Annotated in this window: 50 protein-coding genes and 1 pseudogene (1 of these 51 running past the window's edge); 28 read left to right on the top strand and 23 right to left on the bottom strand. The window is 64.2% G+C overall.

The annotated features are described in order from the left end of the window. Positions 1 to 7, bottom strand: partial view of a porin gene (locus M3I54_RS29430; protein WP_254342176.1) — the 5' portion only. It extends 1,157 nt beyond the left edge of the window; the window shows 7 of its 1,164 coding nt (coding positions 1-7); it begins with the start codon at positions 5 to 7; its stop codon lies beyond the left edge, outside the window. A gap of 673 nt (positions 8 to 680) precedes the next feature. Between M3I54_RS29430 and M3I54_RS29425 the strand changes: the two genes are divergently transcribed. Beyond that, complete coding sequence (locus M3I54_RS29425; RefSeq protein WP_254342175.1) at positions 681 to 1,202, top strand: hypothetical protein; 522 nt, start codon at positions 681 to 683, stop codon at positions 1,200 to 1,202. Between the two features lie 18 nt (positions 1,203 to 1,220). Here the strand turns inward: M3I54_RS29425 and M3I54_RS29420 are convergent, their stop codons facing one another. Further along, the gene (locus M3I54_RS29420; protein WP_254342174.1) at positions 1,221 to 1,655 is read right to left on the bottom strand and encodes a hypothetical protein; all 435 of its coding nucleotides are present in this window, start codon (positions 1,653 to 1,655) and stop codon (positions 1,221 to 1,223) included. A gap of 218 nt (positions 1,656 to 1,873) precedes the next feature. Here M3I54_RS29420 and M3I54_RS29415 point away from each other — a divergent pair, with 218 nt between their 5' ends. From M3I54_RS29415 to M3I54_RS44940, 7 genes are all read left to right on the top strand, one after another. After that, a complete protein-coding gene (locus M3I54_RS29415) occupies positions 1,874 to 2,575 on the top strand; it encodes a CDP-alcohol phosphatidyltransferase family protein (protein WP_254342173.1) in 702 nt (233 codons plus the stop codon). Then, positions 2,572 to 3,381 carry a 2OG-Fe(II) oxygenase gene (locus M3I54_RS29410; RefSeq protein ID WP_254342172.1) on the top strand — a complete coding sequence of 270 codons (810 nt, stop codon included), beginning with the start codon at positions 2,572 to 2,574 and terminating at the stop codon, positions 3,379 to 3,381. The genes M3I54_RS29415 and M3I54_RS29410 overlap by 4 nt, the downstream gene beginning before the upstream one ends. After that, entirely contained in the window at positions 3,378 to 4,388 is a 1,011-nt protein-coding gene (locus tag M3I54_RS29405; protein ID WP_254342171.1) for a flippase-like domain-containing protein, read from the top strand. The genes M3I54_RS29410 and M3I54_RS29405 overlap by 4 nt, the downstream gene beginning before the upstream one ends. 28 nt (positions 4,389 to 4,416) lie before the next feature. Then, positions 4,417 to 5,196 carry an NTP transferase domain-containing protein gene (locus M3I54_RS29400; protein WP_254342170.1) on the top strand — a complete coding sequence of 260 codons (780 nt, stop codon included), beginning with the start codon at positions 4,417 to 4,419 and terminating at the stop codon, positions 5,194 to 5,196. A 229-nt stretch (positions 5,197 to 5,425) separates the two neighbouring features. Continuing rightward, positions 5,426 to 6,829: an MFS transporter gene (locus tag M3I54_RS29395; protein ID WP_254342169.1), complete on the top strand. Its 1,404-nt coding sequence runs from the start codon at positions 5,426 to 5,428 to the stop codon at positions 6,827 to 6,829. Between the two features lie 130 nt (positions 6,830 to 6,959). Next, a complete protein-coding gene (gene ggt, locus M3I54_RS29390) occupies positions 6,960 to 8,690 on the top strand; it encodes a gamma-glutamyltransferase (protein WP_254342168.1) in 1,731 nt (576 codons plus the stop codon). Between the two features lie 343 nt (positions 8,691 to 9,033). Further along, positions 9,034 to 9,576, top strand: a complete 543-nt coding sequence (locus M3I54_RS44940) for a LuxR family transcriptional regulator (RefSeq protein ID WP_302059180.1) — start codon at positions 9,034 to 9,036, stop codon at positions 9,574 to 9,576. Between the two features lie 18 nt (positions 9,577 to 9,594). Here M3I54_RS44940 and M3I54_RS29380 read toward each other — a convergent pair whose 3' ends face one another. The 3 genes from M3I54_RS29380 to M3I54_RS29370 form a co-directional block, all read right to left on the bottom strand. Continuing rightward, entirely contained in the window at positions 9,595 to 9,786 is a 192-nt protein-coding gene (locus M3I54_RS29380; protein ID WP_254342167.1) for a hypothetical protein, read from the bottom strand. Between the two features lie 34 nt (positions 9,787 to 9,820). After that, positions 9,821 to 11,536 (bottom strand): FAD-dependent oxidoreductase, encoded by a 1,716-nt coding sequence (locus M3I54_RS29375; protein ID WP_254342166.1) that lies wholly within the window; start codon positions 11,534 to 11,536, stop codon positions 9,821 to 9,823. A 184-nt stretch (positions 11,537 to 11,720) separates the two neighbouring features. Then, positions 11,721 to 12,539 carry a LuxR C-terminal-related transcriptional regulator gene (locus tag M3I54_RS29370; protein ID WP_254342165.1) on the bottom strand — a complete coding sequence of 273 codons (819 nt, stop codon included), beginning with the start codon at positions 12,537 to 12,539 and terminating at the stop codon, positions 11,721 to 11,723. 224 nt (positions 12,540 to 12,763) lie between these two features. Between M3I54_RS29370 and M3I54_RS29365 the strand changes: the two genes are divergently transcribed. Further along, on the top strand, positions 12,764 to 13,786 hold the full coding sequence (locus M3I54_RS29365) for a VTT domain-containing protein (RefSeq protein ID WP_254342164.1): 1,023 nt from the start codon (positions 12,764 to 12,766) through the stop codon (positions 13,784 to 13,786). Positions 13,787 to 13,825: 39 nt separating this feature from the next. Here the strand turns inward: M3I54_RS29365 and M3I54_RS29360 are convergent, their stop codons facing one another. Then, positions 13,826 to 15,253: a DHA2 family efflux MFS transporter permease subunit gene (locus M3I54_RS29360; RefSeq protein WP_254342163.1), complete on the bottom strand. Its 1,428-nt coding sequence runs from the start codon at positions 15,251 to 15,253 to the stop codon at positions 13,826 to 13,828. Between the two features lie 287 nt (positions 15,254 to 15,540). Here M3I54_RS29360 and M3I54_RS29355 point away from each other — a divergent pair, with 287 nt between their 5' ends. Beyond that, entirely contained in the window at positions 15,541 to 16,566 is a 1,026-nt protein-coding gene (locus M3I54_RS29355; RefSeq protein ID WP_254342162.1) for an aldo/keto reductase, read from the top strand. A 27-nt stretch (positions 16,567 to 16,593) separates the two neighbouring features. On the opposite strand, the gene M3I54_RS29350 is transcribed toward M3I54_RS29355, so the two are convergent. The 7 genes from M3I54_RS29350 to M3I54_RS29320 form a co-directional block, all read right to left on the bottom strand. Next, on the bottom strand, positions 16,594 to 16,770 hold the full coding sequence (locus M3I54_RS29350; RefSeq protein WP_254342161.1) for a hypothetical protein: 177 nt from the start codon (positions 16,768 to 16,770) through the stop codon (positions 16,594 to 16,596). 559 nt (positions 16,771 to 17,329) lie between these two features. Beyond that, positions 17,330 to 18,031: a carbonic anhydrase gene (locus M3I54_RS29345; protein ID WP_254342160.1), complete on the bottom strand. Its 702-nt coding sequence runs from the start codon at positions 18,029 to 18,031 to the stop codon at positions 17,330 to 17,332. 340 nt (positions 18,032 to 18,371) lie between these two features. Then, a complete protein-coding gene (locus M3I54_RS29340; protein WP_254342159.1) occupies positions 18,372 to 19,205 on the bottom strand; it encodes an ABC transporter ATP-binding protein in 834 nt (277 codons plus the stop codon). Positions 19,206 to 19,243: 38 nt separating this feature from the next. Then, entirely contained in the window at positions 19,244 to 20,077 is an 834-nt protein-coding gene (locus tag M3I54_RS29335; RefSeq protein ID WP_254342158.1) for an ABC transporter permease, read from the bottom strand. 42 nt (positions 20,078 to 20,119) lie between these two features. After that, positions 20,120 to 20,983 carry an ABC transporter permease gene (locus M3I54_RS29330; protein WP_254342157.1) on the bottom strand — a complete coding sequence of 288 codons (864 nt, stop codon included), beginning with the start codon at positions 20,981 to 20,983 and terminating at the stop codon, positions 20,120 to 20,122. A gap of 21 nt (positions 20,984 to 21,004) precedes the next feature. Then, positions 21,005 to 22,081 carry an ABC transporter substrate-binding protein gene (locus M3I54_RS29325; RefSeq protein WP_254342156.1) on the bottom strand — a complete coding sequence of 359 codons (1,077 nt, stop codon included), beginning with the start codon at positions 22,079 to 22,081 and terminating at the stop codon, positions 21,005 to 21,007. Between the two features lie 284 nt (positions 22,082 to 22,365). Next, a complete protein-coding gene (locus M3I54_RS29320) occupies positions 22,366 to 23,613 on the bottom strand; it encodes a nitrate/nitrite transporter (RefSeq protein ID WP_254342155.1) in 1,248 nt (415 codons plus the stop codon). Between the two features lie 106 nt (positions 23,614 to 23,719). Between M3I54_RS29320 and M3I54_RS29315 the strand changes: the two genes are divergently transcribed. Both M3I54_RS29315 and M3I54_RS29310 read left to right on the top strand, forming a co-directional pair. After that, positions 23,720 to 24,601 carry a LysR substrate-binding domain-containing protein gene (locus tag M3I54_RS29315; RefSeq protein ID WP_254342154.1) on the top strand — a complete coding sequence of 294 codons (882 nt, stop codon included), beginning with the start codon at positions 23,720 to 23,722 and terminating at the stop codon, positions 24,599 to 24,601. A gap of 482 nt (positions 24,602 to 25,083) precedes the next feature. Further along, the gene (locus M3I54_RS29310; protein ID WP_254342153.1) at positions 25,084 to 25,482 is read left to right on the top strand and encodes a BON domain-containing protein; all 399 of its coding nucleotides are present in this window, start codon (positions 25,084 to 25,086) and stop codon (positions 25,480 to 25,482) included. A 171-nt stretch (positions 25,483 to 25,653) separates the two neighbouring features. On the opposite strand, the gene M3I54_RS29305 is transcribed toward M3I54_RS29310, so the two are convergent. Continuing rightward, the gene (locus M3I54_RS29305; protein ID WP_254342152.1) at positions 25,654 to 26,607 is read right to left on the bottom strand and encodes a LysR family transcriptional regulator; all 954 of its coding nucleotides are present in this window, start codon (positions 26,605 to 26,607) and stop codon (positions 25,654 to 25,656) included. 309 nt (positions 26,608 to 26,916) lie between these two features. Here M3I54_RS29305 and M3I54_RS29300 point away from each other — a divergent pair, with 309 nt between their 5' ends. Then, a complete protein-coding gene (locus tag M3I54_RS29300) occupies positions 26,917 to 28,443 on the top strand; it encodes a CoA-acylating methylmalonate-semialdehyde dehydrogenase (protein WP_254342151.1) in 1,527 nt (508 codons plus the stop codon). Positions 28,444 to 28,494: 51 nt separating this feature from the next. Further along, entirely contained in the window at positions 28,495 to 29,385 is an 891-nt protein-coding gene (gene mmsB, locus M3I54_RS29295) for a 3-hydroxyisobutyrate dehydrogenase (protein WP_254342150.1), read from the top strand. A gap of 61 nt (positions 29,386 to 29,446) precedes the next feature. Here the strand turns inward: mmsB and M3I54_RS29290 are convergent, their stop codons facing one another. Next, complete coding sequence (locus M3I54_RS29290) at positions 29,447 to 30,502, bottom strand: phytoene/squalene synthase family protein (protein WP_254342149.1); 1,056 nt, start codon at positions 30,500 to 30,502, stop codon at positions 29,447 to 29,449. Between the two features lie 71 nt (positions 30,503 to 30,573). Here M3I54_RS29290 and M3I54_RS29285 point away from each other — a divergent pair, with 71 nt between their 5' ends. The 3 genes from M3I54_RS29285 (at position 30,574) to bamA (ending at position 34,419) form a co-directional block, all read left to right on the top strand. After that, positions 30,574 to 31,317 carry a hypothetical protein gene (locus tag M3I54_RS29285; RefSeq protein WP_254342148.1) on the top strand — a complete coding sequence of 248 codons (744 nt, stop codon included), beginning with the start codon at positions 30,574 to 30,576 and terminating at the stop codon, positions 31,315 to 31,317. A 238-nt stretch (positions 31,318 to 31,555) separates the two neighbouring features. Next, positions 31,556 to 31,954, top strand: coding sequence for a hypothetical protein (locus M3I54_RS29280; protein ID WP_254342147.1), 399 nt, complete (start codon positions 31,556 to 31,558; stop codon positions 31,952 to 31,954). 149 nt (positions 31,955 to 32,103) lie between these two features. After that, on the top strand, positions 32,104 to 34,419 hold the full coding sequence (gene bamA, locus M3I54_RS29275; protein WP_254342146.1) for an outer membrane protein assembly factor BamA: 2,316 nt from the start codon (positions 32,104 to 32,106) through the stop codon (positions 34,417 to 34,419). A gap of 606 nt (positions 34,420 to 35,025) precedes the next feature. On the opposite strand, the gene M3I54_RS29270 is transcribed toward bamA, so the two are convergent. Beyond that, the gene (locus M3I54_RS29270; RefSeq protein WP_254342145.1) at positions 35,026 to 35,976 is read right to left on the bottom strand and encodes a LysR substrate-binding domain-containing protein; all 951 of its coding nucleotides are present in this window, start codon (positions 35,974 to 35,976) and stop codon (positions 35,026 to 35,028) included. A gap of 117 nt (positions 35,977 to 36,093) precedes the next feature. Here M3I54_RS29270 and M3I54_RS29265 point away from each other — a divergent pair, with 117 nt between their 5' ends. The 6 genes from M3I54_RS29265 (at position 36,094) to M3I54_RS29235 (ending at position 45,818) form a co-directional block, all read left to right on the top strand. Then, the gene (locus tag M3I54_RS29265) at positions 36,094 to 37,269 is read left to right on the top strand and encodes a M20 aminoacylase family protein (RefSeq protein ID WP_254342144.1); all 1,176 of its coding nucleotides are present in this window, start codon (positions 36,094 to 36,096) and stop codon (positions 37,267 to 37,269) included. A 59-nt stretch (positions 37,270 to 37,328) separates the two neighbouring features. Then, complete coding sequence (locus tag M3I54_RS29260; RefSeq protein ID WP_254342143.1) at positions 37,329 to 38,654, top strand: MFS transporter; 1,326 nt, start codon at positions 37,329 to 37,331, stop codon at positions 38,652 to 38,654. A gap of 136 nt (positions 38,655 to 38,790) precedes the next feature. Beyond that, complete coding sequence (locus M3I54_RS29255; RefSeq protein ID WP_254342142.1) at positions 38,791 to 39,150, top strand: hypothetical protein; 360 nt, start codon at positions 38,791 to 38,793, stop codon at positions 39,148 to 39,150. A 404-nt stretch (positions 39,151 to 39,554) separates the two neighbouring features. Beyond that, positions 39,555 to 41,195, top strand: coding sequence for an efflux RND transporter periplasmic adaptor subunit (locus M3I54_RS29250; protein WP_309249648.1), 1,641 nt, complete (start codon positions 39,555 to 39,557; stop codon positions 41,193 to 41,195). 3 nt (positions 41,196 to 41,198) lie between these two features. After that, positions 41,199 to 44,363 (top strand): efflux RND transporter permease subunit, encoded by a 3,165-nt coding sequence (locus M3I54_RS29240; protein ID WP_254342141.1) that lies wholly within the window; start codon positions 41,199 to 41,201, stop codon positions 44,361 to 44,363. Between the two features lie 3 nt (positions 44,364 to 44,366). After that, a complete protein-coding gene (locus tag M3I54_RS29235; protein WP_254342140.1) occupies positions 44,367 to 45,818 on the top strand; it encodes an efflux transporter outer membrane subunit in 1,452 nt (483 codons plus the stop codon). Positions 45,819 to 45,885: 67 nt separating this feature from the next. On the opposite strand, the gene M3I54_RS29230 is transcribed toward M3I54_RS29235, so the two are convergent. From M3I54_RS29230 to M3I54_RS29215, 4 genes are all read right to left on the bottom strand, one after another. Beyond that, entirely contained in the window at positions 45,886 to 46,110 is a 225-nt protein-coding gene (locus tag M3I54_RS29230; protein ID WP_254342139.1) for a hypothetical protein, read from the bottom strand. Positions 46,111 to 46,261: 151 nt separating this feature from the next. Beyond that, entirely contained in the window at positions 46,262 to 46,627 is a 366-nt protein-coding gene (locus M3I54_RS29225) for a hypothetical protein (protein ID WP_028205078.1), read from the bottom strand. A gap of 244 nt (positions 46,628 to 46,871) precedes the next feature. Next, a complete protein-coding gene (locus M3I54_RS29220) occupies positions 46,872 to 47,447 on the bottom strand; it encodes an ankyrin repeat domain-containing protein (RefSeq protein WP_254342138.1) in 576 nt (191 codons plus the stop codon). A gap of 191 nt (positions 47,448 to 47,638) precedes the next feature. Further along, a complete protein-coding gene (locus M3I54_RS29215; RefSeq protein WP_254342137.1) occupies positions 47,639 to 49,030 on the bottom strand; it encodes a short-chain fatty acid transporter in 1,392 nt (463 codons plus the stop codon). Positions 49,031 to 49,530: 500 nt separating this feature from the next. Between M3I54_RS29215 and M3I54_RS29210 the strand changes: the two genes are divergently transcribed. Beyond that, a complete protein-coding gene (locus tag M3I54_RS29210) occupies positions 49,531 to 50,187 on the top strand; it encodes a peroxiredoxin (protein WP_254342136.1) in 657 nt (218 codons plus the stop codon). 117 nt (positions 50,188 to 50,304) lie between these two features. On the opposite strand, the gene M3I54_RS29205 is transcribed toward M3I54_RS29210, so the two are convergent. Genes M3I54_RS29205 through M3I54_RS29195 form a run of 3 tightly spaced genes read right to left on the bottom strand, consistent with a single transcriptional unit; the run spans position 50,305 to position 53,037 of the window. After that, entirely contained in the window at positions 50,305 to 51,168 is an 864-nt protein-coding gene (locus tag M3I54_RS29205) for an ABC transporter permease (RefSeq protein ID WP_254342135.1), read from the bottom strand. A 17-nt stretch (positions 51,169 to 51,185) separates the two neighbouring features. Further along, positions 51,186 to 51,980 (bottom strand): ABC transporter ATP-binding protein, encoded by a 795-nt coding sequence (locus M3I54_RS29200; protein ID WP_254342134.1) that lies wholly within the window; start codon positions 51,978 to 51,980, stop codon positions 51,186 to 51,188. Positions 51,981 to 52,017: 37 nt separating this feature from the next. Continuing rightward, on the bottom strand, positions 52,018 to 53,037 hold the full coding sequence (locus M3I54_RS29195) for an ABC transporter substrate-binding protein (RefSeq protein WP_254342133.1): 1,020 nt from the start codon (positions 53,035 to 53,037) through the stop codon (positions 52,018 to 52,020). Between the two features lie 194 nt (positions 53,038 to 53,231). Here M3I54_RS29195 and M3I54_RS29190 point away from each other — a divergent pair, with 194 nt between their 5' ends. The 4 genes and pseudogenes from M3I54_RS29190 to M3I54_RS29175 all read left to right on the top strand — a co-directional run. Beyond that, entirely contained in the window at positions 53,232 to 53,909 is a 678-nt protein-coding gene (locus M3I54_RS29190) for a response regulator (protein WP_254342132.1), read from the top strand. Between the two features lie 18 nt (positions 53,910 to 53,927). Beyond that, positions 53,928 to 55,337 (top strand): sensor histidine kinase, encoded by a 1,410-nt coding sequence (locus M3I54_RS29185; protein WP_254342131.1) that lies wholly within the window; start codon positions 53,928 to 53,930, stop codon positions 55,335 to 55,337. Positions 55,338 to 55,497: 160 nt separating this feature from the next. Then, positions 55,498 to 56,211, top strand: coding sequence for a histidine utilization repressor (hutC, locus tag M3I54_RS29180; protein WP_254342130.1), 714 nt, complete (start codon positions 55,498 to 55,500; stop codon positions 56,209 to 56,211). A gap of 449 nt (positions 56,212 to 56,660) precedes the next feature. Beyond that, a pseudogene (locus tag M3I54_RS29175) lies at positions 56,661 to 56,909 on the top strand (urocanate hydratase); the annotation flags it as partial.

Genomic DNA, 56,909 nt, shown 5'->3' with positions numbered 1-56,909 from the left:
TTTTCATGTTTTTCTCCGGTCAGAACTTGGGGAATCTCAGGCCGAATATCTGAAAATCGATTTCGTGCCCGGCTGATTCGCAACGAAGTGTAGGCCTGGGATTCAGTGTATTTACACGGATCGACGCAATAATGCGTTCATCTCATTTTGTAATCCGCATTAATCATCGTAAGTGCGTGCATATAAAGAGATTTTTTATTTGATTATCTGGTGCGACAAAATGATCCATATGGATAATCTGTTGTGCATCCGCGACGATGCGGCAAAGCCGCGCGGGGGCTGGCTTAGCGAGAATTCAACGTTTTTTCAAGTGTGATTCTTGTCGTTTGATGAAAGGTACTGTTCCAGATCATGGACTGAACACATGGTCAGTGCGGCGCTACAATCTCTTCAGCCCTCGACCAAGGGTGGTCTTTTTTCATCTGTTTTTACGCGGCTCTCGGGCCGCGTTTTTTTTGCCTGCAGGAAAGCATTTTAAATTAATGCGCTCGACGGAATGGTGCGTTGCGGAAAACGCAATGATTAAAGTCGCTGACAGATATTCCGGTTTGGTGTGGCGGGATAATCCAAACCGGCAGGCTAGAAAGACGTGGCGCCCGGCGCGCGACGCGTTCCGGGTAGAATCTAGCCCTTGCCCCGCGACGGGCAAGTCCCGCGCAGAACCCGATGAATACCCCGTCATGACCGATTCCTCACCCGCAACCGATCCCGATTTCCCCGCCGATGACCCCGCAGCCGTTGCGGAGGTGATCCAGGAAGCGCGCCTGTGGCGCAAGGACGGCTGGACCGCGCGCGTGATCAAGAATGAGGACGACGACGGCTGGGCCGTCGAAATGATCAAGGACGGCGAGCCGGAGCCTGCGCTAGTCGGCCCGTGGACCATGGGCCGTGACAAGAAGAATCCCAAGCCGCTCGATACGTCGGCGTTCAACACGCTCGTGAAGACCGCTTCAGAGGTGCTGCGCCGGCACGAGCAGCAATTGCGCGCGCTGCTGCACAAGCGCGTGAGCGTGCAGACCGCCGAGGGCGATGTGGACGTGATGCTCGACATCGTTCCCGACGAGTACGAGCCCTACGCGCTCGTCAGCGCGATCGACGCGTTTGGCGAGCAACTCGCTCAAGCGCGCGTCGGGCCGAACTTCAAGCTCACGAAAGCGCGTGCCGAGGCCTGGGCCGAAGGCGGCTTCGGGCGTATCGAGTAAATATCAGAGCCTGCCCACTTACTCCTGCTTGCAGAAGATCGCAGTCAATAGCGGTCCGGCATGGTGGACGATGGCGTTATTGCCCGCCGCCGTGAGCGCCGCCTGCACTTTGGCCTGAGTGCCGACCACGACGGCCCCGTAGGCGGAAGGGGCGATGGGCTTGCCGTCGCCGGTCTTGAAAAGCGGATCGTCCTTCTGGAAACCCACTACGGCGAACACGCTGAAGCCATAGGCGGTCATGTGCTGGCCACGCGCGGGCCAGAACGCGTTGATCGAATTGCTTTCGACCTTCATGGGCTTCGGATCGATCAGGTTTTGCGTGATCAGCCCCGAAATGAAGTCGTGCGCGGACTCGCTGCAGGTCAGCGAATCGTCGATGACGGCGGCGGGGGCATTGCCGGTGAGAAGCGTCAGGAAAGCGAGAAAAAGGGCGACAAAGGTAAAGCGTTTCATTAAATGAGTGGCGAAAGTGCGTACGCCCAGGCCGGAATGCGGTGGGCGCACAACGCCCGGGCTGGCGCGAAGGGTTGCACTCTACGCGTGTTCGGGCGATTTCGCTTGCGGCGCTGCGGGAGCCGATCTGGCGCTTTGCCTTACAAAACCACAAGCTGAAGTAGTGCGAACGTCGGGACACCTGCAAGTTTTCTGGAAGGCGTATATATTTCGCGGTTATGACCGAAAAAAACAAACCTGTAAAAACGGCTCCACGGACGGTGCCGCACCCGCGCACGTGGGACGCTCGCGCGGCGCGTTGGCTCGTCACTCCGCTTATACCCACGCGCGTTACCCCGAATCATCTGACCACGGTGCGACTCCTGATTGGTGTTGCCGCCGGTTTTTATCTGGCGCGCGGAGACTTTCTGTACGTCAATATCGGCGCGTTTCTGATCGTATTGTCGAATTTTGTTGACCATACCGACGGCGAGCTGGCGCGTATCAGCGGCAAAACCAGCCGAATCGGGCATTTTTACGATCTCGCGGCGGACGCTCTCGTCACCGTCCTGCTGTTCTTTGGCATGAGCTACGGCCTCGGCGTCGTGGCTGCCCACTCCGGCGCCGGATGGCGTGTGCCGCCTGCCGTGCTCGGCGGCGTCGCGGGCGTCGCGGTCGCCGTGATTTTTTTTCTGCGCATGCGTATCGAGGAAATGGCCGGCAAGGCGGGCACCCAGCAGGCGTTCGCCGGCGGCTTCGAGACTGAGGACGTGCTGTATCTGCTACCCCTTGTCACGCTGACGGGCGTCGTATCGCCGTTCATTATCGCGGCTTCGATCGGGGCGCCGTTGTTCGCCATCTGGGTGGTGCTCGACTATGTGCGCCTGACGCGCCGCCGGCGTCCCGCCAAGGAAACCCGTCAGGTGTGGAGCAGCCGATGAGCTTGCTAGCAGAACAAGAACAGATCGTAGCGCCTCCCGTCCCCGCTCCAGCCCATGCCGCACGTGCGGCGGCCGGCGAACCGGACGCCGCGATCGGCCGCGCGCTGCAACCGTTGAACACCGCGCGCCTGCGCGACGACTACCAGAGCCAGGGCTCGTTCCTGTATCTCTCCGATTTTCTGCCCGCCGACGCCACGCAACAGTTGATCGACGCGGCCAACGCGCTGCTTCCCGAAGTCAATCGCAACTATCTGCCGGGCCACAAGGCGGGCGGCAGCGTGAGCCGTCACACCATCGACCGCCTCGCGCCGTACATCGCCGAGCTTTACCGCTCGCCGCAACTCATCGCGTGGCTCGAAAAGATCACGGGCGACAGCCTGCAGTTGTCTCCCGAAGACGACCCGCACGCTTACGCGCTCTATTACTACACACGCGCCGGCGATCATATCGGCTGGCACTACGACACGTCGTATTACGACGGCCGCCGCTATACGGTGCTGCTCGGCGTGATCGACGAGTCGTCGTGCAAGCTCGACTACGAGCTGCACACGAAAGACCCGAACAAGGCGGATGAACCGGGCTCGGTGCAGTACCCGCCGGGCGCGCTCATCGTGTTCGACGGCGACAAGCTTCGCCATCGCGTCACGCCGAGCCTCGAAGGCGAAGTGCGCGTTTCGCTCACGCTCGAATACGTGACGAACCCGAACATGCGCCCGTGGCGGCGTTTCATTTCGAACATGAAGGACGCCATCGCGTACTTCGGTTTCCGTCAGGTGTTCCGCAAGGCGTTTGGAGGCAAGGTGTGAGCCGTGCTGCCATCCTGCTGCTGTCGATCGGCACGGCACTCTTCATTGCACTGCTCGCCTGGCAGGGACTCGGGTCGGTAACCGGCGCGCTCGCGGCCGCCGGCTGGGGGCTCGTCCTCGTCGCGGCGTTCCACGTCGTGCCGCTCGCACTCGACGCGGGTGCGATCGCCGTGCTGTTTGGCAAAGGCGAGCGCGTCGATCAGCGTGATGCACTGCTCGCGCGGTGGAGCGGCGAATCGGTCAACAGCTTGTTGCCCGCGGGCCAGATCGGCGGCCCCGTGGCGATGGTGCGCCAGCTCGCGCAACGCGGCATGTCGATGCGCAACGCGGCTGCGGCCATCACCGTGAGCACGACGCTGCAAGCCGTCGCGCAGATCGTCTTCGCCGTATTCGGCATCGTGCTTTTTTCGGCCTACGCCTCGAACGGCGCGCCGCGCGACCTCGGCGTCGCCGCGCTGATCGCGACCGCCGTGCTCGGCGGCCTGATCGCGCTGTTCTATGTCGCGCAGCGCCGAGGTCTGTTCGGCCGCCTGCTGCGTCTCGCTTCGAAAGTGTTCGGCAAGCGCGACTGGTCAACGCTTGCCACGCGCGCCGATGCCATCGACGAGGCCGTGAAGTCGCTTTATGCCCGGCGCGGGCGCGTAGCGGCCAGCTTCGCGCTGAGCCTCGCGGGCTGGCTCGTGGGCACGGTGGAAGTGTGGCTCGCGCTGCGCTTTCTAGGCCATCCCGTAGGCTGGATCGATGCGCTGCTGCTCGAGAGCATTGGCCAGGCGATTCGCGGCGCGGCCTTCGCCATTCCTGGCTCGCTGGGCGTGCAAGAGGGCGGTTATCTGCTGCTCGCGCCGCTCGTCGGCCTGCCGCCCGAGGCGGCGCTCGCGCTTTCGCTTGCCAAGCGTGCGCGAGAAATCCTGCTCGGCTTGCCGGGCCTTCTGTATCTGCATTTCAGCGAACGTAGCTGGCAACGCCGGCGCGCCTCGCGCGTCTGTGCTGTCGAAGTCGCCGATTGACCTTTTTTCTCCCAAGGAACGTTTGCGCATGCGCGCCATCATTCTCGCGGCAGGCCTCGGCCTGCGCCTTCAGCAACACGCTGGAGAACAGTTTCCGAAATGTCTGCTGCAGTTCGAGGGCGTGACGCTGCTCGAACGCCATCTGCAATTGCTGAAAGAGGCGGGCGTGACGGAAGTCGTGCTCGCGCTCGGTTTTCAGCCTGAGCTGGTCGAGGCCGAACTCAAGCGCATCAACTGGCCGCACAAGGTCGAGGTCGTGATGAATCCGCGCTTCGACCTGGGCAGCGTGCTCACGGTGCATCGCACGGCAGAGGCGCTCACGCGCGGCGGCGATGTGCTGCTCATGGACGCCGACGTGCTCTACGACGAGCGCGTGTTCGCGCCGCTCGTGGCAGGCGAGGCGCCGGCCAACCGTCTGCTGATCGACCGCGACTTCGAAGCCGGCGACGAGCCGGTGAAGCTGTGCCTGCGCGATGGCGTGCCCGTCGAACTGCGCAAGCAACTGGCGGTCGGTCTGCAATACGACACGATCGGCGAGTCGGTGGGCTTCTTCCGTCTGAACGAAGCGACGGCGCGCCGCTTTGCGCAGATCGTCGAAGGCTACGTCGATACGGGCCGCGCGAACCTGCCGCACGAAGAAGCGCTGCGCGACCTGCTGCTCGAACGCGGCAGCGAGTTCGAAACCGCGGACGTGACCGGCGCGCCGTGGATCGAGATCGACTTCCCCAATGACGTGACGCGCGCCGCGGAGCAGGTCCTGCCGCAACTGCGTCCCGTGGTGAGCCGCGTGAAGCAGACGGCTCTCTGAAGCGCATCTGCGCCGCTTGCCTGACGCTGATTGCCTGATCCAGGCCGCGAGGTCTGCCTCCGCTTGAACGCGGCGGCGGGCTTCGCGGCTTTTGCTTTTGCGCGCGTTTTTGCTTCGCGCCGCACACACGAAGCGCACCGCTTCATCTGTTGCCGGGTTCCCGTTTTCCGCAACAAGGGCCATAATGGCAGCTTTACGCCATCAGCCACGCTGATCGTCGTTCCTGCCCATGCCATTAGCCCTCGGCACATTCATCGTTCCGCTCATCGTCGCGTGCTCGATGTTCATGGAGAACGTGGACGGGACGGTCATCGTCACCGCGCTCCCCGCACTGGCCCGCGATCTCGGCCAGGACCCCATCACACTCAAGCTGGCCGTCACGAGCTACGTGATCGGCCTTGGCGTGTTCATACCGATCTGCGGCTGGGTGGCCGATCGCTTCGGCTCGCGCAATGTGTTTCGCACTGCCATCGGCATCTTCATGGCGGGATCGCTGATGTGCGCGGCTTCGAGGTCACTCGAGACGTTCGTGGCCGCCCGCTTCGTGCAGGGCATCGGCGGCGCGATGATGGTGCCGGTGGGCCGGATCATCATCTTCCGCTCGCTGCCCAAATCGGACTTCATTCGCGCGGTCAACTATCTCACGGTGCCCGCGCTGCTCGGGCCGGTCGTGGGGCCGCCGCTCGGCGGGTTCATCACGACGTATCTGCATTGGCGGATGATTTTCTTCATCAATATTCCGATTGGCGTGCTCGGTATCTGGCTCGCGAACCGGCATATCGAGAACATGCATGAGGAGCATCCGGGGCGGCTCGACTGGGCCGGCTTCGTGCTTTCGGCGGGCGGGGCGTCGCTGTTCATGCTCGGCCTCTCGCTCGTGGGCGGCGAGCTCGTCGCCACTGGCACTGCGGTGACGATGTGCGTGATCGGCGCGTTGCTGCTGGTGGCCTATTGGTTGTATGCGCAACGTGTCGAGCGGCCCGTGCTCGATCTGAAATTTCTGCGCATACCGACGTTCAATGCGAGCGTAGCGGGCGGGTCGCTGTTTCGCATCGGGCTTGGTGCGGTGCCTTTCTTGTTACCGCTCACGCTGCAGGAAGGGCTCGGCATGACGGCGTTCGCTTCAGGCGCCATCACTTGCGCTTCGGCGTTCGGTTCGATTTTCATGAAGGCGATCGTCTCGCGCGTGCTCGGGCGCTTTGGCTTTCGCCGCACGCTGATGGTCAACGCGGTGCTCGCGGGTACGGCCATCGCGATATGCGGCTCGTTTTCGCCTGGCATGCCCGTGTGGCTCATCTGGCTCATCGTGCTCGCGGGCGGGATCTTTCCTTCGCTGCAATTCACTGGCCTCAATTCGCTCGCCTATGCCGATATTCCGACGCCCGACATCGGCCGCGCCACGAGTGTGGCAAGCGTGATCCAGCAGGTGTCGCTCGGCCTCGGCGTGACGATTGCGGGCCTCGTGCTGCAGATTTCGCATCGGGTGCAAGGGCATTCGGCCATCGTCTGGTCCGATTTCTGGCCGGCGTTTCTCGTGGTCGGGCTCTTTTCCGTGGCGTCGATTCCGGTGACGATGCGTTTGCCCGCGAATGCGGGGGAAGAAATTGCGCGCGGCCGGCGCGGCAAGGCTTGATCCCGGAAGGGACATCGTGTTGCACAGCAGCGGAATCAGCGGATCGCCGGATCGCAATCGTTTTCCTGGCGTGCTATAAGGCCAAGGCAGTATCCGCCAGGCCAACAAACCGAATCATGGGGTGAACTCAATGAAGCTGGTTGCAAAAACGAAAATCTCCGCTGCCGCTCTCGCACTGCTTTCGTTATCCGCCTTGTCCACGGGCTTCCTCGAAGCCACGCCGGCCTTTGCGAAGGATACGCAGCAACGCCCTGCGGTCCTGAATGCATCGGCGGTGGCCGTTGCCGACAAGTACGCGGCTGACGCCGCCGAGCAGATCCTCAAGGAGGGCGGCAACGCCGTCGATGCGGCGGTCGCCATCGCCTTCTCCCTCGCCGTGACCTACCCCGAAGCCGGCAACATCGGTGGCGGCGGGTTCATGACGCTCTACGTGAACGGCAAGCCGTACTTCCTCGACTATCGCGAGCGCGCGCCGCTGGCCGCCACGCGCACGATGTACCTCGACGACAAGGGCAACGTGATCCCGGGAAAGAGCCTTTTCGGCTACGACGCCGTGGGCGTGCCGGGGACGGTCGAGGGCATGTGGGAAGCGCAGAAGCGCTTCGGCAAGCTGCAATGGAAGCAGGTGCTCGCGCCCGCGATCAAATACGCGCGCGACGGCTTCGTCGTGGATGAGCAACTCGCGAAGCGCCGTGAGGCCGCAGAAAAGGACTTTGGCGGCAAGACCAATTTCGACGATTACTTCGGCAACCTGAAGGAGGGTGTGACGTTCAAGCAGCCCGATCTCGCCAACGTGCTCACGCGCATCGCAAACCAGGGTGCGAAGGACTTCTACGACGGCAAGACCGCGGACCTGATCGCCGCCTCGATGAAGGGGCACGGCCTCATCACGAAGCGCGACCTGCAGGAGTACAAGGCAGTGTGGCGCCAGCCGGTGGAGGCGAAGTGGAACGGCTACGAAATCATCACCGCGCCGCCCCCGAGTTCGGGTGGCGTGGGCCTCGTGCAGCTGCTCAAGATGAAGGCGATGCTTGCGCCGCAATTCAAGGACGTACCGCTCAATTCGCCGCAGTACATCCACCTGATCGCGGAGATCGAGAAACGCGTGTTCGCGGATCGCGCGCAATATCTCGGCGACCCCGACTTCTACAAGGTGCCGGTCGCGCAGCTCACCGACGACGCCTACCTCGCGAAGCGCGCCGCCGAAGTCGATCCCGACAAGCCTTCCGACACCAAGAGCGTGCAGCCGGGCCTCGGCACCTCGATGCCTGAGAAGGCGGAAACGACGCACTTCTCGGTGGTCGACAAGTGGGGCAACGCGGTTTCGAACACGTACACGATCAACGGCTACTTCGGTTCAGGCGTGGTCGTGCCGGGCGCCGGCATCGTGCTCAACGACGAGATGGACGATTTTGCGTCCAAGCCCGGGGTGCCGAACATGTTCGGCGTGGTAGGCAGCGACGCGAACGCGATTGCGCCGAAGAAGCGTCCGCTTTCATCGATGACGCCGACCATCCTCACGAAGGACGGCAAGGTGGCGCTCGTGATCGGTACACCGGGCGGGTCGCGCATCTTCACGTCGGTGTTCCAGGTCATCAACAACAACTACGACTTCGACATGCCGTTGAAGGACTCGGTGGCGGCGATGCGCTTCCACCACCAGTTGCTGCCGCCCAACACGATTTTCTGGGAGCCGTACCAGCCGATCGACGGTGAGCTCGCCAAGCAGGTCGAGGCGAAGGGCTACGTGCTGAAGGGGCAGGACTTCAACGGTGACATTCAGGCGATCCGTATCATCGGCGATACGCCCGACGCGGTTTCCGATCCGCGCGGCCGTGGCGTGTCGCGCCTGATCCAGTAAAACCGCGACGCCGATGCGAAACGATGCACCCCGCATGAAAGCAAACCATTTCGCATCGGCAACCTGGCAAGGGCTGGCAAAAGTTTGCATGACATGAGCGTTTGTCCTCAAATTTGGGGATGCCGCTCCGTTGTTCATCGCGTACTATGCAACCTCCGGCGGAAGACAGCCCTTTGCCGGCGTGTGTTTTTCTTGGGGCGGCGTTTGCCGCCCCATTTTCTTTTCGGCATTCCCGCTTCACGCTTCACAGTCGCACTGCAAATTGAATCCGTCAGGCACTTCGCTCTGACGTTCGCGCCGCCACGCAAGCGAGGCGCGCGCCCACTTCTCATCGCACCCGAGCATGGACCTGACGAGCCGCGAACTCGCGTTGATCGCCGACGTCTTCAAGATGCTGGCCGAGCATAGCTTGCCCGAGGGCGCCTTGCGTCTGGAGGTGGGGCGGCGCCTGCTCGATCTGCTGCGTGCCGACGGCCTGCATGCGGGCGCGGACCTGTTCGTCTGGTCGGGCGAAGAGAATCTCGATCATCTGCGCATTCGGCGCGGCAAGCGGCGCGAGCATTTTTCCGATCGGGAACTGGTGCTGTTTGATCTGGTGCGCCCGGCTTTCATCGCTGCGCTGGCGCGCTCGCGCGCGCAGACGGGGCGCGTTCAGCCGCCGCAAGGCGACCCATCCGCTGCGGATAACGAAGCGATCAGCCGCTTGACGCGGCGCGAGCGCGACGTGGTCGCGCTCGTGGTGGAAGGGCTGCTCGACAAGGAGATTGCCGAGCGGCTAGGCATTTCCTATACGACCGTGCGCACCCATCTCGATCGTTCGTTCCAGAAACTCGGCGTCAGCAACCGCTCGCGCCTCGCGCGGCTCGTGCAGTCGGCGCCGCGCTGAGGCGTGCCGCGCGTCCCCTTATTTCGGCGCGGCAGCCGAAACGTTCTCGCCCGCGGCGTCGATCAACCCGAGGCAGGTTTGCGCGTTGCCGATCCGTTCGATCGCGAGCAGCGCGAAGCGCGCGAGAAAGAGCGGGCCGTTGGTTTCGCACAGATTGGTCATGGTCTTGCACAGGTGCGTGTAGACGGTGTCGAGTTCGCTGTCGGTCATGGCTTTCTCCATCTGTACTTGATTCCGCCAGCGCTCAGGCGCACAGCGCGTGGTCGAGGGCGGCGAGCGCCTGCGTGGCGACTGTGCCGGCTTCGCCGTGCCAGCGGCCGAGGACATGGCCGTCCGGGCGCACGAGGTAGAGCGTGCCAGGCTGCGCGCCGTACATCGGGAACAGGCGTCCCGTTTGGTCCCAGCCGCTGCGGCGTGGTGCGTCGCCGGGCTGGCACTGCGCGAGCGGCACAAGCGCGAACGGCTGTGCGCGTGCGGCCAGCGTCGTTTCGAGCGCGGCGATCGGGGCGGGCGTCGTGCCATCCTCGCTGAAGTAGAACGCCGTAAAGCGTGGCGCGATCAAGTCGGTCACGTGGCCTTCGCGTGCGCCTGCCTGATCGACGATCGTGAGCGGGCATTCGGGCAGCACCGTGCCCGGCGCCGGGCCGTTCGAGAATGCGTCGGAGGCCGCGTTGAGCGGCGAGGCCGTGTAGGCGATGGCCGAAGTCTGGCGCGGATTGATCAGCGAGCGCACGGCGGCGTGCTCGCGCGCGAGGCTCAGCACGGCGGTGCGCATCAGATCGAAGGCGAACGACGGGGGCGCCATGAACTCCGTGCTCTTCGTGCCGTAGCTCAAGTTTTCGTGCGCGGCGTAGACGCGCTCGTCGGAGTAGCTGTCGAGCAACGCGTCGCTCGCGAGCCCCTTCACGACATACGCGAGTTTCCAGGCGAGGTTGTCGGCGTCGTCGATGCCCGAGTTCGCGCCGCGCACGCCGAAAATCGGCACGAGGTGCGCCGCGTCGCCCGCGAACAGCACACGGCCGTGGCGATAGCGCTCGAGTGTGAGCGCGTTGGCCTTGTAGATCGTGATCCAGACCGGCGACCACGATGCTGTCTCGCCCATCATGTCGAGCAGGCTCTGCACGCGCGGCATGACGTTTTCCGGCTTGATCGCTTCGTCGGCGTCCTCGCCGTCGCGCAATTGATAGTCGATGCGCCACACGTTGTCGGGCTGCTTGTGGACGAGCACGGTCGAGCCGGGATTCGACGCGGGATCGAAATACGCGAGCCGTTCCGTGGGCCGCGCGCTGTCGAGCAGGATGTCGACGATCACATAACGGCCCTCATAGCTCGTGCCCTGAAGCTTCAGTCCGAGCGACTCGCGCACCGTGCTGCGGCCGCCGTCCGCGGCGATGAGCCAGTCGGTCTGCGCGGTGTAGTCGCCCGCGGGCGTGGAGAGCGAGAGCGTGGCGCCATGCGCGTCGTGTTGCAGGGCCGTCACTTTCGTGCACCAGCGAATGTCGATGAGATCGGCGTGCCGTTCCGCTGCGTCGAGCAGGAACTGTTCGATGTGGTACTGCGCGAGGTTGACCATCGGCGGCAGCTTCTGGTTTTCGTCCTGCGGCATCGTGAAGTGCAGCACTTCGTCGTTGCGATAGAAGCTGCGCCCGCCGGTCCACGGCAGGCCTTTGACGAGGAAGCCGTCGAGCGCGCCGAGGCGCTCGACGATTTCGAGGCTGCGGCGCGAAATGCAGATCGCGCGGCTGCCGTAGCAGACCGATTCGTCGGCTTCGATCAGCACCGAGCGCACGCCGTGCTTCGCGAGGCCGAGCGCGATGGCGAGGCCCACGGGACCGCCGCCGACGATCGTCACGGCGTGGCGTTGGGCTTCACGGGCATTGCTGCGGCCGCCTTCGAGTTCGGGCAGGCGGGCGGCGTATTGCTTCGCCGCGAACGGATACGGTTTGAATTCGGCGCTCATGGGGTTGCGTCTCCGATACGTAAGTCTTGTGCTTGCCGGCTTGCCCCGAGCGGGGCGCAGGCGATGAAGTCAGTATGGAGCGCGAGGCGCGGCCCGCTGTCCTCAATTTGGGTACAGGGGGCTTACAGGGGGAGATGAGCGGGGGTTGCGCAGGCGTTCTGCTCTGCGCGCTTGCGGCGGGTGTTTAGCCCTGATCCGTCGCCAGACAAAGCGCAAAAAGCTGCCGCTGGCTCGAAATGCCCAGCCGCTGATACGCGCGTTTCTGATACGTCACCACACTGCTGGGCTTTACGCCCATGCACTCGGCGATTTCAACCGCGCTGCGTCCTTCGAGCACGCCGCGCAGAGCGTCGAGTTCGCGTTTGGAAAGCGTGGGGCAGAGTCCGCGCAGGCGCGCGAGCATCATCTGAGGAATGCCGGGCTGGCTCTGGCCGCGAATCGTGTAGTGATGCCGCGCCGACTCGCCGATCAGCGGCGCGAGCGATTCGACCAGTTCCACTTCGCCCGGCTGAAAATTCCCGGCGTCGCTTTCGCGGTACAGGTTCACAGAGAGCCAGATGTCGGCGGCCTGTTGCAGCAGCAGCGAGAGCCGGTCGGACACGTTGGGCGTGGCGTAACACGCGGTGCGGTAACCGTCGTGCGCGATGTCTGCGCTGCTTTGCCAGTGCAGCACGAGCGATGAGCCGGGCTTGTCGGCCGAGCCGCCGGTGACGATCTGCTGATTGCCGTCGAGCGCGTAGAAGAGGCGCGCGTAGGTATCGGCGACGTCGCGCAGAAAGCGTCCGCCGCGATGGTCGGCCACGGAAACCGTGCGCGGCCGGTTGCCGAATTCGTAGGCGAACACGGTGCACTGCGTGACCGAAGTCGCCGGGCCGAGCATGTTCAGCACTTCGGCGGCGAGCGCATTGGCGTCGTCGCGGCCGATGGCCGAAACGAGGCTGGTGACGCGTGAGAGGTCGAATTGACCTGCCTGCCTCGGTCGATCGAGATGCCAGTAACGCATGTTTCTTAACGGGAGATGGCTGGAAAAAACAACTTTTACGAGATTAGCACCGTTTCGCGTCGGCGCGAAAGCGCCAGCAGCGGGGCCGGATCGCCGCGCTCGACGTGAAGCCTGCGTCAATGTAAGCAAGGAATGGCACGTTGGGGTAATCTCCACCCTCGGCCGGCGCGGTATTCGCGTCATGTTTCCTTACCTGAACATCCCTGCGCGCAGGTTATCTCCAAATGTTGACGCTCCCCACCGCGATTCCCCCCGATTTCGGCGCCGGAGCGGTCTTTCTCAGCGTACTCGTCACGCAACTGGGCGTGCCCGTGCCGGCCGCGCCGGTGTTGATTCTCGCTGGCACGATGGCGGCGGGCGGCGAGACATCCTACGGGAGCCTGCTGGCTGCGGCCGTGGTCGCCACGCTGCTCGCGGATTCGTTGTGGTTCGCCGCGGGCCGCAAGCGCGGGCGGCGTCTGCTCAATGGGCTCGTGCGTTTTTCGCTGTCGCTGGACACGACGATCCGGATCGCGCGCAACGTATTCGAGCGCTACGGCGCGCCCATTCTCGCCGTGGCGAAGTTCGTGCCGGGGCTCGGCCTGATTTCCGCGCCGCTGCTCGGCACGACGACGGTGGCGGTGCACGTCTTCCTGCTGTGGGACACGGTCGGCGCGGCGTTGTGGGCGGGCACCTGGCTGCTCGGCGGCGCGGCGCTGCATGCGGAAATCGTGCGATTCGCGGCGTTCGTGCGCGCGAATGGCATGACGATTTTCGACGTGCTCGCCGTGGCGGGCGTGTTGTTCCTCGCCTGGCGCTGGCTGCGGCGCATGCAGTTCCGCCACTGGCTGGCGACGCACCGCATTTCGCCCGATCAACTCGACGAGATGATGAAGTCGAGCGCGCCGCCCATCGTGCTCGACGCGCGCCCGCAAACCGTGCGCGAGAAGGAGGCCTACCGGATTCCCGGCGCGCAGCCGCTGAATCTCGAATCGAGCGAAGAACTCTCGCCCGAGCTGATCGGGCGTCCAATCGTCGTGTACTGCGTGTGCCCGAACGAGGCGACGGCCAAGCGCATCGTCGATCAATTGCGCAACAAGCACATCTATCACGCGCGCGCGCTCAAGGGCGGGCTCGACGCCTGGGAGCGACACGGTTATCCGGTCGAGCCGCTGTCCAACGCGTTCCACGCGGCGCATGCCCATGCCGATGAACTCGAAGCGGGCGAGGAAGCGGAATACACCGTGCGGGCAAGCCTTTCCAAATAACGCTAGTTTTGCCGCGCGTCGCCAGGCGCGCGGCGTTGCCTACGCGCGCTGCCGGCGCGAGCCGCCGCCCACGTTCTGTCCCGCGTCGCGCGCCATCTGCGCATAACCCCACACCGAAATCAGCGTGAGCACGCCGGCCCCCAGAAAGGCGAGCCGGAAGTCGTCGAGCGTGAACACATGGCCCGTGGTTTCGCCGTTCACGTTCGCAGCCACGCGCAGCGCGAGCGCGCCGAACGCAATGCCGAGGCCGATGGTCATCTGCGCCGCCGCGCTCCAGAGCGTGCTGGCCGCGCTCATCTGCGGCTGCGCGACGTCGGCGTAGGCCAGCGTGGCGAGGGTGGAAAACTGCATCGAGCGCGCCATGCCGTAGACGAACACGACGATCAACACGATAGCGAGCGGCGTGCCGGGCGTGAGCAGGCCGCACGCGATCAACGACACACCCGCGACGCTGACGTCGACGACGGAAACGAGCCGGAAGCCCCAGCGTTCGAGAATGCGCGTCGTGAGCGCCTTCATGCCGAGATTGCCGAGCGCGCTCGCGAGCAGCAGCAGGCCGGACTTGAACGCCGAGAGACCGAAGCCGATCTGGAACATCAGCGGCATCAGATACGGCGCCGCGCCGATGCCGATTCGCGTGACCGACCCGGTCACGACCGTGACGGAAAAGGTCGGGATTTTCAGCGTGGATACATCGACGAGCGGGTGCGGATGACGTTTCGCATGCACGAACGCGACGACCCCGATCGCTACGCCCGCCGCAACGAGCGCCACCGCGCGCCACGGATTCTGGCCGGCCTGGCTCGCGAGTTCCGCGCCGTAAAGGATGGCGGTTAGCGCGGCGCCGCTCAGTACGAGGCCCGCCACGTCGAGCGGCCGGCGCTGTTCGCCGCGCAGGTTCGGCACGATGGCGGCGATGGCCGCGAGCACGGCGATGCCGAACGGCACGTTCAGCAGAAAGATCCAGCGCCACGACGCATACGTCGTGATGAATCCGCCGACGGGCGGTCCCACCACGGGCGCGGCGATGGCGGGCCAGGTGATCGTCGAGATCGCCTGCATGAGCTTGCTTTTCTCGGTGCTGCGCACGACGACCATGCGCCCGACCGGCACCATCATCGCGCCGCCAATGCCTTGCAGAATGCGCGCGGCCACGAACTCGTCGACGTTCTGCGAGATCCCGCACAGCACGGACGCCACGGTGAACGTGACCACGGCGCTGAAGAACACGGTGCGTGCGCCGCAGCGGTCCGCCACCCAGCCGCTGGCCGGAATGAAGATGGCGAGCGCGAGCATGTAGGCGGTCACGCCAAGACTCAGACTATTCGGGCCGATGCCGAACGAGCGCGCCATCTGCGGCAGCGCCGTGGCGATCACGGTCGTGTCGAGGTACTCCATGAAGAACGTGGCGGCGACGAGGTACGGCAGCCAGCCGACGCCGGAGGAGCGTTGCGCGGGCGCGGTCATTGCGCCTCCACGCGGCAGAGAAGAATCAATTTGAGCCTGGTACGGAGCATGGGCGGGCAGCGGAGATATTGCCGATCGGAACATTGCGGACCGGATAGTGAAGCAGAAAGCCCGCGGCGAAAGGCGACAGTTTCCAATACGCAAAAGCATCTGTACAGCCGCGCGGCGGTCGGCGGCGCTGCGAGTCCTTCGCCGTAGGATCTGCGCGGCAAGCCCGAATCGAAGCGGGTAGACTCGTCCGCTGTCGGCATTTCAGCGTCAACCCCTTGATTAGTGGAGGATCGGAAATGGAATACCGTTTTCTGGGTGCGTCCGGAATGAAGGTGCCGGTGCTGAGCTTCGGCGCCGGCACGTTCGGTGGCAAAGGCGAGTTCTTCGAGGCCTGGGGCGCAACCGATGTCGCCGAAGCGCGCAAGCTCATCGACATTTGCCTCGACGCCGGTGTCACGATGTTCGACACGGCCGATATCTATTCGAGCGGCGCGTCGGAGTCGGTGCTCGGCGAAGCGCTCAAGGGTCGCCGCGACAAGGCGATCATCTCGACCAAGGCCACCTTCCGCTTCGACGACGAACCCAATCACGTGGGCTCATCGCGCTTCCACCTGAAGCGCGCGGTCGACGCGGCGCTCAAGCGTCTGCAGACCGACCATATCGACCTGTTCCAGTTGCATGGTTTCGATGCGCGCACACCGGCCGAAGAGGTGCTGTCCACGCTCGACGAACTCGTGCGCGCAGGCAAGATTCTCTACACGGGCGTGTCGAACTTCTCGGGCTGGCACCTGATGAAATCGCTGGCCGTGGCCGATCGCTACGGCTATCCGCGTTACGTCGCGAACCAGACGTACTACTCGCTGATCGGCCGCGACTACGAGTGGGAGCTGATGCCGCTCGGGCTCGACCAGGGCGTGGGCGCGGTGGTATGGAGCCCGCTGGGCTGGGGGCGTTTGACGGGCAAGATTCGGCGCGGCCAGCCGCTGCCGGAGAAGAGCCGTCTGCACAAGACGGCAGAGCAGGGTCCGCCGGTGCAGGACGAGTCCCTCTTTCGTGTGCTCGACGCCATCGACGAGATCGCGAAGGAAACCGGCAAGACCGTGCCGCAGATTGCGCTGAACTGGCTGCTGCAGAGGCCCACGGTCGCGACGGTGCTGATCGGTGCACGCGACGAGGCGCAGTTGCGCCAGAACCTCGGCGCGGTCGGCTGGAACCTCACGCCCGAGCAGGTGGCGCAGCTCGACGCCGCGAGCGCGGTGCGGCCTGTCTACCCCTACTGGCACCAGGAGGGTTTCGCTGAGCGCAACCCGTCACCGGTGTGACGGGTTTCTTCGCTCGGTGAGGCTTCATCAAGCCGCTTCGGCCTGGCGCAGGATCTGGTTCGCGCCCAGATGCAGCGCCAGTGCGAAAAACTCGCGCTCCGCGAGATTGAGGGTCTTCGCGGCGGCCATCGCGCGGTAATGATCTTCCGGGTGGAGGAACAACTTCACTTCGACTTTCGACTGACGGTTCTGCGCGGACTCCATGGATGCTACTCCTTCGGTAACCGGGCGCTCGGCCCGTGACGGGTGTGAAGCCCATTACCGGGCGTCCATACGCGCAAAGGCGCGCGCCGTTTGCCGCGATGCGAGCGGCGGCATGAACGGCGATGACGCGGAGTGGGCTTTTCAAGTTTGCCTGCCGCGGCGCGTGCGCGACGGCAGGACACGCGCGCTGAACTAGCGAAGCGTGGGACGACGCGATGCGCCGGTAGTGCGGTTGAAGCTGGGATGAGGCAGGTGATGCGACGGCGGGGCAACGTGCTGCATGAGCGACCAACCTCCGGAATTATTCTTTTTGTGCGGCAGGGCACCGCATGTAGTACGGGGCAGAGTGTAGTCGCGTTTTCTCCTAGGGTAAACCCCTAATTCGTAAAGAATTATTGCGTAGATTGAGAAAGTCGCGCGGCAAGACTCGAAATGCCTTGTCGACGCATTTCAATTCATGCGGAATGAATAAAGGGAGTTGGATGGGGCGGCGTGAACCGCCACCCCGGCACTGGCATGAAAGCCAGCGTTAAGGCGTGGGCGCGTCAGCGCCCGGCCATTATTCCTCGACGCGCTTGCGCAGGCGCGCGCGCGCTTCGCCGAGCGACAGGAACTTGCCGTGTGATTCGTCCAGCACGGTGACCTTGCCGTGGCCGATGTCATAAACCCAGCCCTGCAGTTCGAGCTGGCCCTGGGCCACGCGCGCCGCCACGGCGGGGTGCGTGCGCAGGTGCGTGAGTTGCAGGCGGACGTTTTCTTCCACGAGCGCCTGAACGATCTGGTCGTCGTCCAGACCGCGGGTCTTGACCACGCTGCGCGCGGCTTCCGCGTTGCGCAGCCACGCCTGCACCGTGGGCATCTCGGCCGTGGCTTCCGCGCCCGAGGCGAGCCCCTTCATCGCGCCGCAATCGGTGTGACCGCACAGCACGATCTGCTTCACGTTGAGCGCGAGCACCGCGAATTCCACGACGGCTGAAACGCCGCCGAGCATTTCGCCATACGCCGGCACGATATTGCCGATGTTGCGGCAAACGAACAGATCACCGGGCTTGGCCTGCGTGATCATTTCCGGCGAAACGCGCGAGTCGGCGCAGGTGATGAAGAGCGTGTGCGGCGCCTGGCTGTGGGCGAGGCTGTGGAACAGCTCCTTGTTGCCCGGGAAAACGTGATGAGTGAATTCGTCCACGCCGTCGAGCAGGTGTAACAGATCGCAGCCGCACGAATCGGAGTGACCGTCGTGCGAGTGGGTGTTGTCTGGCATGGATGTTTCTCTCTTTATCATGAATCGACACTATCGAATGGCAACAGCGGGAGTTTACGCTGAGCCGACCCCTTGCGGATCGGAAAACTTTGCGCCAGTTGCGCTAGCCAGCCGTTTCCCCGGTATCCAATCGTCGAATTGGCGGGATATGTCGATAAACCGGCCGAAAAGACAGCTAAGTACAGGAAAGCGGGCTGCGGCGAAGGTGCTGGCGCGTCGTGCGTTTCCGTTCGAAAACAGATTTTCTCACGCCGAGCGTGATTGGCACATCCGGGGAGTCGCCGGTGGCGTCGGAATCATGAAGAGAGATGAGACGCGACCGACCAGTCGGTCGGTGGGTTCACCACGCCATGCGCCATTGACCTGAAGAATGGGCAGGGGTGTCGGGTAACAGCGTGTCGCCGGGCGGTGTCGTTGCGCCAGAGAAGTCGGAGAGAATCTCGTCGCGCAGTCGCACTAAGCGCGGATCCGCACGTTCGCGCGGGCGCGGCAATGCCACGTCGACGATGCGACGGATGCGGCCGGGGCGCGGCGCCATCGTCACGACCCGGTCGCCCAGGTAGATCGCCTCGTCGACATCGTGCGTGACGAGGATCATCGTGATGCGTTCGCGTTCCCAGATGCGCAGCAATTCGTCTTGCAGACGGCCGCGCGTGAGGGCGTCGAGTGCGCCGAAGGGTTCGTCGAGCAGCAGCACGCGCGGGCGATTGACGAGGCCGCGCGCGATCGCCACGCGCTGCGCCATGCCGCCCGAGAGCTGATGTGGATACGCTCGCTCGAAGCCCGTCAGGCCCACGAGCGCGATATGCTCAGCCACCGCTTCGTGCTTTTCGCGTGCAGAGAGCGGGGCGTTGCGCAGCGCCGCCAGGATGTTCTGTTCGGCGGTGAGCCAGGGAAACAGCCGATGATCCTGGAACACGATGCCGCGCTCGAGCGAGGTGTCGCCAACACGTTCGCCGCGCATCATGATTGCGCCGCTATAGCCTGCGTCGAGGCCGGCGATCAGTCGCAACAGCGTGGATTTACCGCATCCGCTCGCGCCGAGCACGCTCACGAATTCGCCGGGGCGCACATGTAGCGTCACGTCGTCGAGCACGACGAGCGCGGACTCGCCCGCGCCGTAACGCTTGCTCACATGCAGAATGTCGAGTCCAGCGGGTTCAGTGGCGCTCATCTGGCTTTCTCTCAGGTTCTGTTGATTTGCAGTACGGATCATTGGACGGTGATGTGCAACCGCGCTAGTACCGTGCGCTCCACGCGCCGTGCGAGCGCATTGAGCGCCCAGCCAATCGCGCCCACGACGACGATGCCGAACAGCACGAGGTCCATGCGGAACTGCTCGCTGCCGTCGATCAGAAGATTGCCGATGCCGCTGCCCGCAACGAGCAGATACTCCGCGCCGAGCGTGGCGAGCCACGAATAGATGAGCGCGAGATAGAGGCCCGTAAAAATGGAGGGCAGCGCGGCCGGCAACAGTACGTAGCGGACAAGCTGCAGGCGCGAATAGCGCAACGCCTGCGCGAGTTCGACGTATTTGCGCGGCACGGCGTGAATGCCGTCACACGTATGGGCGGCAACCGGGAGCAGCGCCGCGAGCGAAAGGAAGACAACCTTGGCGGCGTCGCCGAGCCCGAACCACACGGAGATGAGCGGAATCCACGCGAACAGCGAGATCTGCTTGAACGTGTCGAAGCTCGGCCCCACGACGCGTGCCGCGATGCGCGAGAGACCCAACGCGCCACCCAACAGGAACCCCGCCGTTGCGCCGATGGCGAAACCGCAGGCTTCGCGGACAAGCGACGCCGAAAGCGCGCGGAGCAACACACCGCTCTCGATCTGTTCGTAAGCGGTGCGAATCACATCGCCGGGACTCACGAGCAGGCCGCTCTTCACGAGATGCGAGGCGCTCAAGGCCCACCACAGCGCGATGGCCACGAGGGGCAGGGCGGCGCCACGTAAATCGACACTTCGTCGCGGCCTGGCTTTGGTGGCCGCTTCACAGGCGCAATCGGAACGCGCGGACTTTCGTGCAAGCGATATTTTCATGGCGAATTGTTCTCTGTCGTGAATGGCGGCAATCAAGCATCATCAGCCGCGAAACGCCGAAGGCGTGCCGCGGCGCAAACGCCGCTCCAACACATCGAGCAGACGATTGATGACGAGGCCGACCGCACCCACCACGACCACTGACGCCATCACGAGATCGAGCTGAAAGAGCTGGCGGCCATACACGATCAGATAGCCGAGCCCCTCTGACGACGCCACGAGCTCGACTACGACGAGCGCGAGCCACGCCTTCGTGAAGGCGAGGCGCACGCCGGTTGCGAGCGTCGGAACCGCGGCGGGCAGCACGAGCCTCACGATACGTTGCCAGCGGGTGTAGGCGAATACGCGCGCGACTTCGTCGAGTGTGCTAGGTGTTTGCCGAAAGCCCTGTAGGGTGCTGAGCGTGACGGGCACGAGCGCGGCGTGAGCGATGAGCAAATACTTGAGTGGCTCGCCCACGCCGACGAGCAACAGCAGAAACGGCAGCCAGCCGAGCACGGGGATCTGCACGATTGCGTTGAAGCTGGGCAGCACCCACGCTTCGAGCGTGCGAGAGAGCCCGAGCGCGCCGCCGATCAGCAGGCCGAGCACGGTGCCGCCTGCAAAGCCCAGCAGCACGCGTTGCAGGCTGATCAGCGTATTGCGCGCCAGCTCGCCGCTCTGGGCGAGATCGACGAACGTTTCATAAACGCGCTGCGGCTCAGGCAGGATTTGCGGCGCGATCCAGCCACGCGCGCAGCCGACGCTCCACAGCAGAAAAAGCATTGCAGGCAGCAGCCAGGGCGCGAAATGCCACGCCCAGGCGCGCAGTACGACGCGCCAGCGCACGTGCGCGCTTGTCGCGTCGATACGTGGCGCTGCTGCACGCGGCGTGTCCGAAGCAATCGTAATCGCGGTTTCCGTCATGATGCGGCTCCTGTCGCGTGCTCAGCCAAGCGGCTTGCCGGCAGCGTCGTAGCGGGTCCAGTAGTGTTCGAGCTTTTGCGCGCGCAGCGCGTTGTCGAGATAGCGCGGCTCGAACCACGAATCGACCTCCACGGGCTGGCGAATCAGCTTCAGGCGCAGCGCGTCTTGCGCAACGGCTTTGTAGCGCGCCACGATGAATGGATCGATCAACGGCGAATTACGGTACTTGAGCGGCTGCTCGCCGAATTCGGCTTGCCAGGACGAATAGCTCACACCGCTCTTCGCCCAGAGCTTGAAGAGCGCGTCGCGGTTTGTTTCATCGGATGACCATTGCGCCGCTTGCACGAAGACATTGACCACGCGCTGCACGATGTCGGGGTGCGCCTTCTCGAAGCCGTCGAGCACGAGCAGATGCGCCTGGCGCGTCAATTGCGGGCCATCATGCTGCGATTCGTAGACGATGCGAGCGAGCCCCTGATCGCGCAGCCGGTAAAGGTGATAGTCGTTTACCGAGGCGTCGATGCCTTTCGATGCGAGCGCCGCGAGCGAGCTTGCGGTGTCGAGGTTGATCACGCGTAGCGCGCGCTCGTCGAGCTGGTTCTCGGCGAGCGCGTTGTCGGCCACGAGTTGCAGATTCGTGCCGCGAAAAATGGCGACGCGCCGGTCCTTGAGGTCCTTGATCGACTTGATGTCCGAATCGGAAGGCACACCCACCTTCACGCCGGAACGCACGCCCGACTCCAGCAAGATGCGGGTCTTGAGACCGTTGGCGCGCGCGAGCACCGAGGGCAAGTCGCCTTGATATGCAAAGTCGAGTGCATTGTTGGCAATGGCCTCGTTCACTGCCGGGCCCGCGCCCTTGAAGAAGAGCCACTCGACCTTGATGCCGTCGGCGGCGAATTCCTTTTCGAGCAACTGCTGGCCGCGCACCGTGGCAGCGGTCGAACCGCCGAAAGTGGGCGGGTCGCCCGCGCCTTGCTGCGCGACGCCGATGCGGATCACGGCGGGCTTTTCCGCTGCGGCATGCAGGGAGATGAACGAAAGCGCGGCATAAATCAGAAACTGCGGCAGGTATTGCAGAACGCGATGTGAACGCATGGGGAGGTCGGATTTGGGTGACGAAACGGGGTGCGCGGACTGGCGAGCTGGCGTCGCTGTCGTTGCCGTTGGGTCATTCTTTTCCGGGTACGCCGATCAGGACAACCAATGATTCGAGATTTGCATTTCTCGATAAAGGCACTGCGTTTTATGGGGAAAGTGAACGGCAGGGCGCATTCATGATAGTGGAGCGAAGCCCGTGCCGAAGGAAGAAATCGTGCTATCGATGTGAGCAGAAGCGCAAAGCCGCACCGCGCGCCGGGCGCGGTGCGCGCAAGCGCGCCTTAATGTGTTTCGACCGCGTGGCGCGGCGCAGCGGCACGCCGCGAAGGCATGAAGTACCACACGGCGCAGAGCGCTTGCAGCCCGACGAGGACGGCCCACACGGTCTGATGCGCGACCGCTGGGTAGTGGCCGTCGAGTGCCGGCCAGTGCGCGAGCGCCGTGCCGATCGCGATCTGCAGCAAGAAGATGCCGATGAAGATGACGAGCGTGAACGTGGTGTTCACACGGCCAATCAGGCGCGGCGGGAAATATTCGGCGAGCACGGCATACGTGAGGATGCCGGTGCCGCCGAACGCGCCGTAAGCGGCCCAAAGCAAGGACGCGGGAAGCGGCACGCGCGCGGCGAGCAAGGCTTGCACGAGCACGAAGACGAGCATCGTGACGCCGGAAAAGAGCTGGACGCTCACGCCGCGCCGCTCGAAGCTGCGTGCGAGCGCGCCAAAGCCGATGTTGCCGACAATGAATGCGCCGCCCAGCACGGAAACGAGTGAGGCCGCACGCGCACCGACATCGGCGGTGCCGGCCGGCACGACGTCGCGCAAGAACGCGCCGACCCACAGCGACTGCATGGCATAAAACACGGCCTGGGTCAGCGACGAGAACGTCGCGGTCTTCCAGAATGCATGGCTGCACAGGATGTGCGCGGTGCCCTTGAACTGCTCGAGCACGCTTGCCTGGTGGTGGGTGTCGCGCGTGCGCGGCCCGCCGATCCAGATGATGGCGGCCACGAGCACCGTGAGCGCCGCGAGCCCGAGGCTGACCGCGCGCCAAGGCGCGATCGAGAGCAGCCACGAGAGTGGGGCGCCCACGGCCACGCCGCCCAGGCCGCCCACGGCCATCACGAGGCCATTCACGAGCGTGAGCTGCGCGACGGGAAAGTGCTGCGCCGTGGCCTTGAACGCGCCGCCCAGGCAAACCGATACGCCCACGCCGATCAGCAGCCGGCCCACCATCATCGCGGCGATGTTGTGCGAGACGCCGAAGATCAACGCGCCCGCTGCTGCCACGAGCATCACGCACGCGGTGACGCGGCGCGGGCCGTAATGGTCGAGCAGCACGCCGCCCGGAATTTGCGCGCCGGCGAAACCGAGGAAATAGAGGCTCGTGAGCGTGCCGAGATCGGTCGCCGTGAAGCCCATTTCACGCGAGAGAAACGGCGCGAAGCCGAGATTGACGCCGCGAAATAGATACGAAATGAAGTAGCCGAGCGCGAATACGGCGAATACGCGCAGTCTGAGTGAGGTCATGTTGGGGGCGAAAGCGGATCGAATGCCTGGCGGTCGATTGTTGGCGATTGCCGTGTGTGAGGCCAGAGAGAGATTTCAAACGACATTGTGAGTAGAATTTGACGTCATGGCCCGATCATTCCCCCCTTTGCAGGCGCTGCGTGCCCTTGAAGCCGCTGCGCGGCGGCGCAGTTTCAGCCGCGCAGCGGAAGAATTACATTTGACGCACAGCGCCGTGAGTCATCACTTGCGCGCGCTCGAAACGGAATTGGGCGTCGAGCTGTTCCGCCGCGCGGGCAGCCGCATGATCCCCACGGCGGCGGGCGCACAGTTGGCCGAGCGCGTGCGCCGCAGTCTCGACGACCTGCGCGACGCGCTCGACGCCACGCGCCCCGGCGTGAGCGGCGTCACGCGGCTGGAACTGAGCGTGATGTCCGATTTCGCGTCCGTCTGGCTGATTCCGCGCCTGGGCGACTTCTACGACCGCCATCCCATGGTCGACCTCTCGCTGCGCATGCACGCCGACGTGACGCCGCCCGACCCGTATCCCTTCGATATCGGCATCTGGCATCGGCGGGTCGACGAGCCCGGCTTCCAGATCCGCAAGCTGCTGGACGACCAGGTCGTTGCGGTGTGCAGTCCGGCCTTGCTCGCACGCCATCCCGACTTTCGCATGGAAGATCTCGCGAGCATGCCGCTCCTGCGTTTTTCGCGCCGCTCGTGGCGCGACTTTTTCGAAGCCGCGGGTGTGGCCGGCGACGAACCGGAGCGCGGACCGGTGTTCGACGACGCGGGCCTACTGCTGCAGGCAACGGTGGCCGGGCAAGGGGCGGCCACGGCGCGCCTGCAACTCGCGCGCGGATTCATCGAACGTGGCGAGCTGGTGCAGTTGGGACAGGTCCGTATTCCGGCCTCGCTCGACTATTACTTCACATGGCGCGAAGGGCATCCGCGCGAGGCGGCGATCCAGCAGTTCTATCGATGGGTAAAGGCGCAATTGGTCAATTGATGCCGGCCATTCGTATTGCGCAATGGGTATTCGGGTTAACCGCTGTCCGTATTGTCAACGCTCCTTGTGTGATGCGCGTTGATCTTTGAATAAAGCGGCTCAATCCCGCTCTGGATTACGTGATTAGCCATTGTATTCATATCGCATGCACCAAAGCGGATCATCGCTGAAGGCATTGCACCGGACGTTTAAAAGCGGCAATGAAATGCCGGTGAACGGACCGTAAAGCGGGTTTGTGAAGCGATTCAATTGCCTTCTTGCGTGATGGCTTCACTATTTGGACAATCAAGTGTATTCGTCTGCGGAAAGCGGCAGGAAGTGTGGCGTGGAATCACAGATTGGGCATGCTTCGTGTCAAGAATGAAATAGTTGCGGTATTGTTACTCCCCATCGCCGTTTGGCGCGTGAATGTTTTGTAGTCAATGGTGTAGTTCACGGCCCATTCCTGGGCCAGCAATAAGACTGACAACAGGAGAAACTGCATGAAGGCTATTCAGATGTTCAAGCTTGCCGCAGCCACGGCACTCGTGGCGGCCTCGTTCCAGGTCTACGCGCAGGACGCGTCGGCCCCGGCAGCCGCAGAAGCCCCTACCAGCGGTCCGACGGCCTCAGCCCAGCACAACGTCAATCAATCGAAGGCAGCATTGCGCCAGGCGCGCGCCGCGAACCGTGCGCTCGGCCGTAAGGTCCGTTCGGCCCTCGCACGCGACCGGAACATCAGCGTCTCCAACATCACCGTGCGTGCGAAAGACGGCGCCGTCATCCTGCAAGGCACCGTGCCCGAGGCGGCGCAGATCCAGCGCGCTGGCGATGTCGCCAAGGGCGTCGATGGTGTAACGTCGGTGCGCAACGCGCTGACGATCCGCCCGGTTGGGACCTGAGCATCGGCTAGCCGGCGCGCGCCCATCGCCCTTCGCGGTGCGGGCGGCGACGCCGGAGCGGGTGTCTTACTTCCTGAAGGCCGCACATGCAGTCCCATTCACGGACTGCATGTGCGGCTTTTTTATGGCTTGGCGAAACTGTGAAGCGCCATGCGGTAAAGCGCGTTGCGCTTACGGCTCGACGTAATGCATTTCCGGCGATTCGCCCATCAGCAGCGGGCGATTGGCGTCAGCGGCCGCGCGCAGATAATCCCAGAGCGACGTGATGCGCCGCAGCTTGCGCAGGTCCTCGCGGCTGCACAGCCAGAAGCGCCGCGTCACCACGACTTCGTCGGGCAGGATCGGCACGAGGCGCGGGTCGGGCTCGGCCATGAAGCAAGGCAGGATGGCGAGCGCGCTGCCCTGCAGCGCAGCATGATAGTGCGCGATCACGCTGGTGCTGCACAGGTTCGCGGTCACGTTCGGCGCCGTGCGCTCGAGGTAGAGCAGCTCGTGGCTGAACGCCAGATCGGCGACATAACTGATAAAGGCGTGATTGCGCAGGTCCGCAGCCGTGCGAATGCGCGGGTGGCGCTCGAGATAGGCCGGCGTGCCGTACAGGCGCAACCGGTAGTCGCAGAGCTTCGTGTAGACATACTGTCCGCGCTCGGGGCGCTCCAGCATGATCGCGAGGTCGGCCTCACGCTTTGAAAGGCTCACGAAATGCGGTACCGGCAAGAGGTCGATCGACATGTCGGGATGCTGGCCTGTGAAGCGCGCCAACTGCGGTGCAAGAAAGAAGCAGCCGAAACCCTCCGTCGAACCCACGCGCACATGGCCAGAGAGCGACTGCGCGCCGATCGCGAACTGCTCGCTGGCCGATTGCACCGTGGTTTCCACGGCATCCGCGTAGGCTAGCAGGCGCTGGCCTTCGGCCGTCAGTACGAAGCCGCCCGAGCGCGATTTGTCGAACAGGACGGTGCCTAGCGCTGCCTCCAGATCGCGCACCCGGCGCGCAACCGTGGTGTGGTCAACGCCCAGGCGCTTCGCGGCGCCGCTCGCACGCTGCGTGCGCGCGACTTCGAGGAAGTAGCGCAGATCGTCCCAGTTCAGTGTCTCCATGCTGCTCGTTGTGTTTTTTTGCATATCGGATGGGCTTTTTCATCTCTATGCCGTGGATATTCGAATAACTATACTCGTTGAAGAACGCGACTGAAACAGACACGGTCGCACGACAACAAGGATGGAGACAGACGATGCAAATGCAGTCGTTCCCCTGTTCAGCAGGACTCTTCTTTACCTCGCCCGGCTCCATTCCCAGCACGCTCGACATGACTGCACGTGTTTGCACGTGGCGCTTGCGCGCGTGCCGGGATTGAAGATTTCGCGTACTCCGCACATTCCGCTATATCCGGCCACGGCCGGTCCGTTCGAATCCATCAGGGAGAGTTCACGATGAACGCAGTGACCCAGGCATCCAACGAGCAAGTTTCGACCGTCAAGCTGCTCATCGACGGCGAGTTCGTCGAATCGAAAACGAAGGAATGGCGCGACATCGTCAATCCGGCCACGCAGGAAGTGCTGGCGCGCGTGCCGTTCGCGACCGTCGAGGAAGTGGACCGGGCCGTGAAGGCCGCGCACGCCGCGTTCGCCGCGTGGAAGAACACGCCGGTCGGCGCGCGCTTGCGCATCATGCTCAAACTGCAGGCGTTGATTCGCGAGCATATGCCGCGCATCGCGCAGACGCTCACCGCCGAGCAGGGCAAGACGCTACCCGACGCCGAGGGCGACATTTTCCGCGGCCTCGAAGTGGTCGAGCATGCCTGCTCGATCGGCACGCTGCAGCAAGGCGGTTTCGCCGAGAACGTGGCAGGCGGCGTGGACACCTATACGCTGCAGCAGCCGCTAGGCGTGTGCGCCGGCATTACGCCGTTCAACTTCCCCGCGATGATTCCGCTGTGGATGTTCCCGATGGCGATCGTTTGCGGCAATACGTTCGTGCTCAAGCCTTCGGAGCAGGACCCGCTCTCGACCATGCAACTCATCGAACTCGCGATCGAGGCAGGCATTCCGAAAGGCGTGCTCAACGTCGTGCATGGCGGCAAGGAAGTCGTCGATGCGATCTGCACGCACGAACTCGTGAAGGCGATTTCGTTCGTCGGCTCGACGGCCGTGGGTACGCACGTTTATCGTCTGGGCAGCGAGCACGGCAAGCGCGTGCAGTCGATGATGGGCGCGAAGAATCACGCTGTCGTGCTGCCCGATGCGAATCGCGAGCAGGCGCTCAATGCGCTGGTCGGCGCGGCGTTCGGCGCAGCGGGCCAGCGCTGCATGGCGACTTCCGTGGCCGTGTTCGTGGGCGCCGCGCAGCAATGGGTGGACGAGCTGGTGGAAAAGGCGAAGACGCTCAAGGTCAATGCGGGCCATGAGGCCAGGACCGACGTTGGCCCGGTCGTTTCGCGCACCGCGAAAACGCGCATTCTCGGCCTGATCGAGGCGGGCGTGAAGCAGGGCGCAACGCTCGCGCTGGATGGCCGCGACGTGAAGGTGCCGGGCTATGAGAATGGCAACTTCGTCGGCCCCACGGTGTTCACGAACGTGAAGACCGACATGGACATCTACACGAATGAGATCTTCGGGCCGGTGCTCGTGGTGCTCACGGCGAAGACGCTCGATGAAGCGATCGCCATCGTCAATGCGAATCCGTTCGGCAACGGCGTGGGCCTCTTCACGCAGAGCGGCGCGGCTGCGCGCAAGTTCCAGAGCGAGATCGACATTGGCCAGGTCGGCATCAACATTCCGATTCCGGTGCCGGTGCCGTATTTCAGCTTCACGGGTTCGCGCGGTTCCAAGCTCGGCGACCTGGGCCCGTACGGCAAGCAGGTCGTGCAGTTCTACACGCAGACCAAGACGGTCACCGCGCGCTGGTTCGACGATGCGACCGTGAGCGACGGCGTGAACACGACGATCAGCCTGCGCTGATGCGCCGCCCGGCATCAACATGGAGTACTGAACAATAACGGAGACAGGCTCATGAAAATCGGATTTGTCGGGCTGGGCCACATGGGCGCGCCGATGGCGCTCAACCTGCTCAAGGCGGGACATACGGTGGCGGTGTTCGACTTGAGCGCGAGCGCGATGCAAACGCTCGCCGAGGCCGGCGCGCAGAAGGCCGCATCGGCGAAGGCGGCGGCGAACGGCGCGGAGTGTGTCATCACGATGCTGCCCGCCGCGGCGCACGTGCGCAGCGTGCTCACTGCCGAAGACGGCGTGCTGGCGGGCATCGCGAAGGGCGTGACGATCATCGATTCGAGCACGATCGATCCGGCGAGCGTCAAGGAGTTCGCGAAGCTGGCCGAGGCGCAGGGGAACGCGTTCGTCGATGCGCCGGTGTCGGGCGGCACGGGCGGCGCGGCGGCGGGTACGCTCACCTTCATGGTGGGCGGTAGCGCCGCGCACTACGAGAGCGTGAAGCCGGTGCTCTCGGGCATGGGCAAGAACATCGTCCATTGCGGCGAGACGGGCACGGGGCAGGTGGCGAAGATCTGCAACAACCTCGTACTGGGCATCACGATGGCCGGCGTGGCCGAAGCGATGGCGCTGGGCGAGGCGCTCGGCATCGACCCGAAAGTGCTGGGCGGCATCATGAACACGTCCACGGGCCGCTGCTGGAGTTCGGATACCTACAACCCGTATCCTGGCGTGATCGAGGCAGCGCCGTCTTCACGCGGCTACACGGGCGGCTTCGGCACGGACCTCATGCTCAAGGACCTGGGTCTCGCCACCGACGCTGCCAAAGGCGCGCATCAGCCCGCGTACATGGGGGCGCTTGCGCAGCAGCTTTATCAGGCCATGAGCAGCCACGGCGACGGCAAGCTCGACTTCTCGGCGATCATCAAGCTGTATCGCGCCGGGAAAGGTTGAGGCACGTAGTTTCGAGTCGCGAAAAGCGCGCTGCGAAGCGCGCTTTTTTTCACCTGGATTTTCAGCCCTTGATACGAGCCTCGACGCGCGCGAAGAGCCGCTCGAACCAGACGCCGAGCAGTGCATTCGAAGGCGAGAGCGCGGTGGAGCAGGCAAGAATGCGATAGACATCGTTGCGCGTGACCTTCGAGGTCTTCGCGGGATCGAGCCAGTCGTCGTTGTCGACAAGGCGTTCGAGCGTTTCGAGGCCGATGAGAATGGGCCACAGGCATGCGAGCCGCAGGCGCACCGAAAGGCGCGGCAGCGCGAACGTATAGTCGATGGCCGCGCGGAAATGGTCGAGCGCGATGCGCACGAGTTCGAGCATGATCGGCCGCGCGCGCGCCGAAGCGCCGGGCTGCAGCAGGTCCTGCGCGGTGAGCCCGGCCTGGGCCAGCATCGAAGCCGGCAGATAGCAGCGGCCAATGCGCAGGTCCTTGCCGCAGTCCCGCAGCACGTTCACCATCTGCAAGGCCTTGCCGAAGCGGATGCCGCGCGCGTACATGGTTTGTTCCAGCGAGGGCGCGAGCGTGCCCGGCAGGTGCATGTACGTCATCTTCGTCCAGAACTCGCCCACGCAGCCCGCCACGAGATACGTATAGCGGTCGAGTTCGTCCCACTTGTTGAGCGCGGCCACCTGGCCCGAGCGCTCGTCGGGGAACGTGCGCAGATCGAACTCCATGCCTTCGGTGAGCGTCGTGACGATCTCGCGTACGGCCTTGCGGTCGGCGTCGTCGAGTTGCGCGAGCACATCGAGCGCGCCGCCCAGCGATTCGAGCAGCAGCTTCTCGTCCGACTGCATTTGCTGGCCCGCAACCTCGCCAGCGAGATCGGCGAGCAGGGTGTCATCGTTCGTCGCGCCGTTCACGCGCTCGCGCAGCGCGAGCAGCAGGGCGAGCCGCCGCTCGGGCGGGATCAGCGCGGTGTCGGCAATGGTGTCGGCGGCGCGCGCGAGCAGATAGGCTTCGCCCACGGGGTCGCGCATGCCGGCGGGCAGCACGCGCATCGTGAGGTAGAACGAACGGGAAACGCCTTTGAGCAACGGGCCTAACAGGAAGGCCCGGGTAGAATTCTGCATGTCGGATAAGGGCAGCGGGGGACGGATCGGACGCAGCCGCATTGTATCGTGGACGAAGGAGACGAGGCCCGTTGAGACCCGAACGCGCGTTTTACGACCTCCAGGTGCGCTTCGCGCGCAGGGCGGCGCGTCTGGCGGACATACCGCTCGCGGCGGCGTTGCTCGACTGCACGAATCTTTATGTGCGCTTCGGCGCGGGGCGGACCTTCGATCGCTCGCATCCGCTCTGGGCAGCCTATGTAGAGGGTCTCGATGAGCACGCAAGCGTTGCGGAGCAGTGCGAGTGGACGTGGCGGTACTTGCAGCGCTGCCCAACGCATCAGGGGGCGCCTGCGGTCGCCCTGACGGTTGGCTGCTTCTCTTACGCGCAGGAACCGCACGGCGGGGTGCGTCTGCATTTCAATGCCCAGACCGACAACGGCATGTCGCCGCTCGATCCCCGGCAACTCGCCGCGCGGCAAGGCGAGTTGCGGATGTTAGTCGACCACCTGCGTGCGCAGCTGCGCGAAAGCGGTCGTGCGTCGAGCGACGTGCTCGTGCACGGCACTTCCTGGCTCTACAACGTGCCCGCCTACCGGCGGCTCTTTCCCACGGCCTACATTGCGAGCGCCCAGCCCGTCGGCCGCCTGCGTGCGCTTTCGCTTTGGGGCCAATTTCTCGACCGTAACGGCTGCGTGCGCAACGACGCAGCCGCGATGCTGCTCGCGCGCATCGACCGCGCAAGTGCCTTTGCCAATCTTTTGTCTTGCTTTCCCTTACAAGCGCTCGCGGTACATGCGAGCGTCAAGGTGTTTGCCCATAGAAAGCGAACGTAACCGATACGGTTACCAAAGATTTTTCAAAGTAGCCGTGACAGCGTGCAGGCGAGAGGAGATTGAAAGCCACTGGATGCACGCAGGGTATTGGCCCGGCGCGGAAATGGGTGCGTGCGAAACGACCGAGCCCAGCCCCCGCGCAATATTGATGAAAGTAATCCCTGTAATGCAGGGGTAACGCGCATACCACGCCCAGCGCACTAGACTCCGCCGATGCTTTCGTAACGGAGCGCCGCTCATGCCCTCGTCCCCGGCTCTCGCCATTCATTCCCTGCGCGATATCGAGCTGACTGCGGACGGCCAGTACCTGATGGTGAACGGCAATCAGCCGGACAGCGTCGCGCTGCATTGCTCGGTGATGCATGAACTGCTCGCCGCGCTTTCCAATGCGATTGGCCGCTCCGAGCGCATCCGCCACAAGACCACGAGCGTGAAATTCACCATGCCTTGCGAGGCCTGGGAGATCGGCCGCGAGTCGGGCGACGTGCAGCATCTCGTGGTGAGTTTTCGTCTGCCTGGCGGCGCCGAATTGTCGTTCCGTCTGCAGCCTGCGCAAGCCGTGCACATGACCGAGGTGCTCTCGCTCGCAACGGGGCTCGCGAAGATGCGCCTGCCTGGCCGCGCAAGCATGCAATAGGCGTGGCGCGCCGGCCTCGCTTGCCGCACCCGCTGTACACCCCGCATCCGTGGATGCCGGCCGCGCGCGTCTCGCGCCGGTAATGGAGCATTCGGCACTTTCACGGCACTTTCACGGCTCTTTCGTTGGCTTCACATTCGACCTCCCGCATGACGGCATCAACTACCACGGCGCGCTATGCACGCGCACTGACTCTCGCCGGCTTCGGCATCGGCGTGACTGCTGCGGCGCACGCCACCGAGCCCTTCGTGGTCCAGGACATCCGCATCGACGGGCTGACGCGCATCGAGCCGGGCACCGTGTTCGCCTATCTGCCGATCAAGCAGGGCGAGACCTTCACCGACGACAAGGCCTCCGACGCCATTCGCGCGCTCTATGCGACGAGCCTCTTCAGCGACGTGCGCATTTCCACGCAAGGCCGCACGGTGGTCGTGCAGGTGCAGGAACCGCCCGCCATCGGCACGATCGATTTCGCGGGCATCAAGGAATTCGATAAGGATAACTTGACGAAGGCGCTCAAGTCGGTCGGGCTCTCGCCGGGCCAGAGCTACGACAAGGCGCTCGTCGACAAGGCGGAGCAGGAACTCAAGCGTCAGTACCTCACGCGCGGCTACTACGCGGCCGAAGTCACGACCACGGTCACGCCGATCGACCGCAATCGCGTCGGGCTGCTGTTCTCCGTGGTCGAAGGGCCGAGCGCAAAGATCCGCCAGATCAATTTCATCGGCAACAACACGTTCAGCGGCGGCACGCTGCTCGATGAAATGCAGCTCTCCACGCCGAACTGGTTCTCGTGGTACACGAAGAACGACCTGTACTCGAAGGAAAAGCTCACGGGTGACCTCGACAACGTGCGCTCGTACTATCTCGATCGCGGCTATCTGGAGTTCAATATCGATTCGACGCAGGTTTCGCTGTCGCCCGACAAGAAGGACATGTATCTGACGATCGGGATTCACGAGGGCGAGCCTTATACGATCTCGAGCGTCAAGATGGCCGGCAATCTGCTCGACCGCGAGGCGGAGTTGAGGAAGCTCGTGGGCATCAAGCCGGGGCAGCGCTTTTCGGCGCAAAAGCTCAAGGACACGACCAAGGCGATCGTCGACAAGCTCGGCGAATACGGTTACGCATTCGCGACCGTGAACGCGCTGCCGGAAATCGACCAGAAGAACCACACGGTTGCGCTCACGCTGCAGGTCGACCCGAGCCGCCGCGTGTACGTGCGCCGCGTGAACGTCACCGGCAATATACGCACACGCGACGAAGTCGTGCGCCGCGAAATGCGCCAGCTCGAAAGCTCGTGGTTCGATTCGAACCGTCTCGCGCTTTCGAAGGACCGCATCAACCGCCTTGGCTACTTCACCGACGTGGACGTGACCACGGTGCCGGTGGAAGGCACGCCGGACGAGGTGGACGTGAACGTGAAAGTGACCGAGAAGCCCACCGGCACGCTTTCGCTGGGCCTGGGCTATGGTTCGGGCGAAGGGCCGATCATCTCGGCGGGCATTTCGCAGGACAACGTGTTCGGCTCCGGCAACAGCCTCTCGCTGAACGTGAACACGGCCACGACGTACCGCACGCTCTCGGTCACGCAGGTAGATCCGTATTTCACGGTGGACGGCATCAAGCGCATTACCGACGTCTACTACCGCACGACGGAGCCGCTTTACTACTCGAGCACGAACGATACGAGCTTTCGCATCATTTCGTATGGCGCGGACATGAAGTTCGGCATTCCGTTCTCCGAGACCGACATGGTGTATTTCGGCCTCGGTATCGAGCAGGACCGCCTCGACGTCGACTCCAGCACACCGCAGACGTATATCGACTATGTGAACGAGTTCGGGCGCGTCTCGAACACGGTGCCGCTCACCGTGGGCTGGTCGCGCGACAACCGCGACAGCGCGCTGGTGCCGAGCCGCGGCTACTATGCGCAGGCCAACGCCGAATACGGCACGCCGGCTGGCACGCAGTACTACAAGGGCGATGCGCAAATGCAGTATTACTACTCATTCGCGCGCGGCTTCGTGCTTGGGCTGAACTTCCAGGGCGGCTACGGCAACGGTCTGGGCGGCAAGCCGTATCCGATCTTCAAGAACTACTATGCGGGCGGTATTGGGTCGGTGCGGGGCTATGAGTCGGGCTCGCTCGGGCCGCGCGACACCACGACGAACGACCCGATCGGCGGCTCGAAGATGGTGGTCGGCAATATCGAGTTGACGTTCCCGCTGCCCGGCACGGGTTATGACCGCACGCTGCGCGTTTTCACGTTTGTGGATGGCGGTAATGTGTGGGGCACGGAAGGCAGCAGCACTGGGGCGAATGGCTTGCGTTACAGCTATGGCGCGGGCCTCGAATGGATCTCGCCGATCGGGCCGCTCAAGCTTGATCTGGGCTTCCCGATCGTCAAGCACGCGGGTGATCAGTATCAGAAGTTCCAGTTTCAGATTGGGACTTCGTTTTGAGCTTTTTTTGCGGTTCTTTTGTGGCTTTGGCCTTTACTTGTTTTCGCGTCGATATGCAGGCGTTGCCCCTGTGCGGGGCGGCACCTAGTTTTCTTTGCAGCGGCAAAGAAAAGTAGGCAAAAGAAAGCCGCTCAAACCGCTAGCGCCAGCCACAGTTCACCTCTGGCCGTCTATGCCAGTGGCTCCGGAGCGTCTGTCACCACTTGCCCACAACCGGAGTGACAAGGCGCTCATACTTCCGGCGGCGCTCCGCGCGCCGAAGGGCATAGCCAAAACCGTTGGTGTGCGTGCATTCTCGCTAAGGCTGACACCGCCCCCCGGTTTCCCTTGCAGACCTGACCGCAGCGCGCGCAGCGAGCAGCGGGATGAATGAGCGCCTTGTCACCAACTTCGAAGGTGCGAGGTGACAGACGCTCCGGAGCCACTACCCATGACGGCGAGTGGTGCAAGGGGACAGGCATTGGCGGTGTGAGCGGCTTTCTTTGCCTCCTTTCTTTGCCGCGGCAAAGAAAGGAGGTGCCGCCCCGCACAGGGGCAACGCCTGCATACCACCGCGAACACAAGAAAAGGCCAAATCAGCCAGAAACACGATAGAAAAGCAGCCAATCAAATCAGCAACTCAAGCGAGTGATAAAGCCGCCTGCGCTCAGGGTTAGCAGAAGCCTCACCGGCATGAATCGCCTCCTTGAGGCATTCCAGAAAGCATTCGGCCGCAGCGGAAAGCGGCACACCGCGCCGGGCAACCACGCTCACCACCGTGCGATCCACTTCCTCCTGAAGCGCGAGCGCCCGCAAATTGTCGCGCGCAAAGCGCGTTTCCACCAGCGGCCACGGGAAGATGCTCACCATATCCGTGTTCATGATGAGCCCCATCGCCACCACGAACGAGTGCGCGAGGTGCACGTTTTTCGGCATCGGCAGGCCGTGACGCAGGAAGACGTCGTCGGCGATCATCTCCTTGCTCGCCGGGTCCCAGTTGAGCAGCCATTCGCAATCCTGAAGTTCTTTCAGCGACTGCGCATGCGAGAGCGGATGGTCCTTGCGCACCACCACGGCCGACTCCGTGGCGAAGATCGGCGTCTGCGTGAATTCCGCATGCAGCGAAGCGGGCCCGGGCTTCCCTAGCGAGAAGTCGAGCGAGCCGTCGCGCAGCCGCGGCATCACGATATTGAGCAGGCCTTCGTAAAACTCCAGCTGCATGCCGGGCATGCGCTCGCGGAACAGCGTGACGGCGTCGGGCAGAAAGGAGAGGGCGAGCCACGGCGTCACACCGATCGCGAGCTTGCCGCCGCCGCGCCCGCGCCGCGCATCGAGTTCGTCCTGGGCGCGCGACATCTGGTGCACGACGAGCCGCGCATGAACGAGCAGCGCCTGGCCCGCTTCCGTGAACGCGATGCCATTCGCGTTGCGCGTGACGAGCGCGATTTGCTGCTCGGCTTCGAGTTCGCGCACCGCCTTCGTTGCCGCTGCCGGTGAGATGCCGAGCGCACGCGCGGCCGCGCGGATGCTGCCGGTATCGGCCATGGCGACGAGCGCGCGGAACTGGTGGAACTTCATAAGGGATAACCCGAGTGCGCACTTCTGGTTGGCGGGCCAACTATTTTAGGGCTGTCGGCGCCGAACAGACGTCATTATTCTCAAGCGAATTCGTCGTCCCCTCTGGAGAGAATTCGTATGAACACGATGGCTATCCCGGCCGCAATCGCCGCGATCGAAGAAGAGATGATCGCACTGCGCCACGAGATCCACGCGCATCCCGAACTGGGCTTCGAAGAATTCGTCACGAGCGACCTCGTCGCGCAGCGCCTTACCGAGTGGGGCTACGAGGTGCACCGCGGGCTAGGCGGCACGGGTGTCGTGGGCACGCTCAAGGTGGGCGATGGCAAGCAACGCCTCGGTCTGCGCGCCGACATGGACGCTCTCCCCATCCACGAAAGCACCGGCCTCGATTACGCGAGCCGTATTCCGGGCAAGATGCACGCGTGCGGCCACGATGGCCACACGGCCATGCTGCTCGCGGCGGCCAGGCATCTCGCGCAGTCGCGTAATTTCAACGGCACGCTGCACCTCATTTTCCAGCCCGCAGAAGAAGGCCTGGGCGGCGCGAAGCGCATGCTCGACGAAGGCCTGTTCGAGCGCTTTCCCTGCGACGCCGTGTTCGCCATGCACAACATGCCCGGTTTCGCGACCGGCAAGCTCGGCTTTCGCGCGGGGCCGTTCATGGCTTCGTCGGATACGGTCATCATCGACATCGACGGGCGCGGCGGTCATGGCGCGGTGCCGCATAAGGCGATCGACCCGGTGGTGGTGTGCGCCAACGTTGTTCTCGCGCTGCAGACCATCGTGTCGCGCAACGTGCCGCCGCTCGACATGGCGATCGTCACCGTGGGCGCGATCCATTCGGGCGACGCGCCCAACGTGATTCCGCAAACCGCGCAGATGCGCCTCTCGGTGCGCGCGCTGCGCCCCGAAGTGCGCGACTTGCTGCAGGAGCGCATCACGGCGCTCGTGCACGCGCAGGCAAGCGCGTATGGCGCGACGGCGCGCATCGACTACCAGCGCCGCTACCCGGTGCTCGTGAACGACGTGGCGATGACCGAGTTCGCGCAGGACGTGGCGCGCGACTGGCTCGGCGAAGAAGGGCTGATTCACGACATGGCGCCGCTCACCGGCAGCGAGGACTTCTCGTTCCTGCTCGAGCGCTGCGCGGGCAGCTACCTCATCATTGGCAACGGCGACGGGGAAGGCGGCTGCATGGTCCACAACCCCGGCTACGACTTCAACGACGACTGCCTCGCCACCGGCGCCGCATACTGGGTGCAACTCGCCGAACGCTTCCTGCGCAGCTGACACCGGCCAGGCGCGGCACCCACGAGACGAGACACACGAGACACACGAGGAGACCCCCGATGACCGCCAGCACGATTCAGGCACAAGCCGCAGCGGCCCCGATATCCACGCGCCGCTCGCGCGCGAAGGCCATCTTCGCGATCACGCTCGGCAACGGGCTCGAGTTCTTCGACTTCACGGTCTACAGCTTCTTTGCCTCGATCATCGGCTCGCTGTACTTTCCGGTGCATGGCTCGCTGAACCAGCTGATGCTCGCCGTGGGTAGCTTCGGCATCGGTTTCGTCGTGCGTCCGATCGGCGGCATCGTGATCGGTGCGTATGCGGACCGCGTGGGCCGCAAGGCCGCCATGACGCTCACACTCTGGCTCATGGCGCTCGGCTCGGCGCTCATCGCGTTCGCGCCCACCTATGCGCAGATCGGGCTCGCGGCGCCCGCGCTGATCCTGCTCGCGCGTCTCGTGCAGGGCTTCGCGGTGGGCGGCGAAGTGGGCGCCTCGACATCGCTCCTGCTCGAATACGCCGACGACCGTTCGCGCGGCTTTTACGGCAGCTGGCAGTTCGTGAGCCAGGGCCTGAACACGGTGTGCGGCGCGCTCATCGGCGTGGCGCTTTCCACCACGCTCTCGCAGGCCGCGCTCGAAAGCTGGGGCTGGCGCGTGCCGTTCGTGATCGGCATGCTGGTCGTGCCGGTCGGCGTGTACATTCGCCGCCATCTCGACGAAACGCTCGCGCACCCCGTCGGCGTAGAAGACACCGAACCCGTGGCCGACATGGCGCGGCCGCTGCGCGAGATTTTCGGGCGCCACCGCACATCGCTCGTGGCTGGCATCGTCACGACGATCGGCGGAACGGCGGCGAACTATATTGTGTTGTTCTACATGTCGACCTACGCGATCAAGATTCTCGGTCTGCCGATGTCGGTCGGCATGAGTGCGGCGCTGGTCGCGGCGCTCGTCACGGCAATCTGCTCGCCGTTCGCAGGCTCGCTTTCCGACCGTCTGGGCCGCAAGTGGGTGATGGGTGTCTCGCGCGTGATGCTGATCGCTGTGATCTATCCTGCGTTCATGCTCATTCACGCCATGCCGACCGTCGCGACGGTGCTCGCTGTGGTGGCCGTGCTGGGCGCGATCGTTGCGTTCACGGCGGTCCCCAACATCGTGATGCTGCCCGAACTCTTTCCTCAGTCGATTCGCGTGACGGGCATGTCCGTGGTCTATTGCGTGGGCGTGTCGATCTTCGGCGGTTTCGCGCAGTTCTTCGCGACCTGGCTCATCAAGCTGCTCGACAACCCGCTCGCGCCCGCCTGGTATCTGATCGGCTGCGGGGCGGTCTCGCTGCTCGCGCTGCCGCTCATTCGCGAGCCGGCGGGCCGTCCGCTCGATTGAGGCTTCTCTTCGGCGGCTACGCACTTTTAGCGGCCGTGCAGTGTTTATTTACCAGACGTTTACGCGGCGCTGCCTAGAATCGGTTCGTGTTCAACTCAAGCGCGGCGCCCCAAATGGCGGCGTGCGCACAACACGTATGCCTTCTATCGTCTCGCAGGGTTCGATTTCCCGAGGTTCCCGCTCCGCCGCCACGCCGCGGCCTGTTCTTTCTCTGCACGACTCGCGCAAACCGCTTCACCCGGCAAACCATCGCACAACGGTGCAACTGGTCGTGCGCGTGCCCACGAGCGAAGCGCAACTCGCACGCTGCACGCTGCATGGTTTGGTGGGCAGCGCGCTCGGCGTGCATACGATCGATATCGATCGCCGCAGCGATCTCGCCTGCCTGCACGTCGAACTCGATCGTCGCCGCGTGGCCGAGGCGATGGCGCTGCTCATGCGCACGCTCTCGTGCGCGGAGTTCGGCTCGGTGCGCCGGCTCGATCGCGCCGCCTGATACGCAACGCGTGGCGCAACCGCCCCTGCGACAGTAGCGCCACGCCTGGATGTTCTCCCGTCCGCAGTTCACGCAACGCACGTCTCGTGCGTCCGCGACCTCCGCTTCCCGCTTTCTCCCTTTGTCCATGCGCAAGCGTTGCGCATATCCGACTTAACGTTAACGAACGATTAGCGTACTTTAATTTCGGATTTCGAAACGAATCCAGTCACTATTGCTTTGCAAGCGCGAGTCGCGTCATTGCGTGCGATTTTTGGCCATCCCGATTCTGCGTTCTCTCAAAAAACAGTAGTATTTGCTCGAGCACCAAAGTCAGTTTGGCGATTGATTCGACCCGATCGCCCGCGCGCGCCTGATTTGGCTTCGTCGGTCCAGCGCAGATCGTCGATAACACGGAGAACAGCATGACTCACGGAATTCGGGTGGCCAGCTTGTGTCTGTCGTTGGGCTTGCTGGTAAGTGTCGTTGGATGTCATGAAAACAAACCTGCTGCCCAAACGCGACCTGCCGCGAACGTCGATGTGATCAATGTTGCGCTGCGTGACGTGCCCGTGGTCTTCGAGTACGTGGGGCAGACAGAAAGCTCGCAGCAAGTCGAGATTCGCTCTCGCGTGAACGGCTTCCTGGAAAAGCGCGTGTATACGGAAGGCTCGCTGGTCCATCAGGGCGATGTCATGTTCATCATGGACCGCAAACCGTTCGAAGCCACGCTCGACGCCGCGAAGGCCGAGCTTGCGCAGCAAAAAGCGCGGCTCGAAACCGCGCAGGCCAACCTCAACCGCGTGCGCCCGCTGGCCGCGAAGAACGCGTTAAGCCAGAAGGATCTCGACGACTCGGTCGGGCAGGAACAGGCGGCCGCCGCCGCGGTAGAAGGGGCGCGGGCGAATGTCATTAGCGCGACGCTCAATCTTGGGTACACGACGATCGTCGCGCCCGTTACGGGTCTTTCGAGCTTTGCGAAGAAGCAGGACGGTTCGTATCTCGATGCGACCAACAGCCTGCTCACTTACGTGGCCAAGCTCGATCCCATGTGGATCAACTTTTCGCTCTCCGAGAACGAGATGCTCGATCTGCGCACGCAAACGCAGAACGGCACGCTCAAGCTGCCGCCGATCGGCAAGCTCGAAGCGGTGATCGTGCTTGCGGACGGCAGTATCTATCCGGAGCGTGGCCGCATCGCCTTCACCGACGCCTCGCTAAGCTCGGAAACCGGCACCTACCTGATCCGCGCCGCAATGCCGAACCCCACGGGGTCGCTGCGGCCCGGTCAGTTCGTACGCATCAAGCTGCTGGGCGCGGCGCGCGCCGCCGCCGTGGCCGTGCCGCAGTCGGCGGTGCAGCAGGGGCCGCGCGGCGCGTATGTGTGGACCGTCGACACGGACGGAAAAGCGCAGCAGCGCGCGGTGGAAACGGGTGAGTGGAACGGTAATGCATGGGTGATCAAGTCGGGCTTGCGTCCGGGCGATCATGTCATCATCGACAATACGCTGCGCCTCATGCCCGGTGCGCCGGTCAAGGCGAATCTCGTGGCCACGCCGCCGGCGACCGTGAATCTCGGCGGCGCGGCGGCTGGGGCCGAGGGCGCAGGCGGCGGGGCCCAAGCGGGCGCGGCTGGGGCTTCCGGCCCGGCTGCTGCGAACGCGAACGCTAACGCTCAGGCAAGCGCGGGCACGACCGCCGCTCAACCGGCCGCCGCCTCCGGCGCTCCCGACGTGTTGGGCGAACACACCGCGCTTTACTTCGCAACGGCCAGCGCGAGCCTCGACGCCCAGTCCGCCGACGCGCTCGCGGGCGTGGCGCGCCGTCTCGTCGCCGAGCCGGGCATACGCGTGGCGATTTCCGGCTACGCCGATTCGACCGGCTCCTATGCCTCGAATGAGCGTCTCGCGGCCGCGCGTGCGGCCACAGTGCGCAATGCGCTGATCGTGGCAGGCGTGAAAAGCGAGCGCATCGACATGCACAAACCGGCGCGGATCGTCGCCAATGACCCGCCCGACAAATCCCGCCGTGTGGACGTCACGTTCTCGCCCGCCGCGGGAGGCTGAACGATGAAGTTCTCTCACTTCTTCATTGACCGGCCGATTTTCGCGTCGGTGGTCTCGATCGTGCTCGTGGTCGCCGGTCTCGTGGCGATGTTCAACCTGCCGATCGCGCAGTTTCCGGACATCGCGCCACCCACCATCACGGTGAGCGCGACGTATCCGGGCGCGAGCGCCGATATCGTGGCGCAGAACGTCGCTGCGCCGATCGAGCAGCAGGTCAACGGCGCGGACAACATGATGTACATGAACTCGTCGAGTTCCTCGACGGGCAACATGACACTTACCGTCTACTTCAATATCGGCACCGACCCGTCACTGGCCCAGGTGGACGTACAGAACCGCGTGAACCTCGCGTTGCCGTTTTTGCCGGATGCGGTGCAGTCGCAGGGCGTCTCGGTGCAGAAGCGCTCGTCGGCGTTCATGATGGTGATCGCGATCTATTCGCCCGATAACTCTTATGACGCGGCCTACGTGGCGAACTACGCGAACGTCTATGTGCTCGACGCGCTCAAGCGCATTCCGGGCGCGAACCAGGCGTCGATCTTCGGTTCGGCTGACTATGCGATGCGGGTATGGCTCAAGCCCGACCGCATGGCGAAGCTCGGCATCACGGTGGCCGACGTACAGAACGCGATAGCCCAGCAGAACCAGCAGTTCTCCGCGGGCCGTCTTGGCCAGGCGCCCACCAACGCGCCTGTGAACCAGACGTTCCCGGTGGCGACGAAAGGGCGCCTGACGGAGCCGGCCGAATTCGACAACATCATCCTCAAGGCGGCGTCGGGCGATGCGGCCATCGTGCGCATCAAGGACATCGGCCATACGGAACTGGGCTCGAAGGACTACACGCTGCGCGGCCGCTACAACGGCAAGACCGCCACGCTGCTCGCCGTCTATCAGCAGCCGGGCGCGAATGCGCTGCAAGTGGCCAAGCAGGTGCGCCAGACACTGGAGCAGTTGAACAAGAGTTTCCCGCCAGGGCTCAAGTACGAAGTCGCGCTCGATACGACCGAATTCGTCCATGAGTCGATTGGCGAGGTGGTGCATACACTGCGTGACGCGATAATTCTCGTGATCATCGTCGTGTATATCTTTTTGCAGAGCTTCCGTGCGACGCTCGTGCCGCTGCTTGCCGTGCCAGTGTCGATCATCGGTGCGTTCATCGGCATGGCGGCGTTCGGCTTCTCGATCAACATGCTCACATTGTTCGGCATGGTGCTGGCAATCGGCATCGTGGTGGACGACGCGATCGTGGTGATTGAAAACGTCGAGCGCAACATGTCGGAATTCAAGCTGCCGCCGAAGGAAGCGGCCAAACGCGCGATGGACGAAGTGAGCGGGCCGGTGATCGCGATCGTGCTGGTGCTGCTCGCGGTGTTCATACCGGTGGCATTTCTGTCTGGTATCACCGGGCAGTTGTACAAGCAGTTCGCTGTGACGATCGCGGTCTCGGTGGTGCTCTCGGGCATCGTCGCGCTCACGCTGTCGCCCGCGCTCGCGGCCATCCTGCTCAAGCCAGAGGAGCACAAGAAGAACCGCTTCTTCCGCTGGTTCAATGACAAGTTCGCGCGCCTCACCGATGGCTATGGCAGCTGGGTGGAGACAGCGATACGGCGCGTGGTGATTTCCATCGGCCTGATCGTCGTGATGCTGATTGCGACAGGCGGGCTCTTCAAACACATTCCATCGTCGTTCCTGCCCGTGGAGGATCAGGGCTATCTGTTCGGCGCGGTCGTGCTGCCCGACGCCGCGAGTCTCGACCGCACAGGCGACCTCTCGAAGAAGGCGGAGGACTGGTTCTCGAAGCAGCCTGCCGTGAGTTCGGTCGCCGCGCCGATCGGCTACAGCCTGATCGACTCGCAGTACAAGGCGAACGCGGGCACGTTGTTCGTGACGCTCAAGGGCTTCAAGGACCGCGGCGAGAACGGCACCGCGGAGGACCTGATCCGCAGCGCCACGAAGGCCTTCTCGGGATTCAAGGACGGCGTGGTCGTGCCGCTTAATCCGCCATCCATTCCAGGTCTGGGCACGACGGGTGGCTTCGAGTTCTGGGCGCAAAGCTCCGGCGACGGCACCTATGCGCAGCTCGAAGAGAAGGTTCGCGAGATCATTGCGAAGGCGCGGCAAAACCCGGCGTTGCGCGGCGTGAATTCGACCATCAACACGAATTCGCGCCAGCTGCTCGTGGAAGTGGACCGCGAGCGGGCGGAAACCCTCGGCGTGCCGGTTCAGGACATCTATTCTGCACTCCAGACAATGTTCGGTTCCTTGTACGTGAGCCAGTTCCCGAAGGGCAGCCGTCTCTTCCAGGTGATCATTCAGGCGGAGCCTCAATACCGCTTGACTCCGGATGATATCCAGCAGCTCTATGTGCGCAACCGCAACAACGACATGGTGCCGATCAAAGCCGTGACGACCTCGCGCTTCGTGTCTGGGTCCGACATCGTCAACCGCTTCAACAACTTCCCCGCGGCGAAGATCACCGGCGACGCGGCGCCGGGTCATAGCTCGGGCGAGGCGATCGCGGCAATGGAACAGATCGCCAACGAAGTGCTGGGCGATGGCTACAGCTACGAATGGAGCGGACAGGCGTACGAAGAGAAGAAGGCCGGCTCGACGGCGGCGCTCGTGTTCGGGTTCGCACTGCTGATGGTGTTCCTCATTCTCGCGGCGCAGTACGAGAAGTGGTCGCTGCCGATTGGCGTGCTGCTGGCCGTGCCGTTCGCGATCTTCGGGGCGCTGGTGGGCATCCTCCTGCGCGGCATGGAAAACGACGTGTACTTCCAGATCGGCTTGACTGTGCTGATCGCGCTCGCGGCGAAGAACGCCATTCTGATCTTCGAGTTCGCGGTGGAAATGCGCGAGAAGGAGAACATGTCTCCCTACGAGGCTGCGCTGCACGCCGCGAAGCTGCGCCTGCGGCCGATCATCATGACCTCGCTCGCGTTCATCCTGGGATGCGTGCCGCTCGCCATCGCCAGCGGCGCCTCGGCCGCGAGCCGGCGCTCGCTCGGCACCGGCGTGATCGCGGGCATGCTCGGGGCCACGGCGATCGCACTCTTCTTCATTCCGATGTTCTTCTGGGGACTGGAAACGCTCTCGTCGCGCAAGAAGCCGGACGCTACGCCGCATGCCAGCACGCCCCCTGCGGCGCCGCCTTCGCAGGAGGGCTGAGCGATGAAGATACGTTCGAATCGCACGAATCGCGCGCTGCGTCCTCTCGGGCTGGTCGTCGCGACGGCTTGCCTTGGCGCGTGCGCGGTCGGGCCCGACTATCATCGTCCCGCGGTCGAGACGCCGTCGACGTTTCGCTACGCCTCGCCGCAGGCGGAGGCCGTCGACACCTCGCTCGACTGGTGGACACAGTTCAACGATCCGGTGCTCAACGACCTGGTCGCGAAGGCGCTCGCGCAGAACAAGGACATCCTGATCGCGGCGGCACGCGTCGAGGAGTTCTACGGGCGGTATGTCGTAACGCGTGCGGGCCTCTTCCCGCAGGTTTCGGCGAATTTCGGGGCGTCACGCAGCCGTAGCGTTCCCGCGCCGGGCTTCCCGCCCGTGGTTGGCAATCAGGTGCAGCTCAATGGCGCGGTCTCCTGGGAACTCGATCTGTTCGGCCACCTGCGCCGGCTCACCGAAGCGGCGCGCGCCGATTATATGGCCACGCAGTCCGCGCAGCAGGCCACGCGCATTTCGATCATCGCGAACGTGGCGACGTCCTATCTGCAACTGCGTGACTTCGACAATCAGTTGATCATCGCTCAGGACACGCTCGAAAGCCGCAAGGGCGCGCTCGATCTCTTCAACGAGCGCTATGCGGGCGGTGTCGTTTCGAGGTTGCAGGTGAGTCAGGCGCAGTCGGAGTACGAATCCGCACAAACTTCCGTGTATTCGATCCAGCAGGAAATCGCGACGCAGGAAGACGCCATTTCGCTGCTGCTGGGCCAGAATCCGGGGCCGATTGCGCGCGGCAAGTCGATCACCGAGCTCACCGCGCCCGCCATCCCCGCCGGCCTGCCTTCGACCCTGCTGGAGCGCCGGCCCGATATTCTGCAGGCCGAACAAACGCTCATTTCGGCGAATGCATCGATCGGCGCAGCGCGCGCGCTGTATTTCCCGCAAATTTCGCTCACGGGACTGTTCGGCGCCGCGAGCACTGCGCTCTCGGGGCTCTGGACCGGCCCCGCGCGCGTCTGGTCGTTCGCAGGCGCGGTCACGCAGCCGATTTTCGAGGGCGGCGCGATCGCGGGTGGCGTGCATCAGGCCGAAGCCGTGCAGCGGGAAGCGCTCTTCAGCTACGAGCAGACGATCCAGCAGGCGTTCGCCGATGTCGAGAATGCGCTCGTGGGCGTGGCGCGCACGCGTGATCAGCTCGATTCGACGACGCGCCAGGTGGCTGCGCTCATGGAATACACGTCAGTCGCGCGCGATCTGTACGAAGGCGGCTACACGAGCTATCTGGAAGTGCTCGACGCCGAGCGCAGTCTCTTCAATGCGCAGTTGCAGCAGTCGTCGCTGCAGGACCAGGAACTCGCGCAGATCGTGAACCTGTACAAGGCGCTCGGTTATGGCTGGACGCCGGCAGCACCGCCGCCCGCGGCAGACAGCGCGAAGCCGTCGCAGTCTTGAGCCGCGACGGCTGCGCTTCGAGGCGGGGCGGGGAAAGGCGAACCTGGCGCGGGCGCGCCGGTTCGTTTCATGGAGTTTCCGACATCAGCCAGCGCAGCGATTGCGGAGCAGGCTTGGTGGCTTTCGCGGTCTGCTGGGCTTTGGGCGCCGGCTTCGCGACTTTTTGCAGCTGGATGGGCCGGGCGGCGTTAAGGGCCGTTGCATGGCCGCCGGTTTGCGCGAGCGCAGCGGGGCTCGCCGACGCCAACGCGAGCAGCGCGGCGGCGAACGTCAGGGCGAGGGGGCGAGTCATCTGAGTTCTCCCGCGTGGGTGAGCGGCCGGCGAAGGGGAAGAGGGCCGGCGCTGCAAGCGGAAGTATGTTCTGAGGATAACCACCACGCGTCCATCATTTGATGGAGAAACGCGTGGCAAGTGTGGTGAACCCCGCTTATCGGGTTCCGGTTTAGTCGGCGGGGCGTCGGTCGGCGAGCGCTCGTTCGCAGTCCTTGAGCACTTGCAGGACCAGCTTGGCCTGGTAGTTCAGGTCGTCCGTGTCGAGAATTTCCTCGACGGCGTCGCGCGCCCAGACTGCGTCCACGAACCACGCGTGCTGCTGCGCGATGTCCTGCGCCATGGCAGCGAGGCGCGCGATCGCGAGCCAGTCGGCCTCGCGCGCGTGACGGTCGAGCCACTTGTGCGCCGCCTGGACGTGAAAAGCCGCGTTGGGCCAGGATTCGTTGAGATAGTAGGCCCCGAGGCTCCCGCAGGTGAGCCAGCAGAGCAGCTCCACGCGATCGCGCGGACTCAGATGGTGGCGTACATCACTCATGGCGACGCTCGCGAAAGTAACAGAGTTCGATTGACGGGTGCGTGCAGACTTTCGAATCCGATGACAAAACGATATCACGGCTCGTGGAAAATCGCCTGCCCCGCACTGGCGCTGCACGCACGGGTGTTACATGGATAGCGTCGCCTGGCGGCGCGTTGTATGCAAACCAGGAGAGACACCAGGAAGGCGCGTACAGTTATGCGCTTTGCAGCGTTTCGCGTGCCTGGCCATCGCGCCCTTTGATTCACGCGCGTTTGCCGCCTTCTTTCCGGGCGAGCTGGGCGGCCGTGTCCACCGCGCCCATCGCGTTCGCCACGTCGAGCGCGGTGTTGCCCGCGGCGTCGTGCGCCGCCGGGTTTGCGCCGCGCGCGAGCAGCAGGTCGACGATATCGGAGCGGTTGAACATGGCGGCGATCATCAGCGCCGTGCGGCCGTCGGGAGAGGCGCCTTCCACGTCGGCACCGTTTTCCAGCAGGGTGCTGACCACGTCGGCGTAGCCCTTGAAGGCCGCGCCCGCGATCGGCGTTTGCCCGTTGTCGTTGCGCAGGTTGGGGTCGGCGCCGCGCTGCACGAGCGCGCGCACGGCGGCGGCGTGGCCGTGATAGCTCGCGAGCATCACGAGGGTGTCGCCTTTTTCGTTGCGCAGGTTCGGCGGCAGCCCCTGGTCGATGAGCGTGGCGAGCGTGGTGGCTTCGCCGCGGCGCGCGGTGTCGAACACCTGACGCGCGAACTCGACGAAACGCGGCTCGAGTTCGCCGTCGTCTTTGCCGGAGCCGGACGAAGAGGATGGGGGCGGGGTGGGCGGCGCGCTGGCGGTCACGGCAGTCTCCTGGTTCGGATCGCATATCGATTCGGGGCGGCGTGCCGCCGTCGAGGCTTGCCCATTGTCGCCGATCTTCGCGAGCCGCGAGGCCGGGGCGGCTCACGCGCGCCGCATGAAAAAAGGCGCTGCCCGAACCGCTAAAAAGCGGCCGGCGCAGCGCCTGCCTTCACGGCGGAACCGCTTGACGCTCAGGGCACGAGCCAGAGCGCGGCGGCGTAGATCACGAGCGACACGGCGAACGTCACGGCGGTATAACCCATCACGCGCTGGATGCGGATGCCCGCGATCGCGACGATCGGCACGGCCCAGAACGGCTGCAGCATGTTCGAGACGTTCTCGGCCATCGCGACGCCCATGGCGGTGCGCGGCACCGAGGCGTGCAGGCTCAGCGCGGCGGGCAGCACGAACGGCCCTTGTACGGCCCAATGGCCGCCCGCGCTCGGCACGAGCAGCGTAATGATCAGCGAACTCAGATAGCTCCAGAGCGGCAGCGAAAGCGGCGTGGCGATCGTGACGAAGGCCTTGGCGATCATCGAGGCGAGGCCCGTGCCCTTCATCACGCCCATGATGCCGCCGTACACGGGGTACTGCAGCAGCATGGAGCCGGTTTGGCGCGCGGCGCGGCGAATGGCGTTCGCGTAGGCGATAGGCGTGCGCTGAAGCGCGAGGCCGATCAGCAGAAAGATCAGGATCGTCGTGTTGATGTCGAGATCGAAACCCTTTTCGCTCCATTCCATCGCAAGATAGCCTGCGCCGAGCACGATCAGCAGCAGCGTGCCGAGCATCGACTGCTCGAGGCGCGATGCGAACGAAGGCGTGCCGTTGTCGACGCGCGCGTGCGGGTCGTCGCTGGCGCCGGTATCGTTCGCTTCGGTTTCGGCGGCCTGGCTAAACGGCGCCACGTGCTCCGGCTTCGGGTGCATGCGGATGAAGATGAACGTCATCACGACCACCACGAGCACGGTGGGGATGAAGACGAACGGCGCGAATACGGTCTGGCTCAGCGGAATCACGTGGCCGGTCGCCTTTTCCACGAGATTGAGCGCGTTGCCCGGCGAGGCCTGTGAAAGGGCGATCGAACTGGAGAGCCCGCTATTGCAGATCGACCATGCCGAATAGCTGCCCGCCACGAGCCACGCGAAATCCACGTTCACGCGCTTGGCGATTTCACGCGAGAGCAGCGCGCCCACGATCAGGCCGAGGCCCCAGTTCAGCCATGCGGCGATGGCGACCACCGGAAACACCAGCAGCGCGGCGCGCGCCGGCGTTTGCGCCTTGGCCGCGAGCGCGCGCAGCACGCGCTGGATCACGGGCGCTTCGGCAATGGCATAGCCCGTGGCGAGGATCAGGATCATCTGCAGCGCGAAGCCGAGAATGCCGAACGTGCCTTCGTACCAGGAGCTGAGCAGTGTGGGGATATCGCCGTGCGGCGCCAGGACAAACGCGAGCACCGCGACGAAGAAGGTGAGGCAGATGGACAGAACGAAGGGGTCGGGCATGACCCGCTCGAAAACATACACGAGGGTGGCGACAACACCCTGGCGGGAATCGCGCGATTCAGTCTGGAGGTCTCTTTTCATGCTCTTTCAGCGTGTTCGTAGCGTGTGGCTACTGGCTGGCCGGAGCGGACAGGAGGCGTTGCTTGCGGGCGGTCCCGGCACCGTGCGGCTGGCGAGCCAGGCGCGGGGTGGGCGGGGAGGCAGGTGCGGCTCCTCCATCAGCGAGAGGCGATGCCGCCCCGGCGCAGCGGGTTCATATCACGCCTTGCACGCGCGAATTTGCACGGCAAGACGGCCAGCCCGTTCTTGTTATTCTCGTGTTCGCAATTCGAACACGGTTTCGTTTATCGAACGGGGCATTATTCGCTTCATGCCGAGTGGATGTCAAGGCTGCGATAGCGCGCCGATGCCGCATTTTCGCGGGAAATGAGGGTGAGATGTATGGTTAACGTAAAAATAATGAAAGCGGAAAGATATTTCAAAAGCGTCATCCGAACTACCTAAAATGCAAAAGCGGGAGGCACTCTCGCGTGCTCGCAGGCATTCACAATCTGTCTATCACTGCCCTTTGGAGACTGGAGATGACGATTCGTCTAGGAGAAGATGCACCGGATTTCACCGCGGAGACCACCGAAGGCACGATCCATTTTCACGAATGGATCGGCGACCACTGGGCCATCCTTTTTTCGCATCCGAAAGACTTCACGCCCGTTTGCACGACTGAACTCGGCTATATGGCGAAGCTCAAGCCGGAGTTCGACAAGCGCAACACGAAGATCATCGGTCTGAGCATCGACCCGGTGACCGACCATGCGAAGTGGGCCAAGGACATCGAGGAAACGCAGGGCAGCGCCGTCAACTATCCGATGATTGGCGACCCGGACCTGCACGTCGCGAAGCTCTACGACATGATTCACCCGAACGCGAGCGGCGCGAGCCCCCGTACGGCGGCCGACAACGCCACGATACGCGCAGTGTTTCTCATCGGGCCGGACAAGAAAGTAAAGGCGATGTTCGTCTACCCGATGAGTTCGGGCCGCAATTTCGACGAGGTGCTGCGCCTGCTCGATTCGCTGCAGCTCACGGCCAAGCACACGGTGGCGACGCCGGTGAACTGGAAACCGGGCGACGACGTCATCATCCCGACTTCGGTTTCCGACGACGCGGCGAAGCAGAAGTATCCGCAAGGTTTCAAGACGCTCAAGCCGTATCTGCGCACGGTCGAGCAGCCGAAGTAAGGGCTCGCGCAGCATAGCGGAAGCGCAAAAAAAACGCGGCGCACTGGCAGTGCGCCGCGGACCACGGGCCAGGTAAGCTCGCGTTTCACGCAGCCCGGACAGGGGAACCGGATTGAATCAGTTCGAAGGCGTGGGCCGCCACTTGAGCAGGCGATGCTCGAGCGCGGTGAGCAGATAGTCGGCGGCTAGCGCGACCACGGCGAGCACGATCATCGCGGCGAACACGCCGCTCGCGTTGAACGCACCCTGCGCCGTCGAGATCAGCAAACCGATGCCTTGCTTCGAACCGAGGAATTCGCCCACCACGGCGCCGACCAGCGCGAAGCCGAAGCTCACGTGCAGGCTCGCGAGAATCCACGAAAGCGCTGAGGGAATCACGACCGAGGTCGTCACCTGGCGGCGCGACGCGCCGAGAATCTGCGCATTGGCGATCATGTAGCGGTCGGCCTCGCGCACGCCCTGGAACGCATTGGCGAACACCACGAAGAACACCATCACCACGGCGAGCGCGACTTTCGACGCCATGCCGAGCCCCAGCGCGATCACGAACACCGAGCCGAGCACCACGCGCGGAATCGAGTTGGCGATCTTGATGTAGAGGCTGAACACGTCGGAGAGCAGCTTGTTGCGGCCAAGCACGATGCCGCAGAACACGCCGGCCACCGAGCCGATGATGAAGCCGAGGCCCGTTTCTTCGAGCGTGACCCAGACCTGCGTGAGCAGGGGCCCCTGCGAGGTGCCGTTCACGAACCAGTCGATGATCTGGTCGAAGATGGCCGTGGGCATCGAGAAGAAGAACGGATCGATCCATTTGAGGCGCGCGGCGAGTTCCCAGCCGCCGAGCACGACGACGAGCACGAGAATACGCAGCGAAATGACGAGCCAGTTGCGCTGACGAATGCGCTTTTGCGCGGCGCGCTCGACGGCGTCGAGCGAAGCGGGATCGAGGCCTTGCGGCAGAGTTTGTTGCGGGGTGGACATAGTGAACGGCTCCGGTGTTAGGCGATCTGCACTTCTTCGCGCAGGTCGTGCCAGATCTGGCGCGACAGTTCGACGAAGTGCGGCGCGTAGCGGATTTCGGACGTCACGCGCGGGCGCGGCAGATCGATCTCGTAGACCTTCTTGAGCGTGGCGGGGCGCGCGGTCAGCACGAACACGCGGTCGGCGAGCGCAATGGCTTCTTCGAGGTCGTGCGTGACGAATACCACCGAGCCCGTGCCGCCCCACAGCTGCAACAGCTCGTCCTGCATGAGCGTGCGCGTTTGCATGTCGAGCGCCGAGAACGGTTCGTCCATCAGCAGGATTTCGGGCTTGTTGATGAACGTCTGCGCAAGCGCCACGCGCTTTCGCATGCCGCCCGAAAGCTGATGCGGATAATGCTTGCCGAAGTTGGCGAGGCCCACGCGGCGCAGCCATTCGTTGGCTTCGTCGTAAGCCGCCGATTTCGAGCGGCCGCGATAGAGCGGACCGGCCGCCACGTTGTCGAGCACCGAGCGCCACGGGAACACGGCGTCGGCCTGGAACACGAAGCCGATGCGCGGATCGATGCCGTTCACGGGCGCGCCCATCACGCGCACTTCGCCCGTGGTGGGTTTGAGCAGGCCCGTGATCATGCTGAGCGTGGTGGACTTGCCGCAGCCCGTGGGCCCGACGATCGCGACGAACTCGCCGCGCGCGACCGACATGCTGAAGTCGCGCAGGGCGACGGTCGCCTTGCCGTCCGGTGAAATGAAGCGGCACGAAACGTGGCGCAGCTCGATGGCCGGCGTGCCTTGGGAAAGGGAGGAAGTCATTGTCTCAGTGGGCTGAACGTGGGGCCGATTGCGTTGCTTACTTCGACGCCGTGGCGGTCGTAGCCGGCAGATAGTCGTTCGACCAGGTCTTCGCGAGGTCGATGTGCTTGCCCTTCACCGAAGGATTGAACGCAGAGAGCACCTTGAGCACCGTATCCGGGCCGTCGGCGGGCATGCGGCCGTCCTTCGTGAACATCGGCAGCGAGGACTTCAGCGCGGCCACGTAGAGATCCTTGTTGTTGCCGTAGTAGTCCTTGGGCATCTTCGCGGCGATTTCATCGGCGCTATGCGTGGCGATGAAGTTGAGCGTGCGCGAGAACGCGTGCGCGAGCTTTGTCGCTTCGTCCTTGTGCGACTGCGCCCAGGCGCGCTGCACGTAGAAGCTCGAAGCGGGGTAGGTGCCGCCGAGCGCCGCGCGCGTGCCTTCGAGCGTGCGCATGTCGACGAGCACCTTGGCGTCGCCGGTTTGCAGCAGACGCGAGACGGTGGGCTCCGTGGTCATGCCCGCGTCGATGCGGTTCTGCTTGATCGCCGCGATGAAGGTATTGTCCGCGCCGACCGGCAGCAGCGTGTACTGGTTGGAGGGCACGCCCGAGCGCTGCGCGAGGTACTGCGTGAGGAAGCTCGTGGAGGACCCCAGGCCCGTTACGCCGAGCGTCTTGCCCTTCACGTCGGCCATGCTCTTGAGCGTGCCGGCCGCCGCGTTCGACACCATTTCCACTTCGCCCGGCACCTGGCCGAACACCACGAGCGTCTGCACTTCCTTGCCCTTGCTCTGCAGGTCGATGGTGTGATCGTAGAAGCCCACCACGCCTTGCACCGCACCCGCGAGCAGTTCGTTCTCCGCGTCCACGCCGGCCGGCTGCGACTGCAGCTCGACGTCGAGGCCTTCGTCCTTGAAGTAGCCGAGCTGCTCGGTCAGTTTGGCGGGGAGATAGATGATCTTGGTTGCGCCGCCAACCATGATCGTGATCGTTTCCGCGTGGGCAGCCGTGGAGCCGGCGGCAAGGGCAAACGCGACACTCGATACAGCGGCGATCTGGCGCAAGGTAGGCATCGTGGAGTCTCCTGAAGGTGGTGCGCCGTGCATGCGGGCGCTTTTTGGTGGATGGAGCCGATTATAAAAACCGTAAGCCTTCTGCCAGCCTTCTAGCGCCGTGCAAAATCGTCCGTGTTAACCCGCAGGGCGGCGACGCGCTGGCGACGGCACAATCGACTCCCCGAAACCTTCGCACCTTGCCTGCGCCGCCCATGAAATTGCTGCTGATCGAAGACAATCCCACGCTGGCGCACTGGCTCGTCAAGACGCTGGAGGAGCAGGCGTTCGCCTTTGACGCCGTGCAGGACGGCGAAGCCGCCGACCAGTTGCTGCGGTCCAATCGCTACGAAGTGGTCCTGCTCGACCTCAATTTGCCAAAGCTCTCGGGCAAGAACGTGCTGCGGCGGCTGCGCCAGCGCGGCGACGCGACGCCCGTGATGGTGCTCACGGCAAGCGGCTCGATCGACGAAAAGGTGGAGCTGCTCGGCGCGGGCGCCGACGACTATCTCGTCAAGCCCTTCGAGGTGCGCGAACTGGTGGCGCGCATCAAGGTGCTGATTCGCCGGCAAACGCCCGCGCGCGCGAACGAAATCGGCTGCGGGGACCTCGTGTTCGACCTCAACACACGCCAGTTCACGCTGAAGGGCGCGCCGCTGAACGTCACGCCGCGCGAGCGCACGGTGCTCGAAACGCTGGCGCTGCGGCTTGGCCAGACCGTTTCGAAGGCCGCGCTCGTCGATGCGATCTTCACGCTCGCCGACGAACCGAGCGAGGACGCCATCGAAATCTACGTCTCACGGCTGCGCAAGAAGCTCGAAGGCAGCTCGGCCGTGATCGTGACACTGCGCGGCCTGGGCTATTTGCTGCGCAGGAAGGATGAAACACTATGACGACTTACGCGTGCCGTCATGACGGGTAGCCTGCGTATTCGCCTGCTGTGGTGGATGCTCGTGCCGCTCGCGCTCTACGTGAGTTTTACGGCGACCTCCGAGTATCGCGCTGCGCGCCATACTGCCGATCTCGTGCAGGACGGCCGGCTGCTTTCGTCCGCGCGCATGATCGCCGGTTCCGTGCAATGGGCCGACGGCGCGCTGCGCGCCGACGTGCCGCCCGCAGCGCTCGAACTCTTTGCCTCGCCGCAGCAGGATCAGGTGTTCTACAACGTGCGCGTGGAGGGCGGCTCGCTGCTCGCGGGCATGCCCGATTTTCCGCATGCGGCTTCGGCGCCCGCCGTCGAATCGCCCGTTTCGTACGACGCCGAGCTGCGCGGCCAGGCCGTGCGCGCCGTGAGCGTGGTGCGTTCCATGTACGACAATGGCCGTATCTGGCGCGTGCGCGTCTCGGTTGGCAAGACCGAGCGCTCGCGCGACGCGATGGTAGAGGCGCTGTGGCGTCCCCAGCTTTATCGCCAGATCGGCATGGTCATGCTGGCCGTGGCGCTCGCCTGCATCGGTCTCACGTTCGAGCTGCGTCCGCTGATGAAGCTCAAGAACGACGTGGCGGACCGCGATCCTTCGCACCTCGAACCCATTCGTGTCGAAGGGCTGCATGTCGAACTGCGACCCGTTGTGGACGCAATCAATCAATGCATTGCGCGCCTTTCGGCACAGACGGCGGCGCAGCGCCGCTTCATCGCCGATGCCGCGCACCAGCTGCGCACGCCGCTCACGCTGCTCGGTACCCAATTGCAATACGCGCGCCAGCAAAAAGCCGTCGATCCCGCGCTCGACGAAGTGCTGGCGGCCATGCATGTGAGTAACCGCTCGATGGTCGCGCTCACGAACCAGTTACTGCTGCTCGCGCAGGCCGAGGCGCTGGACCCGGCGCAGTTGCCGGCTGCGCCCGTCGACATGGCGCAGCTCGCGCGCGAAGTGGTCGAAGCGCTCTCGCTGCTCGCGCAGACGCGAGGCATCGATCTCGGCGCGGAGCTGCCTCGCGAGGCGGGCGAGGCGGTGGTGCAGGGGCATCGCGAATTGTTGCGCGCGATGGTCAGCAATCTCGTGGACAACGCGCTGCGCTACACACCGGCTGGCGGGCACGTCACGGTGTCGGTGCGGGCGAGCGGTGAGACGGTCGCGCTCGAAGTGCTCGACGACGGACGTGGCATTCCCGCGGAAGCGCGTGCGCGCGTTTTCGAGCCTTTCTTCCGCGCTGCCGCCGAGACGGAAGGCACCGGCCTCGGTTTGGCGATCGTGCGCGAGATCGCGCAGTCGCATCGCGGCGCGGTGAGTCTGAGTCCGGGCGCGGACGGGCGGGGCGTGCGCGCCTGCGTGGTGCTCGCGCGCTGGCAGCCCGCGCTTGTGGCCGAGCCTGTATAGGAGGCGGCGCGGCGATTCGAGGCCATGTCGTGCTGCCTCGCAGCCCGTGCGCGGAGCCACTTTAAGGGGCGGTACAATGTGGCCGCCTGAAGCCGCAAGCCCGCGCCGCGCCTGGCGGCCATCGCTGCGGCGGCCTCCCGTTCATTCGAAGATCGAGACCATGCAAAAGAAAACGGTCCGCAGTGCCCCGTTGCCCGCCTACGAGCAGATCAAGCGTCATGTGCTCGCGCAGATCGAAAGTGGCGCCTTGGGGCCCGGCGACGTGGTGCCTTCCGAAACGGAACTGGTGAAAGAATTCGGCGTGGCGCGCATGACGGTGTCGCGCGCGCTGCGCGAACTGATGGCCGAAGGCGTGCTGAACCGCGTGCGCGGCTCGGGCACTTACGTGGCGCCGCGCCAGTACGAGTCGACCGTGCTGCAGATCCGCAATATCGCCGACGAAATCGCGGCGCGCGGCCATCGGCATGCGGCACGCGTGCTGGAACTGGAGTCGAGCGACGATCCGAATGCGATCGCCGCGCTCGAACTCGACGCCGGGCCGGTGTTCCACTCGCGCATCGTGCACAGCGAAGAGGGCGAGCCGATCCAGTACGAGGACCGCTACGTGAACCCCGAGGTGTTCCCCGAATACCTCGCCCAGGACTTCACCGTCGAGACGCCGAATCACTACATGGTGCGCCTCGCGCCGATCCAGCGCGCCGAGTTTCGCATCTACGCGCAGAAGCCCGACGCGCGCGTGCGGCAGTATCTGGAGATGGAAATCGGCGAGCCTTGCCTGCTGTTGCTGCGGCGCACGTGGGTGGGGCGTCATGTGGCGACTTCCGTGCGCCTGTGGCATCCGGCTTCGCGGTTTCATCTGGCGGGCACCGTTTGAGCATGGGCGGCGCCCCGCATTGGCCCCACGACAAGAAGGCCGCGCCCGCTCGTTTCCTGCAGTCTTCCTGAACTGCAGTCCGCCGGACGCTGAAGAGCGTCTTGCCACTTGGGGCCAAGCGCTCCGTCCCTCCTGAACCCGACCTCCCTCAAGCCCGCCTTTTCCCTTGCGCGAGCGGTCTGGTCGCGGCCACGGGTCGTGCACTGTGTCGGGCTGTTTGCAGACGTCTTGTCTAGACAAACATTTCACGGCTCGCCTGCCGGCTCCTCGCTTTCGCGGCCGATTTCCGCTATTTTCGTCAGGGTAACTACTAACCCACGTTTTATCGAAACGAGTTGTATATACAACTTGGCAGCGTTAGACTTAGGCCACGTTGCAGCGCTCATCGCACCTCCGCGGGCGCAGCCCTTCAGCTTGCTACCCAGACTCGACGGACTCGAACAAACGCCATGAACCACCCGAACTTCACCGACCCCCGCCTCGACCCGACCCGCACGATCCGCGCGCCGCGCGGCAGCGAGAAGGTCTGCAAGACCTGGCTGGCGGAAGCCGCCTACCGGATGATCCAGAACAATCTGGACCCGGAAGTCGCCGAGCATCCGCATGCGCTCGTGGTGTATGGCGGCATTGGCCGTGCCGCGCGCAACTGGGAGTGCTTCGACCAGATCCTCGCGTCGCTGAAGGACCTGAACGAGGAC

Source organism: Paraburkholderia sp. CNPSo 3274 (assembly GCF_024206475.1).
Classification (GTDB): Bacteria; Pseudomonadota; Gammaproteobacteria; order Burkholderiales; family Burkholderiaceae; genus Paraburkholderia.
This window is presented reverse-complemented; position numbering and strand designations above follow the sequence as displayed.

Coding starts and splice junctions, on each gene's coding strand:
- M3I54_RS29310 (WP_254342153.1), top strand. CDS start 25,084: ATGAAGGCTATTCAGATGTTCAAGCTTGCCGCAGCCACGGCACTCGTG.
- M3I54_RS29200 (WP_254342134.1), bottom strand. CDS start 51,980: ATGACTTCCTCCCTTTCCCAAGGCACGCCGGCCATCGAGCTGCGCCAC.
- M3I54_RS29190 (WP_254342132.1), top strand. CDS start 53,232: ATGAAATTGCTGCTGATCGAAGACAATCCCACGCTGGCGCACTGGCTC.
- M3I54_RS29225 (WP_028205078.1), bottom strand. CDS start 46,627: ATGAGTGATGTACGCCACCATCTGAGTCCGCGCGATCGCGTGGAGCTG.
- M3I54_RS29185 (WP_254342131.1), top strand. CDS start 53,928: ATGACGGGTAGCCTGCGTATTCGCCTGCTGTGGTGGATGCTCGTGCCG.
- M3I54_RS29400 (WP_254342170.1), top strand. CDS start 4,417: ATGCGCGCCATCATTCTCGCGGCAGGCCTCGGCCTGCGCCTTCAGCAA.
- M3I54_RS29375 (WP_254342166.1), bottom strand. CDS start 11,536: ATGAGCGCCGAATTCAAACCGTATCCGTTCGCGGCGAAGCAATACGCC.
- M3I54_RS29380 (WP_254342167.1), bottom strand. CDS start 9,786: ATGACCGACAGCGAACTCGACACCGTCTACACGCACCTGTGCAAGACC.
- M3I54_RS29205 (WP_254342135.1), bottom strand. CDS start 51,168: ATGTCCACCCCGCAACAAACTCTGCCGCAAGGCCTCGATCCCGCTTCG.
- hutC (WP_254342130.1), top strand. CDS start 55,498: ATGCAAAAGAAAACGGTCCGCAGTGCCCCGTTGCCCGCCTACGAGCAG.
- M3I54_RS29195 (WP_254342133.1), bottom strand. CDS start 53,037: ATGCCTACCTTGCGCCAGATCGCCGCTGTATCGAGTGTCGCGTTTGCC.
- M3I54_RS29210 (WP_254342136.1), top strand. CDS start 49,531: ATGACGATTCGTCTAGGAGAAGATGCACCGGATTTCACCGCGGAGACC.
- M3I54_RS29355 (WP_254342162.1), top strand. CDS start 15,541: ATGGAATACCGTTTTCTGGGTGCGTCCGGAATGAAGGTGCCGGTGCTG.
- M3I54_RS29265 (WP_254342144.1), top strand. CDS start 36,094: ATGAACACGATGGCTATCCCGGCCGCAATCGCCGCGATCGAAGAAGAG.
- M3I54_RS29230 (WP_254342139.1), bottom strand. CDS start 46,110: ATGACTCGCCCCCTCGCCCTGACGTTCGCCGCCGCGCTGCTCGCGTTG.
- M3I54_RS29250 (WP_309249648.1), top strand. CDS start 39,555: ATGACTCACGGAATTCGGGTGGCCAGCTTGTGTCTGTCGTTGGGCTTG.
- M3I54_RS29370 (WP_254342165.1), bottom strand. CDS start 12,539: ATGCGTTACTGGCATCTCGATCGACCGAGGCAGGCAGGTCAATTCGAC.
- M3I54_RS29410 (WP_254342172.1), top strand. CDS start 2,572: ATGAGCTTGCTAGCAGAACAAGAACAGATCGTAGCGCCTCCCGTCCCC.
- bamA (WP_254342146.1), top strand. CDS start 32,104: ATGACGGCATCAACTACCACGGCGCGCTATGCACGCGCACTGACTCTC.
- M3I54_RS29235 (WP_254342140.1), top strand. CDS start 44,367: ATGAAGATACGTTCGAATCGCACGAATCGCGCGCTGCGTCCTCTCGGG.
- M3I54_RS29420 (WP_254342174.1), bottom strand. CDS start 1,655: ATGAAACGCTTTACCTTTGTCGCCCTTTTTCTCGCTTTCCTGACGCTT.
- M3I54_RS29330 (WP_254342157.1), bottom strand. CDS start 20,983: ATGACGGAAACCGCGATTACGATTGCTTCGGACACGCCGCGTGCAGCA.
- M3I54_RS29260 (WP_254342143.1), top strand. CDS start 37,329: ATGACCGCCAGCACGATTCAGGCACAAGCCGCAGCGGCCCCGATATCC.
- M3I54_RS29325 (WP_254342156.1), bottom strand. CDS start 22,081: ATGCGTTCACATCGCGTTCTGCAATACCTGCCGCAGTTTCTGATTTAT.
- M3I54_RS29395 (WP_254342169.1), top strand. CDS start 5,426: ATGCCATTAGCCCTCGGCACATTCATCGTTCCGCTCATCGTCGCGTGC.
- M3I54_RS29255 (WP_254342142.1), top strand. CDS start 38,791: ATGCCTTCTATCGTCTCGCAGGGTTCGATTTCCCGAGGTTCCCGCTCC.
- M3I54_RS29305 (WP_254342152.1), bottom strand. CDS start 26,607: ATGCAAAAAAACACAACGAGCAGCATGGAGACACTGAACTGGGACGAT.
- M3I54_RS29335 (WP_254342158.1), bottom strand. CDS start 20,077: ATGAAAATATCGCTTGCACGAAAGTCCGCGCGTTCCGATTGCGCCTGT.
- M3I54_RS29270 (WP_254342145.1), bottom strand. CDS start 35,976: ATGAAGTTCCACCAGTTCCGCGCGCTCGTCGCCATGGCCGATACCGGC.
- M3I54_RS29320 (WP_254342155.1), bottom strand. CDS start 23,613: ATGACCTCACTCAGACTGCGCGTATTCGCCGTATTCGCGCTCGGCTAC.
- M3I54_RS29360 (WP_254342163.1), bottom strand. CDS start 15,253: ATGACCGCGCCCGCGCAACGCTCCTCCGGCGTCGGCTGGCTGCCGTAC.
- M3I54_RS29415 (WP_254342173.1), top strand. CDS start 1,874: ATGACCGAAAAAAACAAACCTGTAAAAACGGCTCCACGGACGGTGCCG.
- M3I54_RS29315 (WP_254342154.1), top strand. CDS start 23,720: ATGGCCCGATCATTCCCCCCTTTGCAGGCGCTGCGTGCCCTTGAAGCC.
- mmsB (WP_254342150.1), top strand. CDS start 28,495: ATGAAAATCGGATTTGTCGGGCTGGGCCACATGGGCGCGCCGATGGCG.
- M3I54_RS29290 (WP_254342149.1), bottom strand. CDS start 30,502: ATGCAGAATTCTACCCGGGCCTTCCTGTTAGGCCCGTTGCTCAAAGGC.
- ggt (WP_254342168.1), top strand. CDS start 6,960: ATGAAGCTGGTTGCAAAAACGAAAATCTCCGCTGCCGCTCTCGCACTG.
- M3I54_RS29300 (WP_254342151.1), top strand. CDS start 26,917: ATGAACGCAGTGACCCAGGCATCCAACGAGCAAGTTTCGACCGTCAAG.
- M3I54_RS29425 (WP_254342175.1), top strand. CDS start 681: ATGACCGATTCCTCACCCGCAACCGATCCCGATTTCCCCGCCGATGAC.
- M3I54_RS29350 (WP_254342161.1), bottom strand. CDS start 16,770: ATGGAGTCCGCGCAGAACCGTCAGTCGAAAGTCGAAGTGAAGTTGTTC.
- M3I54_RS29365 (WP_254342164.1), top strand. CDS start 12,764: ATGTTGACGCTCCCCACCGCGATTCCCCCCGATTTCGGCGCCGGAGCG.
- M3I54_RS29340 (WP_254342159.1), bottom strand. CDS start 19,205: ATGAGCGCCACTGAACCCGCTGGACTCGACATTCTGCATGTGAGCAAG.
- M3I54_RS29215 (WP_254342137.1), bottom strand. CDS start 49,030: ATGAAAAGAGACCTCCAGACTGAATCGCGCGATTCCCGCCAGGGTGTT.
- M3I54_RS29240 (WP_254342141.1), top strand. CDS start 41,199: ATGAAGTTCTCTCACTTCTTCATTGACCGGCCGATTTTCGCGTCGGTG.
- M3I54_RS29345 (WP_254342160.1), bottom strand. CDS start 18,031: ATGCCAGACAACACCCACTCGCACGACGGTCACTCCGATTCGTGCGGC.
- M3I54_RS44940 (WP_302059180.1), top strand. CDS start 9,034: ATGGACCTGACGAGCCGCGAACTCGCGTTGATCGCCGACGTCTTCAAG.
- M3I54_RS29280 (WP_254342147.1), top strand. CDS start 31,556: ATGCCCTCGTCCCCGGCTCTCGCCATTCATTCCCTGCGCGATATCGAG.